Consider the following 57,671-nt stretch of genomic DNA (forward strand, 5'->3'; position numbering starts at 1 on the left):
TCACGACTGTCCCCGTGCCATTCTTGTTCACCCCCTGGCTCAACACTGCCGAGGTGCTGCCCGCAAAGCTCGCATCCCCGTTATAAACTGCTGTGATCGAGTGAGTCCCTGCCGACAACGACACAGTCATCAAGCTCGCTGTACCCGCCGAGAGCGTTCCAGTACCGAGCGCCGTCGCCCCTTCGTTAAACGTCACCGTCCCGGTGGGCGTCCCCGCCCCGCTCGTCACCACCGCCGTAAATGTCACCGCCTGTCCGACGTTCGACGGATTGAGCGACGAAGTCAATGCGGTGTTCGTGGCAGCCAGCGTCACCGGTGGCGCGAGCACCCAAACGTCATCCACACTCAGCACATTGGGAGTACTCATCGCCCACGACGACATCTCCAGGCTGACTCCCCCGCTTGTGTAAGCCGGCCGCGAATCGAATCCGTTGTCCGTGGTATCCAGAACCTGAACCCCGTCGTAGTAGACTACGATCCGGTTCCCCTGGAAAGTCACCGTCAGCGTGTGCCACCTTGTCCCCACCCCCGGCAAACTGGCCTCGGCCATGGGAGTGAAACCCCACGTTCCCCAACTCCAAAACTTGATCAGTTTCACCACCGAGGAGCCGCCCACCGAGCCCTCCGGATACACCCACACCCCGTAGCGGGCCCCCGTCACCGCATCCACCCGGCCTCCCAGCCCCCCGCCAAACGCCCCCGCCGGCAGCTGCAGCCGCCCCTCCACCGTGTAATCGCTCCAGTTCCCCGCCGCGTAGGCGTACCCGTCATTGTTCACCGGGCTGGTTCCCGTCATCGTCCCGCCCGCCACATTCCACGTTCCCTGCACCGTCGTCCACAGAGGATCGGATCCGCCCGGCCCCGAAAACGCATCACTCAACAGCAGAACGCTGCCAGCCGGCCACAACGTCAAGGCCCCGCTCCGGTTTGTCCCCACGTAACTGGCCGTCACCGCCAACGGCGTCATCCCTGACACCGCACTGGTGCTGACGCCGAACGTCGCACTCGTGGCGCCCCCCTCCACCGTCACGCTCGCCGGCACCTGCGCCACCGCCGGATTGCTGCTCTGAAGCGTCACCACCGCTCCCCCCGACAGCGCCGGCCCGGTCAGGGTCACCGTCCCTTGCGACCCGCTTCCCCCCGTCACCGCCCCCGGATTCAGGGTCACCGAATCCAACGTCACGGAGGTCACCGTGAGGGTTACGGTCGCGACGTTCGACAGTACACCTCCGGCGCTCGCCTGGTACGTGAAATTGTCGGTCCCACTGAAACTGACGAACGGGGCGTAGCTGAATGAGCCATCCGACTGCAGGCTGAGCGTCCCCTGTGCTGTTGAACTCACCAGCGTGGCGGTTAATCCGGCGCCCGTGTCATTGCCCAGCACCCCAGGCGCCGGAACATTCAACGTGCCACCCTGCGCTACACTATAGGCGTCGTTCTGCGCCACTGGCGCCAGTGGCGTTACGGTGATCGTCACGGTTGCAGTGTTCGAAAGTTCGCCTCCCGCGCTTGCCTGGTACGTGAAACTGTCGGCTCCGCTGAAACTGGCAAAGGGAGCGTAACTGAACGAGCCATCCGACTGCAGACTGAACGTTCCTTGTGCTGGTGGACTCACCAGCGTGGCCGTCAAGCCCGCACCCGTGTCATTGCCCAACACCCCGGGAACTGTGACATCCAGCGTGCCACCCTGCGCCACACTGTAGGCATCATTCTGCGCCACCGGCGTCAGCGACGTCACCGTGAGGGTCACGGTCGCGACGTTTGACAGCACACCTCCCGCACTCGCCTGGTAGGTGAAACTATCGGTCCCACTGAAACTGGCGAAGGGCGCGTAACTGAACGAGCCGTCCGACTGCAGACTGAAGGTCCCATGCGTCGGTGAGTTCACCAGCGCGGCCGTTAATCCATCGCCCGTGTCATTGCCCAACACCGCTGGAGCAGCCACCTCCAGCGTGCCACCTTGCATTACGCTGTAGGCGTCATTCTTTGCGACCAGGGTGAGGGGGTACGAGACTTCGACACTGGAAACCGTTGTCCCCACCTGTACTTTGATTCCCTGATGGTAGGTCCTGTAGCTGCCTGGATCGGCCACCACCCCGTTCAGCTTGACTTCGACATCACTCGAGACAACCGTCCAGTTGGGAATGACCAGCTCGATAGCGGTGTCAGCGTCCGTGGCCCCTGTAATCGACGCCGTGGCGACCAAATGATGATCGGTAATCAAGCAACTGGGAGTTACCTGCACGGGTGACCGTTTCGTCCACCAACCCAACACCGTGGTCGCATTCACCGGCCAGATGGCGGGCTTGGCTGCAGCGTACTGGATGTACGCGGCGGGATTCGGATTCGTCGAAGGTTCATGCATGTATAAGTTGATGAGTGCACCCAGGCCGTAGTAGTAGTCGACCAGGCCCTGGATCGTAGGCGGGGTGTGGTATGGATTTATAGCTTGAGCGATGTCCCCATTGATGTACCAATCGCTGACAGGCAAGGTGACGAAGCTGAATCGCTTCCCCTGCGTCTCGGTTGAAACGGTCCAATGGGGAAAGGGGCTGAGCTTCTGCTCGCCCGCCGTCGCAACACCCAGTTGTTCCAAAATCTGATAAGAACCTTCCCGTGTTGAGTTGAACCATGGCGAAACCCAATTGCGCGTGTTGGTACTCAAACCTGAAAGCCAGCCGTCAAGGTCGGCAAAGGAGGCTGCGATGGAGGCCGAGGCATAGGCGCCCCCGCTGGGGTAACCCGGCGGCAAAATGTCCAGGATTTCGTCTGGTCCCCAATGCCAGTAATCACCATCGCTCACGGTTAAGTCCGGGTTTCCGGGGTTACTCAGCCCCCCGTTGTGCGACCCGATCGTTGCGCCGGACAACGAAACTGCCCGTCGCAGGCTGGCTATCGTGTCCGGTGAATTTTCCATCTCCACGCGCAGCACGCCAGTGCAGAAATAGTAGTCCCCCCTGGCTCCAACGGAACTGTCAAACTGAGCGGAGGATTCTATGGAACTGATCAGGCTCTGACTGTTTTCAAAGTCATGCCGGACAGCGTATGCGGAATTGTAAGGGTAGGGCCAGGGACTCACCTTGATGAGGGGAAGGTTGGCCGTCTCGAAGGCCCATTCGATGGCATTGCGGAATATTCCGTACGCGTACATCCCAGGGGCCCAACCTCCGTGCCCAATGAGGGGCTGCATCGCGGCATGATAGATGAAGTATCCTTTGCCGTATGATTTCGTCGCCAAATACGGGTTGCCGCTCCCGAGGGCGATTACTGTTGCGCCGTCGGCATTGGTCATCCACATATTGTGATAAAGCTCGATCTCGTGGTCCGGCGTTTTCCCCCAGGAAACGTCCTCCGAGGTCAACGGCATCCGCCAAATGAGTTGCCCGTCGGGAATGTGGGACACGAGGCGATGGTCGATCATTTTGTAAAAGTCCCAACTTTGATCCCAGTTCTGAAGGCTCGCGTTCATCATGTGCAGGCCCATGGCATCGGCCAGCGCAAAATCACCCCGCGTCGTCCCGTCGGGATTGCGCGTGAACGACGACGAACCGACAAACAGAAACCCGCCTGCGGAGACATAGTTCTCGAGCGGCGTCACCTCGTCGTCACTGACGGCTTCAGAGGCGAGGCTGATGACGATGGGATATTTGGGCGAGCCGTCGGGATTGAGCAGACTGCCGGCACGGATGTCGGCGTCGCTGACCACCACAAACGGGGTGCCATCGGAGCGCAGGGCTTCCTTCAGCGACTCCGGCATTACGAAGTAGTGCCAATACGGAGTCCACCACTGGTGACCCGTATACCCCGCGCCGGTGGGCGTCGCCCCACTGGCGGGCATGGTCTCCAGGGCCTGGGTCAGTTCTGAAACGTGGATTGCAACGACAGGCTCCGCCGCAAGCGCGGAGAAAGTGAAAGAAATCAGCAGGCAGGCTGCCAGCAAAAGCTTTCGCATACTATGCTCCCCGGGCGGCCACGAGGACCGTCCATAGTCTGCATTCTTCGCCGAACAGATTCTTGGGTTACTTCGCTTTCAAAACGATAACAGTAACGCCCCTCAACCGCACCACGGCAAGTCACGCCGGGCTTGGGAAGTGCTGCAACTCCCTCTTGTGCCTCCCGTCAATCCAAATACGAGCGGCTCTCCGTCGGGATATCCGGATGCACCGTACAACCTCACCTTCCTGAATCATTGCCAAAGACATGAAACATGCGCCTTCAATCATCGGTTCCCAACGACTTGATGCCCCATTGTGTGAAACACTTCACAATCGACACCATTCCCCTTCGCCTCAATGTTCGGTGAACGATATCATTAGTCTTTATGAGTGATTATGCGCTCCTTGAGACCTCGAACCAGTGGTGCTTATCGTTCAGAACGTGTCAAAAAGCTCTCAGAGCGAAAGGGGCTGAATTGCAGTCCTCCCTATTCTTGCTCATCTCTTTCGATTTGTCAACCGACCTTGTGAACGGGATCACTTAATGATTTGTACGGGAAGAGGTTCAGTGCCAGGCACGCGGCAACCTCATGAACCCACAAGACTTGTCAAGGGCTGATCGAGGCTTGGAACCCCTCCACCGAGCGAGAGAATCTTTCAAGACAAGTCAGGATTCGAGTCCGAAGCGCAGGACCAGGCCTGAGCGGAGCGGCCCTCCAAGCCCCTGAAATTTCACGCCGATGTGTCGCAGGGGTCATTCCCTTCAGCAGGACGGTGACATAAATCACCAAAACGAGTTTGAATTAGCGGTCAAAGGAATTAACATAGAAACGCTGTGTGCGCCCTGCTGAGAGAATTCCAGCACGGCTTGAGATCCACCTGCGGGCTATTCTCGAGGTTTTTTACTTTTATCGCGGTTGTCCGCACAAAGTGAGCGGGCCGGAGCTGAAGTACTCATTCAATTTCCGGAAGGATCCTACCGCTTTACTGTCCCGGCTGGGAGCAGACCGTGGTGACAACTATGGGTCAAGCTTGGCCGCGTCCGTCGCAGAACGTGCGGCTGACCGGCGATGACGTCCATGTCTGGCGAGCCTCTCTCTCCCCATCCGTTCCCTTGGTCGACCAGATGGCCGGACTCCTTTCGGACGATGAACATGAAAGGGCCGGGAGGTTTCATTTTCAAGTGGATCGAAGGAGATTCATTGTGGGGCGCGGCCTTTTACGCACCCTCCTTGGAACATACCTTGAAGTTCAACCGACAGCCCTACGATTCCAATACGAACCCCAAGGTAAACCCTACCTGGCGGCGCCAGAAGGTAAAGAAAAATTGTCTTTTAATTTATCCGATTCAGGAGATTTGGCGCTTTATGCGTTCGCCCTGAACCGGAGAATTGGAATCGACCTGGAACGGCTTCGGGCCGTTCCTGATCTGTTGGAGATTGCCAAGCGATTTTTCGCCCTGGAAGAATTTGAGGAATTATGTTCACTCCCCGCCGACTTGCAGCGAGAGGGGTTCTTCCGGTGTTGGACCCGAAAGGAAGCCTATCTAAAGGCCATTGGAGAAGGATTAGGGGTTCCACTGGACCAATTTGTTGTCTCGCTTGATTCCAGAGATGGGGCAAGAGTGGTCCGTGTCCTGGGGGACCCTGAGGAGGCCGCGCGGTGGTCTCTCACGGAACTCGCTCCCGCCGCGGATTATGTCGCCGCGCTTGCCGTCGAGGGGCAGCCGTGGCAGCTCTCCTGTTGGGATGGGACGGCCCTCCCCCCACTTCTTTAAACGAATTCGGAAATTGAATGTGCAGGACCGAGTATGGTGCAGCTGGTTCGCCAAGGAGACCCCACGATCACCAGGCGATCATGTACAGGACTCTCAAAAATTTAGCCGACCGGTGGTGCGCCTGTGCCCTGAAAGAGCCGGAGAACAAACAACGATTTTCTGACGCACACAATTTCCAGATGTGTCAATTTTGAGTGGATCGCGAATGATGGAATATTTAATTCGAGGAAACAGTCGTGAGCTTTCAGATAGAAGGTTGTCAACTTCCTGTATTCCTGGCCTCCTAATAAAGGGTTTTCTCGCCATGGTAGGCGCGGAATCTGCGTCTCATCCGACAATCGAGGCGTGAAGTCTGAGAAGTTAGTTCAACGACACTTAAGTTCCGCGCAGGTGGGCGCAAGGGCGTGCCTGTGTGAGCGAGTGTCAACGGTGGTATCGGGGGTATTTTCATGATAGTCTTTAAGTCAGTGACTGGTGGGGCTGGGAGGGAGTATCCCCGCCTGAACTCAGGAAAGGGATTTCCCAAATTTGGGAATTCTCCCGAGGCAGATTTCGCCGCTCATCCACTGAAGAGAAGGACATTCCAGGCTGTGCAAGTGTCGAAGCAGCGGTGTCCGTATCGGATAAAACTTATGAAATCAGAGTTGGACCCCGGATCAGGAAGAAGCGCGCCCGGAGACATCCTTCGTAACAATTTTTTCACAATTCATGTGTACAATCTCTTGAGACAAGGAAGGGCCTCTTGGAGGCCACGTCAACAATACAACTCGTAGAAAGGGCTGCTCCCTGAGGGGGCGGCCTTCCTGACTCCAGAGAGGAGTCGACCTACCTTGAAAACACAAGAAAAAGTGACCGAACCCAGGGAAGGGAGGATAGAGGATTCCTATTCCCTCTCTCCGATGCAGCAGGCCATGCTGTTCAACTATCTGGATGACCGGCATTCCGGCGTTGATATCGAGCAGATCGTTTCGACCTTGCATGAAAGAGTGCACCCTGCTCACTTCCAACAGGCCTGGCGGAGGGTGGTGGAGAGGCATCCTATTCTGAGAACCACCTTTGAATGGGAAGCCCTTGCAGATCCTGTTCAACGTGTGCACAGTCATGCATTCCCACCGTTTGAAGAGTTCGACTGGCATTCACTTTCCCCGGCCGAGCAGGAAAAGGGATTGACCTCGTATCTCGATTCGGATCGCCACCGCGGTTTTCTGCTCAATGAACCGCCGCTGATGCGGATTGTCCTGTTCCAAATGGGTGCTGAGGACTATCGATGTGTGTGGACATTCCACCATGCCCTTCTGGATGGGCGGTCTTTTCCGCTCGTGCTGAAAGAAGTGTTTGCCTTCTACGAAGCCTTCTCGCAGGGGCGTGAACTGACATTGGATGTTCCCCGCCCCTTTGGCGACTTCATCAACTGGTTTCAGGAAAAAGATCATTTGAAGTCGGAGCCTTTCTGGAAGGAAATGCTCAAGGGGTTTACCACCCCAACCCTCTTAAACCTTTCTCGCGAGCCCGTTCAAGAGCCGGGGGCCAAGACTCATGGAGCCCGGGAAGTTCGGCTTTCAAAGGAATTGACCGCCGCTTTGAATTCCTGCGCGCGCGAGAATGGACTCACGGTGAACACGTTTATCCAGGGGGCGTGGTCGTTGCTGCTTCACCATTACAGCGGCGAAGACGATGTCGTTTTCGGCGCCACCCGGGCCTGCCGCCGCACTGCCCTGGAGGGGGCGGAGTCGATGATGGGGATCTTTATCAACACCCTTCCGGTCAGGGTGCAGATGACCTCCGATATGTCGCTCATCCCTTTTCTCAAGGGGCTCCGCGCTCAGCAAGTTGTCTTGCGCGACTATGAACACACCCCGCTTCACCTGGTTCAAGGATGGACAGAAGTGCCCCGGGGGAAGCCATTATTTGACAGCATCGTGGTTTTTGAGAACTATCTCTTAAACGCTGCCTTGCGCGCGGGAGGCGGCCATTGGCTTCACCGTGAATTCCGCTATATCGGGCAGACGAATTTTCCTCTCACTCTGATTGGATACGCTGACGAAGAACTTCTTCTCAGAATTGAATACTATCGAAACCGCTTCGATGACTCGGCGATTGAACGGATGCTGGTCCATTTGAAAGTTCTCCTGGGCAACATGGTCGCCAATCCAAACCAGAGGTTGGCAGAAGTAAAGATTTTGGGAAACGATGAATACCGGCAATTGGTGGAGGGTTGGAATGAGACCGCAGTGGCCTATCCCGAGGGGGTGTTGCTGCATCAGCTCTTTGAGGCCCAGGTGGAGAAGACGCCCGACGCCGTGGCGGTGGTGTTCGAAGGGGAGCAGTTGAGCTACCGTCAACTCAACCAGCGGGCCAATCAACTGGCGCACTTCCTTCGTTCCCTGGGGGCCGCCCCCGACACCTTCGTCGGCGTATGCATGGAGCGCTCCCTGGAGATGGTCGTGGCCTTGTACGGGATCCTCAAGGCGGGCGCCGCTTATGTGCCCATCGACCCGGACTATCCCCGCGAGCGGGTGGCCTTCATGCTGGAGGACGCCCACACCCCGGTGCTGTTGACCCAGCAGCGGCTGGCTGCCGATCTGCCCGCGCACGGGGCACGGATGGTGTGTTTGGACACCGCCTGGCCGGAGATTTCACAGCACCGGGGTCAGAACCCGGAGGTGACCGCTACCGCCGGGAATCTCGCTTACATGATTTACACCAGCGGCTCCACCGGCAAACCCAAGGGGGCCATGAACACGCATCGCGGCATCTCGAACCGCCTCCTGTGGATGCAGGAGCGGTATCAGCTGACGGCGGCGAATGTGGTGATGCAGAAAACCCCGTTCAGTTTCGACGTCTCGGTGTGGGAGTTTTTCTGGCCGTTACTCAACGGCGCCTCGCTCGTGGTGGCGCGGCCGGGGGGACACCAGGACCCGGCCTACCTGGCGGATTTGATTGAGCACCGCCACATCACCGTGCTGCATTTCGTGCCTTCGATGCTGCGGGTGTTCCTGGAAGAGCCGGGGCTGGAGCGCTGTCGTTCACTGCGCCATGTCATCTGCAGCGGCGAAGCGCTGGGCTTTGATCTGCAGGAACGGTTCTTCGAGCGCCTCCACGCGCAGTTGCACAACCTGTATGGCCCCACCGAGGCGGCCGTGGATGTGACGCACTGGACGTGCCAGCCCAACAGTCCCCTGCACTTTGTCCCGATCGGACGGCCGGTGGCCAACACCCAAACCTATATCCTGGACGGACGCCTGCAGCCGGTGCCGATCGGGGTGGCGGGCGAGTTGCATCTGGGCGGGGTGCAGATCGGACGGGGCTACCACAACCGGCCCGAACTGACGGCCGAGAAATTCATCCCCGATCCGTTCCGACAGGAGCCCGGGGCTCGGCTGTATAAAACGGGCGATCTGGCGCGCTATTTGCCGGACGGCAACATTGAGTTTCTGGGTCGCATCGACCACCAGGTCAAGATCCGCGGCTTGCGCATTGAACTCGGCGAGATTGAATTCCAGCTGGCAGCCCATCCGGCGGTGAAGGAGGTCGTTGTGGTGGCTCGCCAGGATGAGCCCGGCGACCAACGGCTGGTGGCTTATCTGGTCGCGGGCGAAGCCGCGGCGCCGGGCACCAGCGAGCTGCGGACCTTCCTGCTGCACACCCTGCCTGACTACATGGTCCCGGCTGCTTTTGTGTGGCTCAAGCAACTCCCCCTCTCCCCCAACGGCAAAGTCGACCGCCGCGCGCTGCCGGCCCCTGACAAGACCCAGCGCGATCTGGAAAAGCCTTTCGTCGCGCCGCGAACCGAATTGGAACGGGCGCTGGCCGGACTCTGGCAAAGTGCACTCAACGTGGAAAAGGTCGGTTTGGAAGACAATTTCTTCGAACTCGGCGGGCATTCCCTGCTTCTGGTTCAGGTCCATGGAAAACTGCGGGCGCATCTCCACCGCGACCTGCCCATCACCGAGCTGTTTCAATACCCCACCATCCGTGCGCTGGCCGAGCACCTGAGCGAATCCGCGCCGAAAGAGGGTTCGACCAAGAACATCCGGCGGCGCGCCGAGCGGCAAATCGCAGCCCGGTCACGGCGTGTGGAACTCGAGAAGGAACTCGACAAATGAAAGAGAACCCAAAAAGCAAATCCATCGGCGATGTGGCTGTCATCGGTATGGCAGGCCGATTCCCGGGTGCGCGGAATATCGAGTCTTTCTGGCGGAACTTGAAAAACGGGGTGGAGTCCATCCGATTTTTCACCGACGAGGAACTGGCCGCCGCCGGGGTCGATGCCGAGTTGCTGTCAAACCCGAGCTATGTCAAGGCCCGGGGGGCGCTTGAAGACATCGATCTGTTTGACGCCGGGTTCTTCGGTCTGATTCCCAGAGAAGCCGAAACGATGGACCCGCAACATCGCCTCTTCCTCGAGACCTGTTGGGAGGCGCTGGAAAACGCCGGATACGACCCCGAGAAGTACGACGGAGCCATTGGACTTTGCGCTGGCGTCAACATGAGTACGTACCTGTTCGCCAACCTCGGCGCCGACCGGGAGTACATTGAAAGTTTGGTCAGCTCCACGGATGCTGGCGCCTTCCAGATTTATCTAGCTAACGAAAAAGACCACTTGACCACACGCGTCGCCTACAAACTCAATTTGAAGGGGCCGGCTATAACGGTGCAGACCGCATGTTCCACCTCCCTGGTGGCGGTCTGCCAGGCCTGTCAGAGCCTGCTGTCCTACCAATGCGACATGGTGCTGGCCGGAGGGGTGGCGGTGACAGTTCCGCAGATAGGGGGCCATCTGTATCGGGAAGGCGCCATCCTGTCCCCGGACGGGCACTGCCGCGCCTTTGACGCCCAGGCTCAAGGCACCTTGTTCGGAAGCGGGGTCGGCGTCGTTCTGCTGAAGCGGTTGGAGGAAGCCCTGGAGGATGGCGACACCATCCTGGCCGTCATCAAGGGATTTGCCTTGAACAATGACGGATCTTCTAAAGTCACTTATACGGCCCCCAGCGTGGACGGCCAGGTGGATGTGATAGGGCTGGCGCAGGCCCTTGCCGGTGTGGACGCCGACACCATCAGCTACGTCGAGGCCCATGGTACGGGGACCCCGCTGGGCGACCCGATCGAGATCGCCGCGTTGACCCAGGCCTTTCGACAGAGCACCGACAAGAAAGGGTTTTGCGGCGTCGGGTCGGTGAAAAGCAACATTGGACACCTCGACTCTGCGGCGGGTGTGGCGGGTTTGATCAAAACCGTCCTTGCGTTGCAGCACAATTTGATTCCCCCCTCGTTGCATTTCACCGAGCCCAATCCTAAGATTGATTTTGCCAACAGCCCCTTCTACGTGGTCGCGCGGCCGACCGAATGGCCCAATCACGACACGCCCCGCCGCGCCGGTGTCAGCTCGTTTGGTATTGGTGGAACCAACGCGCACGTGGTGCTTGAAGAGGCGCCCCCGCGCGAGCCTTCAGGGCCGTCCCGCTCTCGACAACTGCTGCTCGTCTCGGCCCGGTCCGCTGCAGCGTTGGACCAGGCGACCACTGCCCTCGCGACACACCTCCGAACGCAGCCTGACCTGAGCCTGGCCGATGTGGCTTACACACTCCAGGTGGGCCGCCGTGCATTCCCGCAGCGTCGAATGGCGGTTTGCGGTGATGCGAACGACGCCGTGGAGGTCCTTGAGAAGCGCGACCCCAAGCGCGTATTCACACAAGCGGCTGAGCAACACGACCCGCCGGTGATGTTCATGTTTCCCGGCCAGGGCGCTCAATATGTGAATATGGGCGCCGAAATCTACCGGACCGAACCTGTATTCAAAGAGGCCATGGACCGGTGTGCCGAGTTGCTGCAACCGCATCTGGGTCTGGATTTGCGGTCTATTCTCTATCCCCCGCCCGACCAGGTTGCGGTGATGGGGGAGCGGCTACTGCAAACACAGATCACTCAGCCCGCTTTATTTGCGATTGAATATGCCCTCGCGCAGTTATGGATCAGTTGGGGGGTGCGGCCGGCGGCGATGATCGGCCACAGCGTCGGTGAATATGTGGCCGGCTGCCTGGCGGGGGTATTCCCGCTGGAAGAGGCCCTGCCCCTGGTGGCGAACCGCGCGCGACTGGTACAGGCTCAACCCCGCGGGGCCATGGTGGCTGTTCGCCTGCCCGAGAGTGAGATTCTGCGGCTGCTGAACGCAGATCTCTCCATCGCCACGATCAACTCGCCTTCGCTGTGCGTCGTCTCCGGACCTTTCGTCGCCGTGGAGGCCTTCGAGCAGCGACTGAAAGAGGCTGGCGTGGTCAACACGCGGCTGCATACCTCGCACGCCTTTCACTCGGCGATGATGGAGCCGGTGCTGGCTCCGTTCACGGAAATCCTCAACAAAGTCCGGTTTCATGAGCCGAAAATTCCATACGTCTCGAACGTCACCGGCCGCTGGGTCACCACGGCTGAATCCACCGACCCCCATTATTGGGCCGGCCACGTGCGCCAGGCGGTGCGGTTTGCGGACGGTGTCGCCCTGTTGCTCGAGAACCCGCACGCGGTGTTGCTGGAGGTGGGTCCCGGCCACACGCTGACCGCATTGACACGACAGCATCCGGCCTGTGCGAGAAAGCAGGTGGTGCTGGCATCCCTTCCGACGGCCGAGGATCCGGAGGAGCAGTCGGTCCTCACCGCGCTGGGCCGAGCGTGGCTCGCAGGCGTGACCGTGGATTGGACGGCATTTTACACGCAAGAGCAGAGGCGGCGTGTGGCTCTGCCGACCTATCCTTTTGAGCGGCAACGCTGCTGGATCGAGCCCGACCGGTCGGTGGGCCAGCGGGCGAGCCGCCCTCTCGCTGCTGCAGCGCCGACGGAGGGCCTGCCGGCAGCCGTCCCGGGCGGGCAGGCTGCGATAGTCTCCGCCGTCCCGCCGGCAACCCGCAAAGAGCAGATCGTTTTAGAATTAAAAAATCTGCTGCAAGAGTTGTCGGGGATAGATTGCGGTGACGTGGAGAACAACACCACCTTTGTGGAAATGGGTTTTGAGTCGCTTTTCCTGACGCAGGTCAGCGCCGCCATTGAAAAACGTTTTGGCCTTCGCGTCGCCTTCCGCCAATTGCTGGGGGAATTTTCCACGCTCGACAAGCTGGCCGATCAACTGGAGAGCGTTTCCAGGCCCGCGGTGGCAGCAGCGCCGGAGCTGGTGGCCGCGAGTACTGGTCCGACCGACCAGAAGGCGCCTCTGACCGAAGCGCAGCGGGAAGTGTGGCTGGCCACGATGATGGGCGGCGACGCCTCGTGTGTCTTCAACCAGTCGTGCACGTTAAATTTCCATGGGCTCCTGCGACGGGAGGCTCTCGAGCGAGCCATGGAGGGATTAATCTCCCGGCATGAAGCATTACGGACCACATTCTCGGAATTGGGCGATTTCCAGCAGATTGCGCCGAAGCTGACGGTGGAATTGTCTTTCTTTGACCTTTCGCAAATCGAGCCGAGCCAGCGCGATAACCAGCTGGCGGGGATGTTGGCCAATGAAGCGTCGAGTCCATTCGACCTCGTACATGGACCCGTGTTGCGCGCGCGGGTAGTGAAGCTGGAAGATCGACACCATGCGCTGATGTTCACGATCCATCACATCGTGTGTGACGGCCGTTCGCTGGCCCTGTTGTTACATGATCTGGGCGAATTGTATTCCGCGGAATGTCAGGGGCTGCCGTCTCAACTCACTCCGCCCCGGTCCCTGAGAGAATACGCGCAGGAGGGCGCCCGGTTGATCCAAAGCCCGGAGTACGCGGAAGCCGAGGCCTACTGGCTGAAGCAATTTGCGGATGAACCGCCGGCGCTGGAGTTGCCCACCGACCGGCCGCGGCCGCCGGCGAAGACCTTTCGCGGGGCGCTCATCAACGTGGTCGTGCCACCCGAGCTGTGCCAGCAACTCAGACGCGCCAGTACCCGTTACGGCTGCACTTTGTTTACGACGCTTTTGGCCGCTTACTTTTTGTTTTTGCATCGGCTGACAGGCCAGGAAGAAATCGTGGCAGGCGTGCCCGTTGCCAGCCCGGGCGTTGAGGGGAAGGATCGCCTGGTCGCCCACACCGTCAACTTTTTACCGGTGCGCGGCCGCCTCGCCGACAGCATGCGGTGGACCGAGCATCTGGAGGCGGTAAAACAGGTGTTCCTGGAGGCCTACGAGCACCGCCATGTCACTTACGGCACCCTGATTCAAAAACTGAAGTTGGGACGCAACCTCAGCCGGATGCCGCTGGTGTCGGCCGCATTCAACTTCGCCCATGGGAAACAGACGCTGCGGTTTTTTGAATTACAAACGCAACTTGGCCTCAACCCATACAGCTTCACCAATTACGATCTCAACTTCGATTTCAGCGAAGATGAGGATTCGTTGGAACTGGATTGCATTTATAACGCAGACCTGTTTGAGGTGAATACAGTCCAGCGCTGGTTGGGCCACCTGCAGACTCTGTTGGAAGCCATCGCGGCCCATCCCACGGATCCCATCGCGGCGCTGTCGTTATTGTCGGAACGGGACCGTCATCGATTGCTCATCGAGTGGAACGGCACACAGTCCGATTATCCTTGCGACGTCACTTTAACGCAGCTCCTTGAGGCCCAGGCTGCGCGAACTCCCCAGAGAGTGGCCGTTGTCGCAGACGACAAGACGCTCACTTATTCTCAGCTGAACACCCGGGCCAATCAATTGGGTGCTGCTCTCCAGGCGTGTGGGGCTGGGCCGGATTCGATCGTCGGTCTCTACCTGGAGCGCTCATCCAACTTGCTTGTCGCCCTGCTGGGTGTGCTCAAGGCCGGAGGTACCTATCTGCCCCTGGACCCAGCCTTCCCCCGCGAGCGACTGGCCTTCATGATCGAAGACTCCCAGGCTTCGGTATTGCTCACCGACTCACAAATGCTGCCGACCCTGCCTCCCCATTCTGCCCGGGTTCTGCTCCTCGATGATCCAGCACTGAACTCAATGGGAGAAGAGAATCTACCCGTGGAGTCCGGTCCCGAGCATCTGGCTTATGTCCTTTACACCTCCGGGTCAACGGGCAAGCCGAAGGGGGTGCAGATTCCGCACCGCGCCGTGGTCAATTTCCTGCATTCCATGCAGCGGGAGCCCGGTTTGACGGCGGACGACGTTCTGCTTGCAGTCACCACGTTATCGTTCGATATCGCCGGGTTGGAGTTGTACCTGCCCTTGATGGTGGGAGCGCGGGTCGTGGTGGCAAGCCGCGAGACCGCTGCCGACGGCATACGACTGGCTGATCTTATGGAGCGCTCTGCGGCCACGGTCATGCAGGCCACTCCGGCGACGTGGCGAGTGCTTGTGGAATCCGGATGGAAGGGCAACCCGTCGCTCAAAATTCTCTGCGGCGGGGAAGCTCTGTCCCGCGAGTTGGCGCAACAACTGCTCTCCCGCTGTGGTGAGCTGTGGAATCTCTACGGACCCACCGAGACAACCATCTGGTCGACAGCCGCTCGAGTCTCGGCGTCGGATGAAAAGATCACCATTGGCCGACCCATTGCCAACACCGAAATTTACATTCTGGATTCTAGTCTTCAACCGGTGCCGGTCGGAGTCGCAGGGGAGCTTCACATTGGCGGCGACGGGCTGGCCCGGGGTTATCTCAACCGTGACGAGCTGACGGCTGAGCGCTTTATCAACCATCCTTTCAACTCCGACCCGGGGGCTCGCCTTTACAAGACCGGCGACCTCGCCCGTTATCGGGCCGATGGCAACATTGAACACCTCGGGCGCCTGGACTTCCAGGTCAAGCTGCGCGGTTTTCGCATTGAATTGGGTGAGATCGAGTCATTGCTGCGACAACAGAGCGCGGTGCGTGAGGCGGTCGTGATCGTGCGCGAGGACACGCCCGGGGACCAGCGGTTGGTTGCCTATCTACTCGCACGGCCGGGCCAGACCCCCGACTTCGCGGAGTTGCGCCAGTACCTGCGTACTTCCCTTCCTGACTATATGGTTCCCTCCTTCTTCGTCCTGCTCGACACGCTGCCACTGACACCCAACGGTAAGATTGACCGCCGTGCCCTGCCCGTCCCGGAAGGCAAACGACTGGTCGAAATTTCATTTGTCGCACCCCGAACCCCCCTTGAAGAATCAGTTGCGAATGTCTGGCAGGAACTCCTCGGCGTTGACCGTGTCGGAATCCACGATGACTTCTTTGATCTGGGGGGACATTCGCTCACAGCTATTCAGGTTAAATCGAGACTTCTCGAAAGAACGCATGTCGATCTGCCTTTACGCAGCCTGTTTGAATCCCCCACGGTGGCAGGTCTCGCGGAGCAAATCGAAGCCATTCGATGGTCGAAACAGAGCGAGGGTGCCTCTGGAGAGAACCTGGAACACGACCGCGAGGAAGTGGAGATATGACTCCTATCGAGATTCTGTCCCACTTGCGCGGGCTGGATATCCGGATCCGGGTGGAGGATGAAAAACTCCGCGTCAACGCGCCCAAGGGGGCCCTGACGCCTCAACTACGCGCAGAATTGGAGAGGCACAAGGCTGAGCTCGTGGCTTATTTGCGATCGGTCGAAGCCGCTGGGCTGTCTCAGATCCAGCCATTACGGCCGATCCCCAGGCAGACCCACCACCTGCTTTCCTTTGCACAACAGCGCCTTTGGCTCCTTGACCAAATGGAGCCCGACAGTCCTGTCTACAACATTTCCGGCGGGACGAGCCTCGCAGGTCCGCTCAAGATAGACGCGCTTGAGCAGGCCCTCAACGAGATCATTCGACGTCACGAGGTTTTACGTACTACCTTTGGTGAATCGGACGAACAGCCTGTCCAGAACATCGCCCCCTCAATGGTGTTGAAACTCCCTGTTGTGGACTTGACTTCTCTCACAGCGGAGCAGTGTGAACTTGAGATCCAACGAATTGCCGTCGAGGAGGCCCAAAAGCCATTCAATCTATCGGTCGGCCCTCTTCTAAGCACCGTGTTGTTAAGATTGGCCGATGACCGCCACGTACTCCTGTACACGATGCATCACATTGTTTCCGACGCCTGGTCGATTGGCATTTTTATGAGGGAACTGGCAACTTTGTACGGAGCCTATTCTACCGGACACCCGACACCCCTCAGCGATCTGCCGGTCCAGTACGCTGATTTTGCCCACTGGCAGCGGGGATGGCTGCAAGGAGAAGTGCTGGAACTGCAGTTGGCGTATTGGAAAAAGCAGTTGGCGGGGGTTCCCGCGGTTCTGGAACTGCCCACGGACCGGCCTCGTCCACCTGTTCAGACTTTCGTTGGCGCGGTGGCCACGATGGACCTCCCAAAGGCATTGTCTGAGCAGCTTCGCAGCCTGGCGCGCAGCGAAGGCGTCACGCTGTTCATGCTCCTGCTGGCGGCCTTTCAGACGTTGCTCCACCGATACAGCCACCAGGAAGATGTGGTGGTAGGCTCTCCCATCGCCAATCGCAACCGGGTGGAGATCGAGCCGCTGATCGGCTTCTTCGTCAACACGCTCGTGCTGCGCACGGATTTGTCCGGCAATCCAACGTTCCGTGAACTGCTGTCACGAGTGCGCGAGGTCGCCCTCGGAGCTTACGCCCACCAGGATCTGCCATTTGAAAAACTCGTCGAAGAACTTCGACCTGAACGCAGCTTGAGTCATTCGCCGTTGTTTCAAGTCGCCTTCTCCTTGGAGAATGCCCCAGGCTCCCCGTTTGAACCGGCTGGACTGACACTCACCCCGCTGGATTTTGAATGGAAAACCTCCAAGTTTGATCTCACTCTATTCATGCACGAGAGCTCCGCGGGACTGCGAGGCATCCTGGAATACAACACCGATCTGTTCGATGGATCGACGATGGGGCGGATGCTGTCGCATTTCCACAACCTGCTCGAGAACTTGGTGGCCGACCCCGGACAGCGCATTTCGCAGCCGCCACTGCTAAGCGACGCCGAGCGGCAGAGGGTAGTGGTGGAATGGAATCAGACTGCTTCGGAATATCCGCGGGACAAGTGTATCCACGAGTTGGTTGAAGCCCAGGTGGAGCGCACGCCCGATGCGGTGGCGGTCGTCTACGGAGAGAGTGCCTTAACCTACCGGGAGCTTAACTCAAAGGCCAACCAGCTGGCTCACCACCTGCGCGGCTTAGGGGTCGGGCCGGAGGTGGCCGTCGTCCTTTTCATGGAGCGGTCCGTGGAAATGGTTATCAGCCTCCTGGCAATTCTCAAAGCGGGGGGCGCTTATGTTCCACTCGACACCACCTATCCCCCAGAACGCATCAAGGTCATGCTGGAAGATGCAAAAGCCATAGCCCTGATTACCGACCGGGCGGTGACTCCGGAATTGCTCTCTCATCCTATCCACGTCCTGCGCCTGGACAAGGGCTGGGAAACTATCGGCCAAGAGCCCGTCGAGAATCCCGTCAATCAGACCCACGGGGAGAGCCTGGCTTATGTGATTTACACTTCGGGGTCGACAGGAAAGCCCAAAGGGACGTGCATCCCTCACTGCGCCATCAACCGGCTTCTCTCGAACACCAACTATATTGAACTTCAGCCTTCCGACCGTGTGGCGCAGGCGTCCAATGCTTCCTTCGACGCCGCCACTTTTGAAATCTGGGGGGCGCTGCTGAGTGGAGCCCGGTTAGTCGGCATCCCGAGGGACGTGATCCTGTCACCTCAGGCCTTCGCGAAGGCGCTCCGCGATCAGAATATCAGCGTCATGTTCCTGACTACGGCCTTGTTCAACCAGATGGCCCGCGAGGCCCCGGGGGCGTTCGCCCATCTTCGCTATCTGCTGTTTGGGGGTGAGGCTGTGGATCCCCGGTGGGCACGCGAAGTTTTGCACACCCATCCACCCCAGCGGCTCTTGCATGTTTATGGACCCACGGAAACCACCACGTTTGCCACATGGCATCCTGTAGACGGTGTGGAGCCGGACGCAGTGACCATTCCCATTGGCCGGCCCATCTCCAACACGGAGGCCTACATCCTGGATTCAAACCTCCAGCCTGTGCCGATCGGGCTGAGCGGGGAACTGCATCTGGGTGGGGATGGCCTGGCACAGGGCTACCTGAACCGTCCCGATCTCACGGCAGAAAAATTCATTCCTCATCCGTTCAACCCGGTGTCCGGCGCTCGCCTCTACAAGACCGGGGACCTGTGCCGATTCCTGGAGGACGGCAGCATCGAGTTCCTGGGGCGCATCGACACTCAAGTCAAGATCCGCGGGTTCCGGGTGGAGCTGGAAGAAATCGAATCCGTGCTGGACCAACATCCCGGCGTGCAGGAGTGTGTGGTGGTGATGCGGGAAGATACTCCCGGAGACAAGCGGCTGGTCGCCTACCTGGTCCCCCGGAACCAGGGGAAACCGGTGGTCAGCGAACTTCGCGCCCTCCTGAAACAAAAACTGCCCGACTATATGGTGCCGGGCACATTTGTCATTCTCGATTCACTCCCGCTCAATCCCAACGGCAAGGTGGACCGACGCGCCTTGCCGGTACCGGACGCATCGCGACCGGACCTGGAAGAGAAGTACGCAGCCCCGCGCCATCCCGTCGAGGAGGTACTGGTGGGCATCCTGGGCGAAGTATTGGGGCTTGAGCGAGTCGGCATCCATGATAATTTTTTTGAGCTGGGAGGGCACTCCCTGATGGCGACCCGGGCCGTCGGTCGAATTCGTGACGCCTTTGAATTCGAACTGCCTCTGCGCCGGCTGTTTGAGGCCCCCACCGCCGCTGAACTGGCGGATGTCCTACTGCAGGATCCATCGGTTCGTGGGAAGATTGAAAAGAGAGCCCAGGTCCTGCTGAGGCTGGCGGGACTCTCTGCGGAGGAAACTCAAACGATGCTCAAAGAGAAGACCTCGGTCACGGGCAAGGGTGATATTCAATGAGTGGTCCTCCAAAGCGCAGCTTTGAGTTCTCGGAAGAGAAACTCGCGCTGCTCAAAGCACTGGCCCGGGAAGAAGGCCTGGAAGACTCGCTGGCCGGGAGGATCCCTCTGAGAGGGAAGGCCGGTCCGGCCCGATTATCTTCTGCGCAGGAGCGTCTCTGGTTTTTGGAGCAACTGGAACCGGGCAGTGCTGTTTACAACGTGTCGATGAGGTTACGGCTGGTGGGTCCGCTGCAGGTGGAGTCCCTGACGCGGAGTCTGAATTCCATTGTGCAACGTCACGACGTTCTGCGGACGCACTTCGAGTCGAAGGATGGCGAGCCGATGCAAGTCGTCGAGGCAGCGTGCGACGTGAGGCTGCCGGTCGTGGATTTGGAAGGGCTGGAGGCGGGGCAGCGGGAGGCCGAGTTTCAACGGCTGGCCCTGGAGGAGGCGCAGAAACCTTTTGATCTCGGCTGCGCTCCACTGTGGCGGGTGACGCTGGTCCGCCTGGGCAAGGCCGAGCATGTCCTGCTGCTGACCCAGCATCACATTGTGTCGGACGGTTGGTCGCTGGGTGTGTTCTTTCACGAGTTGGAAGCGAACTACGAGGCCTTCTGCGCCAACAGGCCTTCGCCACTGGCCGCTCTCTCGCTCCAGTATGCCGATTATGCGGAATGGCAGCGGCAGTGGTTGCAAGGCGAAGTCCTGGAGGAACAACTCGGCTATTGGAAGCGCCAGTTGGAGGGGGCTCCTGCCGTCTTGGAACTGTCTACGGACCGGGCCCGCCCGGCGGTGCAGAGTTTTCGAGGCACGGTGCGGGGACGGTTGTTGAGCCCCGCATTGTTGCAGGGGCTGAAGGAGTTGAGCCAGCGGCAGAATGCGACCCTGTTCATGACCCTGCTGGCGGCCTTCGAGACCTTGTTGTCCCGCTACTGCGGACAAAGCGACATCGTGGTGGGCTCTCCGATCGCCAACCGTCACCGCGTGGAGATCGAGCCCCTGATCGGGTTCTTCGTCAACACCCTGGTGTTGCGGACGGATCTCTCGGGGGATCCCAGTTTTGAGCAGCTGTTAGGGCGGGTGCGGGAGGTGGCGCTGGGGGCATATGCCCACCAGGACTTGCCGTTCGAAAAGTTGGTGGAGGAGTTGAGGCCGGAGCGCGTCCTCAGCCACAACCCGCTGGTCCAGGTGATGTTCGCGCTCCAGAATGCCCCTCCACCCCCCCTGCAATTGGGCGATCTGAAGATGCACCTCGAAGCGGGCAGCAGTGAAACGGCGAAGTTTGACCTGACCCTGTTTCTTCTCGAGCAGGAAAATGGACTGCAAACCGACATCGAGTACAACACCGACCTGTTTGACGAAGCCACCATCGAGGGATGGCTCACCCACTGGGAGACGCTGCTGGAAGGAATCGTGGCCCATCCGGAATACCGGCTCTCGCAATTGCCCCTGCTGAGCGGGGACGAGCGGCAGCAAGTGCTGGTCGAATGGAACCGGACCGTCTCCGATTATCCCCGCGACAAATGTGTGCAGCAGTTGTTTGAATCGCAGGTGGAGCAAACCCCCGATGCAGTGGCGGTGGTGTCCGGAGAGCAGCAGTGGACTTACCGGGAACTGAATCGCCGCGCCAATCAACTGGCCCATTATCTGAAGAAACTGGGCGTGGGCGCCGAGGTACCAGTCGCCATGTGCCTGGAGCGGTCTTTGGACATGGTGGCGTCCGTGCTGGCCATTCTGAAGGCAGGCGGGGCTTATGTGCCGTTGGACTCCGACTATCCTCGAGAGCGTCTGGAATTCATGCTGAAAGACACGGGCTCCCCCGTGCTGTTGACCCAGAGTGTGCTGTTGGAAAAGCTTCCCTCGGAGCAGGCCCTCGTCGTCTGCATCGACACCGACCGTCCGCTCATCGCCCGGGAGAGCAGCGAGAATCCGTCCTGTGCAACCGGGCCCCGGAGTCTTGCCTACATCATCTACACTTCCGGTTCCACGGGCCGCCCCAAGGGCGTGATGGTGGAGCATCGGTCCGTGGTCCGCCTGGTCAAAGAGACCAACTACGCCCACTTCGGACCGAACGAAGTCTTTCTGCAGCTGGCGACTATTTCATTCGATGCCTCCACCTTCGAGCTGTGGGGAGCACTCCTGAATGGAGCCCGGCTTGCATTGATGCCGGAGCGGACCATATCACTTGAGGAATTGGGGCAGGCGATCAGGCAATTCGGGGTCACTACCTTGTGGCTCACCGCCGGACTCTTTCACCTCATGGTGGAGAGGCGGCTGGAGGATTTGAAGCCGCTCCGTCAACTCCTGGCAGGTGGAGACGTCCTGTCGCCCCCTCATGTCCGAAAGGTTCTTCAAGGGCTGGAGGACTGCGCCCTCATTAACGGATACGGGCCCACTGAGAACACCACCTTTACTTGTTGTCACGTGATGCGGCCTGGCGATCCTATCGCCGACACCGTGCCGATCGGGCGACCCATTTCAAACACCCAGGTGTATCTGCTCGATCCTCACTTTCAACCCGTGCCCATCGGAGTTCCCGGCGAGCTCTGTATTGGCGGCGATGGGTTGGCCCGCGGTTATCTCAACCAGCCGGAGTTGACCGCCGAGAAGTTTGTTCCCAATCCCTTCAGCAGCGAGCCCGGCGCCCGCCTCTACAGAACGGGAGACCTCGTCCGCTATCGGAGAAACGGCACCATTGAATTTCTGGGCCGGGGCGATCTGCAGGTGAAGATTCGGGGCTTTCGCATTGAACTGGGCGAGATCGAGACGGTGCTGCGGCAGCACGACGGGGTCGCCGACGCGGTGGTGGTGGCGCGAGAAGAGAAAGCGGGCGGCAAGCGCCTCATCGCCTACATCGTGGCAAAGGGAAGAACGCAGCCGGGCTTCGACGAGTTGCGCCAATTCTTGAAGGCGAAACTGCCCGACTATATGGTGCCCTCCCTGTTTGTGCCGTTGGAGGCTTTTCCACTGACGCCCAACGGCAAGGTGGATCGCCGCGCCCTTCCCGAACCCGAAGGTCCGAACCTGGTCGCAGGACAGGAATTCATCGCTCCCCGCAATCCTGCGGAGGAAATGCTGGCCGGGCTCTGGGCCGAAGTGCTTGACCTTGAGCGCGTGGGCATTCACGACAACTTCTTTGATCTCGGCGGCCATTCTCTCCTGGCGACGCGCGTCATTTCGCGAATTCGTGAGCTCATGCAGGTTGAACTGCCTCTGCAGCGCCTGTTTGAATTTCCTACGATCGCAGGGCTGGTAGAGTGCATCGAAGCGGCACGCCGGGGCGGCCCGGTCCCATCCACCCTCCCGCTTCAGCCGGTTCCCCGCGATCAAAATCTACCCCTTTCGTTCGCGCAGCAACGGTTGTGGTTCCTGGAACAGTTGGAGCCGGGCAGTGCAGGTTACAACATTCCCATGGCAGTGCAACTGAATGGCCCGTTGAAAGTGCAACCGTTGGAACGGAGTCTGAATTCTGTCGCGCAACGGCACGAGGTCTTGCGGACACGTTTTGAGACGCGGGATGGTGAGCCCGTCCAAGCCGTGGAGGCCGCGTGTGAGGTGACGCTTCCCGTGGTGGATCTGAGCGGACTGGAAGCAAGACAGCGGAGGACAGAGTTCCAGAGGCTGGCCCTGGAAGAGTCGCAGAAACCATTTAATCTGCAGCGTGCCCCCCTGTGGCGCGCCAAGCTGGTCCGTTTGGGCGAGGCAGAGCATGTCCTGCTCCTGACCCAGCACCACATTGTGTCCGACGGCTGGTCGATCGATGTGCTCTCCCATGAGTTGGGGGTGCTCTACGAGGCCTTCTGCTCTAATAAGCCTTCTCCACTGCCTGCCCTCTCGCTCCAGTATGCTGATTTTGCCGTGTGGCAGCGGCAATGGTTGCAGGGGGAAGTGTTGGAGTCACAGTTGGTGTACTGGAAGCGGCAGTTGGCGGGGGCTCCCGCTCTTCTGGAGTTGCCGACGGATCGGCCTCGTCCGCCCGTTCAGACCTTTGTTGGCGCGGTGGCCACGCTGGACCTTCCCAAGGCATTGTCTGAACAGCTTCGGAACCTGGCGCGCAGCGAAGGCGTGACGCTGTTCATGCTCCTGCTGGCGGCCTTCCAGACCCTGCTCCACCGCTACAGCCGCCAGGAAGATGTGGTGGTGGGCTCTCCCATTGCCAATCGCACCCGGATGGAGATCGAGCCGCTGATCGGCTTCTTCGTCAACACCCTGGCGTTGCGGACCGATCTGTCCGGCAACCCGACCTTCCGCGAACTCCTGGCACGGGTGCGCGCGGTCGCCCTGGGGGCCTACTCCCATCAGGATCTGCCTTTTGAAAAACTCGTCGAAGAGATTCGGCCTGAACGCAGCTTGAGTTACTCTCCCCTGTTCCAAGTCGCCTTTGCCTTGGAGAACGCTCCTGCTTCGCCGCTCGAGTTGGCCGGACTGACGCTCACCCCGCTGCAGGTCGAGTGGAAGAACTCCAAGTTTGATCTCACGGTGTTCATGCATGAGAGCCCCGAGGGGCTGCGAGGCGGAGCGGAATACAACACCGATCTCTTCGACACCACCACGATCGAGCGAATGCTGTCGCACTTCCGCACTCTCCTGGAGGGGATAGTGGCCGATCCAGCTCAGCCGATTGCCGCCTTACCCTTGCTGACCGGGACTGAACGCCGGCAGTTGCTCGTGGAGTGGAATCAGACCGCTTCTGAGTATCCGGGAAATCGCTGTGCTCATGAGCTGTTCGAAGCCCAGGTGGAGCGGACACCGGAGTCATTGGCGGTGAAGTTTGGAGAACAACAGTTGAATTATCGGGCGCTGAACCGGCGCGCCAACCAACTGGCCCGTCATTTGAAACAATGCGGGGTGGGCCCGAATGTGTTGGTTGGGATCTGCACGGAGCGCTCCCCGGAGATGGTCGTAGGCATTCTGGGCATCCTCAAAGCAGGCGGAGCGTATGTTCCCCTGGACCCGGCTTATCCGAAAGAGCGGCTGGCGTTCATGCTGGAGGAAACGCGGACCCCGGTGCTGTTGACGCAGCAGCGATTGTGCTCGCTGATCCCGCCGCTCGGGATGAAGATCCTCTGCCTGGACACGGACTGGAGCTCCATCGCTCACGAGAGTGAAGAGAATCTCGAAAGCGGGGTGACGGCGGAGCACCTGGCTTATGTCATCTATACTTCCGGATCCACGGGTCGTCCCAAGGGGGTCATGATTCAACACTCCGGGTTGGTCAACCTGGTGAGCTGGCATCAGCGAGAATACGCGGTCACCCCGGATGATTGCGCCACCCTGCTGGCGAGCCCCGCTTTCGACGCCTCGGTGTGGGAGTTGTGGCCGTATCTCACGGCGGGCGCGAGCATTCATATCGCCGACGAAGAAACCCGCCTGACAGCGCCCAAGCTCGTCCAATGGTTGACGGATGAAAAGATCACCCTCACTTTTTTGCCGACCCCCCTGGCCGAAGTTGTGCTTCAGATTCCGTGGCCCTCGAATTCACCCCTGCGCGCGCTGTTGACCGGCGGGGATCAACTCCGGCAACGGCCTGACCGGTCGCTTCCCTTCGGTTTGTTCAATCATTATGGTCCGACCGAGAACACGGTCGTGACCACCTGGGGTCGAGTGGAACCAGGACAGAAGACCGACTCTCCTCCTCCGATAGGCCGGCCGATCGCCAACACCCGGGTTTATCTGCTCGACGCGAACTTGAATCCGGTCCCCGTGGGGGTGCCGGGAGAGATGTATGTCGGCGGGGAGGGCCTGTCCTGCGGGTATTTGAACCGGCCGGACTTGACCAAGGAGATGTTTTTGCCCGATCCCTTCAGCGCTCATCCATCTTCCCGCCTCTATAAGACCGGCGATCTGGCGCGGCATCTCCCCGACGGCAACATTGAATTTCTCGGCCGCGTCGATCAGCAAGTGAAGATTCGAGGGTTTCGCATTGAGCTGGGGGAGATCGAGACGGTGTTGCGGCAGCACGAGCGGATTGCGGAAGCCGTGGTGATCGCGCGCGAGGATAAGGCGGGGGAAAAACGCCTGGTCGGTTATGTCGTTTCCAAGGGGACGGAGGCGCCGGGTTTCGGGGAATTGAGAACCCTCTTGAAATCGAAACTGCCGGACTACATGATCCCTTCCAGCTTCATGCTGCTGGAGACCCTGCCGCTGACTCCCAATGGCAAGGTGGACCGCCGCGCCCTGCCGGCGCCCGAGAGTGCGCAATTGGACACCGGTCAACACTACATCGCCCCACGCACGCCGCTGGAAAAGGCCCTGGCAGAGATCTGGGCAGAGGCCTTGGGGCTGGAAAAGGTCGGAATCCAGGATAACTTCTTTAACCTCGGCGGCCATTCTCTGTTGTCCATGAAGGTAGTCTACGAGGTGGAAAAGAAGACCGGTCTGCACATCAACCCCCGCCAAATGATCTTCGAAACCGTGGAACAGATTGCCGCCGCTTGCGAAGCCATGAAAAACCAGGCAAAGGAAGTCCAGACGGAAGGACCCAGCAAGACGCTGCTGGGAGCGCTTAAGGGGGTCTTCTCCCGTCGCGGTTAGAGGCAGGGTCAGGATTGATTGAAGAACTTTGGCAACCCTGACAGGTCAATCCATCTGCCTGCTGAAACATCGGCTTGGACTCATGAGCACGACATGCCGGACATGACAAGGACAGAACCTCTTCGATCATGCATCCTTTTTACTTTGGTCCACAGGACATGCCGCTCTTCGGCATCTACCATCCTCCGCTGACCCGAGCGGACCGCGAGACGGGCGTTGTTCTTTGCAACACCTTTGGGAGTGAGTACATCTATTCCCATCGTGCGCTCCGGCAGTTGGCCGTCCGACTGTCCCGGGTCGGATTCCATGTCCTCCGTTTTGATTATTATGGTACTGGAGATTCAGGCGGTGAAAGTGATGAGGTGGATCTGGAGCAATGGAAAAAAGACATCACAATCGCCATCAGTGAACTCAAGGAAAGGGCGGGGCTCTCTAAGGTTTCTCTGATCGGCCTGCGGTTAGGCGCCGCCTTGGGGCTGCTTGTAAGCCGGGAGCGGAACGATGTGGAGAGCGTGCTCCTCTGGGAACCCGTCATTGAAGGGAAAGGATACATCAAAGAATTAATGAACCAGCACCAGGGCTGGCTGAAGGAACAGCTGTTTTCTGAATTGAAAGGTCCCGCCCCGAAGAAAGGGGTCATTGAGATTGTCGGTTTCCCTCTGACGGACCGAATGAAGCAGAGCATCGAATCCATTGACTTGTTATCGCAGGACAGGTGTCCGGTTCAACATGTCTTGATTGTTCGGAGTTCGAGAGAAAAAGATGATCAATCGTTGCTCAGCAGATTAGGGGGGTTGGGCGTTTCGACCGTCTATAAGGAGATCGTCGCGTCGAGCCAGTGGCTTGAACGAGAAGGTCTGGGCCAGGTCGTGGTTCCGACCGAAGCGTTGGAAGCCATGGGCCAGTGGATGGCGGAGATCCACCCATGAAAGAAAGTACCGTTCTCTTTGGAGACCGCAAGAGCCTCGTTGGAATCATAACCGAGCCCGGTCTCGTCGAAGGTCCGACAAACCCGACAGCAGTTCTTCTGCTCAATGCCGGCCTGGTTCATCGAGTGGGTCCCGCCCGCCTTTATACCCGAATGGCGCGGAGCCTGGCGGAGGCCGGATTTACGGTCTTGCGCTTTGATTTTTCCGGGATAGGAGACAGCGAGGTTCGGAAAGATCAGTTGTCATCTGAGGAGAGTGCGATCCATGAAGCGCGGGAAGCCATGGACTTAATGAATACGACCCGGAAAGTCAGCAAATTCGTCCTGGCCGGAATCTGTTCAGGAGCACACAATTCCCTTCCCATCGCGCTGGCAGATCCCCGGGTTGCGGGCACGCTTCTGATTGAGAGTTACGGCTACAGCACAACGGGATATATTGTGACGACCTACGTCCGGAGGTTGTTTCGATGGCGGATGTGGTGGAAGCTGCTGACGGGTCAATTGCGCCCATGGAATTGGTTGCAGTCCACGGTCAGCGCAGTTTCATCAAGGGTCAGCCAGCGGCTCAATGAGGAGAATCCAGCCTGGCAGCCACCTCCCACAGAAAAAATAATCTCGGACCTGCGTACCCTGGGGCAGCGGGGCGTCCGGCTTTGCTTCATCTATGACAGCTTAGGACCCTCTTATTATTACTACCGGTCCACCCTGCGACGCGACGTCGAGGCCTCCTGCGATCCGACGAAGATTCAGGTGGTGGCAATCGTGGGAACCGATCATACGTTTACCCCCCTGTTTCAACAGGAGAGGCTGATCAAAACTGTGTGCGAGTGGGCTCAAGAGAATTTCGGTGCAGGGAACGGAGTCCCGCGCCGCGGGGTTGACGCGCAGGAATCGGTCCTCCCCCCTTAATCGAGGACAGACCAGGGGGCGCCCCCAGTCCATCGTTAATTAACCCGGGACGTAAAAGGCTCTGGCACTCGTGCAAAAACCCCGGTGAGCGTTTTTCTCACAAGGGTTTTTGCGCAAATGCGGACAAGGGCCCCCGGCGCACAAACGCGCCGGGGCTACCAAAGCGTCGCAGGCCCAGGGTCCTTGCCCACAAGACAATTCATCGCAAAGTTGCAATCCAGACGGCGCGTTCCGCTATTTCTTCTGCTTCAACTCCTCTTGCAAGACTTCGACTGCTTTCTTCAACTGCGCATCCATCCCTGCCAGAAAATCGGCCGGGGTGTTGTCGACATAGACATCCGGCGGAACGCCGTAGTTTTCGAGGTTCGTTCCGTTGACGTTCCACAGGCCGGAGCCGGGCGTGCGGATGGCGGAGCCGTCCATCAGGGTGTAGGAGCCGGTGCCGATGACCGCGCCGTACGTGGTCACGCCAACCACCTTGCCGAGTTTCAAAGTGCGGACCCCATCCGGGAAGACCTCGGCATCCGACGTCGAGCGTTCGTTCTGCATGACCACCAGCGGGCCGAAGAAGGCGCGCAGCGGCCGCGTAATCTGGATGGAATCGCGCACGCGGGTGTATTGATACTGTTTCTGCTGCAAAATCTCCAGCAATTCCTGGTCAATTCCGCCACCCGGATTGAAGCGCTGATCGACGATCAGGGCTTTTTTGAAGTGCAACTCCGCCAGATCGCGCTCGAATTTCTGCAGGGACGGCTGGTTCATCTGCCGGATGTGCAGGTAGCCAATCTCGCCATTGGACCATTTGTCGACCATGGCACGGCGGTCGGCCACCCATTTGTCGTACTGCAGGGTGCCATAGGCCCCGGCGTTGACCGGATCGACCTTGGCCTTCCAGGCCCCCTCCATGGCGGGCTTGGAGTTGACGGTGAATTCAAATTTTCGTCCGGCGGCGGCGTTGTAGTACTGGAAGTAGTTGTCGCCCGCCTTCAAGGGATGGTCGTTAATCGCGAGGATGAAGTCCCCTTCCTTGATCTTCACGTAATCGTGGTCAGCCGGCCCTTTCTTGTAAATCAAGGACACCCTGTAAAATCCGCTGGGATCGGAGGTCAGCTCGAATCCTGGATAGCGCGTCTGGACTTCGGCGCGACCGCCCGGTCCCGCGGCCCCGGCGCCGATCCCGGTGTGCGAGGCGTTGAGTTCTCCGATCATCTGGCTGACGATGTTGTGCATTTCCTCCTGGTCGGCGGTGTAGGCGATCAGCGGTTCATACGTCTGCCTCATCTTGTTCCAATCGACGCCGTGCATCTGGGGATCGTAAAATCGGAATTTCATGACGCGCCAGCTCTCGTTGAACACCTGCTCGCGTTCGGCCCGATGATCGACTTCGACCTTCGCGGTGAAATTCAGCCGGCGAGACGTTCGTCCACCCCCGGGTCCCGATGGCCCGGCGCCCGCAGCACCCGGACCGGCCATCGTTCCCGCTTCCCCGCCACCACCTCCCACTCCGATGGAATAGATGCCGCGCGCCTGGCGGTAAAACAGGGTCCGGCTATCTTTCGAGAATTGGAGGGAAGAAATGCCCCCAAAGCCCCCAAAGACGCCACCGCCCTCTTCTTCACCCGACGGGCCCGCCTGGGTGATCTTCGTCAACCGTTCCCCGTCCTCCTGGATGGTGTAAATCGCCTGGCTGGGACGTCCGTCCACGGTCCCAACGGCTACAAACGCGTAGGTCTTGCTGTCAGGAGAGACGACGACAGTCGTGATGTTGTCCGACAGGCGAGTGAGCTGATGGGCGCGACGGGCGATGCCTTCCCATTCGATCTTGACATCTACCTTGCCCCTCGCTCCCTCGGGGCCGCCTCCGCCCGTCTCGCCACCGGGGGCACGGCGCATGCCTGCGGGTCGGGCTGCCGCTTCGGCCGCGGCCGCCGCTTCCTCGTCATCGATGCCGCGGTCGAAGGTGTTTTTCTCCTCGGGAGTCAGCGCCACGCTGAAGATCTGGGTCCGGGATTCCCCGGCGCCCCCGATATTGCCGCTGTCCATCCCCGACAAATAGACCATCTTCTTTCCGTCGGGCGTCCACACCGCATTGGCATCACTGTAAGTGGTCTCGTCGGTAATGCGATGTTCCGCTCCCCCTTCGGAAGAAATGACGACGACGTGGGGCAACAACGTATCCAGGACCTTGGTATACGAGATCCACTTCCCGTCGGGAGAGAACTGGGGATTCCCGATGGCTCCTCCTCCGAACCCGACCACCGGGCTCGACGCCAACACATCGGTCTTCGCGGTGTCGAGGGTGTATTTGTAAAGCTTGTGGTCGGTGGCGGTGTAGATTAATGATTTCGAGTCCGGCGCCCACTGGATCTGAAGCTTCTGGGAGTCGCTGGTGGACACCTGCTTCCAGTCCTTCTCGGCGGCGCGGGGGGTGCACATCCACACCTCATCGCGGCCGGATTTGTCGCTGACGAAGGCGATCCACTTGCCGTCGGGAGACCATTGCGGGGCGGTCTCGCGCGAGAAACTCTCGGTGATGCGCGTGACGTCGCCGCGATCGGTGGCGATGGAAAACAACTCGCCGTGGGCGGAGATGACGGCGCGCTTGGTGGACGGAGAGAGATCAAAACTGTCGGCCTCGCTGTTGAGGGTGAGGGTCTCGATATTGTTCTCCTTGTCGTCCGAATTGAGATTCAATTTGATTTCCGAAGTCTTTCCAGTGGCGGTGTCCAGTTTCCAGATGCCAAAGTTGTCTTCATAGACGATGACTTTTCCGTCGCTCGAAATCGAAGGCCAGAAAAGGGAGCCGTCCCGGTGATGGGTGACCTGGACGGGCTTGCCGCCGTTCTCGGAGACTTTCCAGATGTTGTTGACGCTCTTGAGGGCCTCTTTGGAACCGGCTTTGGCGACCACATCGCGGTCGGAGACAAAATAGATCTCGCCGTTGTTGCCGTACATCGGCCAGAAGTTGTTGGGCTTCTCGTTGTCGGGCGTCGTGTCATCGAGGATTCGCTTGAAGGTCTTCTTCTGGACATCCATGATCCAGAGATCGGCGGAGTAGCTGCCGCGGTAATGTTTCCGCCACCACACCATGGGATGGCGGTTGAAAGCGAACTTCGATCCGTCGGGAGAGAAACTGCCCCAGTAACCCCAGTCGGTGTCGAGGCGGGTTTCCAGGCCCCCGGTCACCGGCACTTCCCACAGGCTGACGGTTCCGGGATAAACGATCTTCTCACCGCCACGCACCGAATTGAAAATCACTCGCCGGCTGTCGCGCGTCCATCCGACCACGATGTCGGCGGCCGTGTTGAAGGTGAGCTGTTTGGCCTCACCTCCTTCGGCCGGGATGACAAAGACATCGTAGTTTCCATAGCGATCGGAGGAGAAGGCGATCCACTTGCCGTCCGGAGAGAAGCGCGGATAGACGTCGCGCGCCTTGTGCACGGTGAGGCGGACGGGATTCGAGCCCGTTTCATCGGCCACCCAGATGTCTCCCAGGTAGCTGAACGCGATTTTTCCATTGTGAAAGTCCGGATGGCGGGCCAGCTTCACTTCTTTGGCCAGGATGAAAGAAGTCATGGCACACAGGCAAATCGCCACGAGAGTGATTTTGCGAATCATGAGGCGTCTCCTTCAGAGGGTATCGTTTATTGATAAAGTTTGGATAGAACGAGTGGTCTCGAGCAGAGAACCCAACGGATAATCTGAGATCAATGGGAAGGACGTTGGAAGGCATGGATCGGTTACGAGGGGATAAATCCCGGGTTTCTAGAAGCCCGGTGAACCGGGCTAGGGGATTCAGGGGCGAGCGTCCCCGCCGGTAAACCGGCGGGCTGTACGTATGCAGGCCCGGTGAACCGGGCCGGCCCAAGCCCGCGGTTCTCCACAATCAGGTGAACCATGCGGGACGGGCTCGCACGAGAATCAAACCGAGGGATCCGGACGGGGCCAACTTTTGGTGCCTCTCTTCCAAACTGAAACGGGCCGAATCAAGCCCGCGGTTCTCCACAACCAGGTGAACCATACGGGACAGGCTCGCACGAGAATCAAAACGAGGGATCCGGACGGGGCCAACTTTTGGTGCCTCTCTTCCAAACTGAAACGGGCCGAATCAAGCCCGCGGTTCTCCACAATCAGGTGAACCATGCGGGACGGGCTCGCACGAGAATCAAACCAAGGGATCCGGACGGGGCCAACTTTTGGTGCCTCTCTTCCGAACTGAAACGGGCCGGCCCATTGCTCTGTACAATCATACCCAGACATTCGGGGGGGTGGCCCCTTTTGATGCCATCACAACCGATCCAACCGGAAGGACACTCCAGTCCTTTTTTATCCGAACGGTGATTGCTGCATCTCACGCGCTCGCCCCTGCCACGTCCGATCCGGCCAAGGCGATCTTGTGCGCACAGGATTCGGCAGACCCAGAGATCTGTCGGAAACGCGAACTTTCTTGAAAACAAATAGTGGCTATGCCACAATTCTAAACGAGGTTATGGTATTGACAGACCCCCCAGAGACCCCCATTGTGAATTGCGCATAAAGGGACCTCTCGATGCTCGTTTCACTGACGTGGAATACCCCAGAACATTGGGCACGCCGACCGCGAATGGGCTCGACGTTTGGCGCCGCCCAGTTCACGGGTCTGGATTGAGCCAACGAGTCTCTGCCGGCCCGGTTCACCGGGCCTGATTACGTACAGCCCGCCGGTTTACCGGCGGGAGACCAGGCCCCCCAATCCCCCCGAATGAACCGCTAACCCCGGCCCGGTTCACCGGGCCTGATTGCGTACAGCCCGCCGGTTTACCGGCGGGAGACCAGGCCCCCCATTCCCCCCGAATAAGACGTTCATCCCAGCCCCGTTCACGGGGCTTGAATCCTCCCCCGCCGCGCTTGAGCGCAAACCGACCCAAAGGAGACGCCATGGCCTCTCATGCATTTTCTGAAATCTATCTTCACATTACCTGGCACACCAAAGACAATGCACCTGTCATTACCAAACTCATTGAGGAACCGCTTTATCAATATCTCCAGTCGCGGGCGACCGAAACCCAATCCGTTGAGGTTCATTCAATCGGCGGAATTGAAGACCATGTCCATCTGGTTGTCCGCGTCCCTCCGACCCTTCTGATCAGCGAGTGGATCGGTCAATTGAAGGGCGCGAGTTCACATGAGATAAACAAGCGGGTAAAGCGTTCGTTGTTGCATTGGCAGGAGGGATACGGTGTGGTCAGTTTCGGCAAGCCGGCGTTGATGAAAGTGGTGAGCTATGTTCAAAATCAGCGGGAGCACCATGGGAGGGGAACCCTCTGTCCGGCCCTGGAGCGCGTCGACGAGGAGGAATAGTTTGTGTTGCATCTCGCCCGTCAACGGGCGATGGAGCGGACCCAAGCCCGGTGAACCGGGCTGGAATTTTCCTTTGCCTTCTTCCCCGCCGGTAAACCGGCGGGCTGTACGTATTCAGGCCCGGTGAACCGGGCCGGCTCGAATCGTCGGTTCACACATCCCCGTGAACCGGGTCGGCAGAAACTCGTTGGCTCAATCCAGAGCCGTGAACCGGGCCGGACCGAATCGTCGGTTCACACATCCCCGTGAACCGGGCCGGCAGAAACTCGTTGGCTCAATCCAGACCCGTGAACCGGGCCGGCTCGAATCGTCGGTTCACACATCCCCGTGAACCGGGTCGGCAGAAACTCGTTGGCTCAATCCAGAGATCCCCGTGAACCGGGTCGGCAGAAACTCGTTGGCTCAATCCAGACCCGTGAACCGGGCCGTCTCGAATCGTCGGTTCACGACATCCCCGTGAACCGGGTCGGCAGAAACTCGTTGGCTCAATCCAGACCCGTGAACCGGGCCGGCTCGAATCGTCGGTTCACGACATCCCCGCGCACCGGGCCGGCAGAAACTCGTTGGCTCAATCCAGACCCGTGAACCGGGCCGGCTCAAATCGTCGGTTCACGACATCCCCACACACCGGGCCGGCAGAAACTCGTTGGCTCAATCCAGACCCGTGAACCGGGCCGGACCGAATCGCCGATTCAGCCGAAGCCGGGGAACCGCATGGCAGACGAGGGCGTCCACCTCACGACCCTCACACATGTGCGATCTTCGGGTTCAGGGCCGCCATCAGGCGGACGATCATGTCGAAACGATTGGTGGGCGGATAGAAGTGAATGCCCGCGGCCATGCCTTTGATCTCTTCAATAATCTGGGACGAGATCTTGATCCCTTCCTCGATGGCCTGTTCTTCCGGCACATTCCGCATGCGTTCACGAATCCAATCCGGGATGGAGATGCCCGGGACCTCATTGTGCATGAACTCGGTATGGCGCGAAGACCGGAGGGGCATCAGACCGAGTAGTACCGGGACTTTCAAGGGCTCGACCCGCTTCAAAAACTTCTCCGCCAGGGCGGGATCAAAGACCGGCTGCGTCTGCACAAAATCGGCGCCCGCCTCCAGCTTCTCCTCGAGCCGCGCCATCTCCTTGTTGAGGTCGCTCGCCGCGGGCGAAGCGGCGGTCCCGATTTGAAACTGAGTGGTCGTGCCGATGTTTTGACCGGCGAAATCAAACCCATTGTTCAAGCCCTTGACAATCCGCACGAGGCCGGTGGAATTGACTTCAAACACCGCGGTGCCCTTAGGGTAATCCCCGATCGTAATCGGATCCCCCGTCAACGCCAGCACTGCGCGGATGCCCAGCGCGGCGGCTCCAAGCAAATCAGACTGAATGCCAATCACGTTGCGGTCGCGACAGGTCAGCTGCCAGATGGCCTCAATCCCCACTTCGCGCTGAAGGATATGGGCCATCGCCACGGAACTCATGCGCACACGGGCCATGGGATTGTCGGTGATGTTCACGGCGTCTACGCCGGCGTCCTTGAGCTGCCGCGCCCCCTGAACCATCTTGGAATAGTCGAGCCCCTTGGGAGGATTGATCTCGCACGTCGCCAGAATCTTCGAGCCGATCTTGTCGAGCAACCGGGGGGCCTCGAGCACCTCGCCGACCACCTGCGAAGACGGTTCCTCCACGGCTTCCACTTCGACATGCACCGAGACGGCGCGACGACGATGCGGCTTGGGCGACTGTCCATGGACCGCCTGGGCCATCGCGCTGATGTGCTCGGGCGTCGTGCCGCAACAGCCCCCGATGATATTGGCGCCGCAGTTGACAAAGGCCTTGGCGTATTCCTCCAGATATTCCGGCGAGGAAAGGAACACCGTCCGGCCGTTGATGATCTGGGGATGTCCGGCGTTGGGCTGGACCGAGATCTTCAGGTCCGAACGAGAGGCGAACTCATTGATCAGGTCAAAGGTTTCCTGTGGGCCGAGGGTGCAATTGACCCCGACCACATCGGCGTCGGCAGCGGCGAGGGCTTCCAGGGAACGCCGAATGTCATCCCCGAACTTCGATTTGCCGTCCTCCCAGAAGGTCATCTGGGCAACGATCGGAAGGTCACACACCGCCTTGGCCGCGCGCACCGCTTCCAGCGCCTCCAGCAGCGAGGGGTGTGTTTCGATAAGAATGAGATGGACCCCCGACTCTGCCAGAATCTGGATCTGTTCCTTGTAAACCTGGCCCAGGTCGTCGATGGTCAGATTGCCGTAAGGCTTGACCAGTGCGCCCAGCGGGCCGACCGAACCCGCCACAAACACCTTGTCTTTGGCCGCCTCCAACGCCACTCGGACCGCCGACTGGTTGATCTCGAGAAGACGGTCCTCCAAGCCCAGTTCCCTCAGCTTCAAACGGTTGGAAGTGAAGGTGTTGGTCTCAATGATCTGTGCACCGGCGTCAATGTATTGTTGATGGACCCACCGGATCAGGTCCGGATTGGTCAGGTTCTGCTCATCACGCTCGTTCAGGGCGACCCCGCGGGAATACAGGAAGGTCCCCAGCGCGCCATCGCAAAGCAAGACTTCTTTCTGCAATCTTTCAAGAAACTCCCGTCGCTTGACCATGCGCTCTCCTCCGGAGAGAAACTCCAAATCCCAAAATTCAAATTCCAAATTTTATCATCAAAAAAAATCGCCGGAACGCACATCTTTCCATGGACGGCCCTTCTGCCCGCCGCGGCGGATCGAGGAGGCCGGCGCATTTCGATGGCTTCGGCCTGAGACCATCTTGTGAATCTTGTTCATCCCTGTGGGGCTATGATTTTAACGACGGGGCCATGGACCGGTACCACTCCACCGTGTGACGAAGGCCGGTTTCAAAATCGAATTTGGGCTCGTATCCCAAGCACGACCGCGCCTTGGAAATATCGGCTTGCGAATGCTTGATGTCGCCGCTGCGTGGCGCCTCATAGCGTGCCGCCACCTTCCCCGAGAAAATTCGATTCAGAATCTCCAGGGTCTCATTCAATGAATACCGGCATCCGACCGCGACATTGATAACCTCCCCGATGCCCTTGGAGGTTTCGGCCGCCAGGAGATTGGCGTGGACGACGTTTTGCACATAAGTAAAGTCGCGGGATTGCTCTCCGTCGCCGTAAATAACGGGCTGTTCGTTGCTGAGCATCGTCGTGATGAACTTCGCCAGCACCCCGGAATACTCCGAGGTCGGATCCTGGCGCGGCCCAAACACGTTGAAATATCGCAACGTGATCGTCTCCAGCCCGTAGAGTTTCGTGAACTGCTGGGCATATAACTCCGCCACCCATTTCATAATGCCGTAAGGGGAGATCGGATGGGGAGGCATACTTTCGGCCTTCGGCAAGGTCGGCGTATCGCCATAGACGGATGAGGATCCGGCATAGATCACCCTTCGAACTTTGGCGTCGCGCGCGGCGACCAGGACCGACAGGGTCCCGGTAATGTTGGCCTGATTCGACCGCTGAGGATCCAAAATGGATTTCTGCACCGAAGGGATCGCCGCCTCATGAAACACGACATCGACCCCGGAAAAAACCTCCCGCATCCGCCCCGTATCACAAATGTCGTCATTCACGAATTCAACCTTTGCGGAGACTGGATCCAGGTTCTCCAAATGTCCCGTGGAGAGATTATCCACGACGCGGACTCGATCGCCACGCAGGACCAACGCCTCGACGAGGTTCGATCCGATAAATCCTGCCCCACCCGTCACACAGAACGTCGCCATAAGAGAACCTCAGTTGAATTTCAAATCACGAGATCCTGACTCTCAATTGCGCGGATACCAATTCTCTAACAATCGAACGTTTTCCACAACCCCGAATCGTTGCCCTACTAAATTTCCAAATAACTTTACCCTGTGCTAACATCACCGGGGTGGGACCTGTCAATAGGGAGGCCGGATGAGCACGGACTCCACCATCAAACAAAAACAATTCCTGGACTGGTTGCGGCTTGTGGCGCTGGAATCTCGCAATGGCGTCCTACAGGTCCAATCGAACGAAGAAACATGGCGTTTCTACTGCCTCAACGGTGACATACGCGCCGCCACTGTCACCCCCACGACCACCCTGGATTCTGGCCGCGCTGACCCTGGTGCTTTTTTCCTCAAAACCCTGATCGCTCTGGCCGTCGACGGTGTGCCCCAGTGTTCCTTTGCCGAAGTCCGGGAGAAGCCCCCGCCACAGGCCCTGGTAGCACGAGTTCCCATCGAAACGGTGCTTTCGGAATTGGCGCGGACCGCCCTGGCGCCCGAAGCCATCCGCGCCCAATTGAAGGCCTCGGGGTCCCGTTTCATTGCCCTGAAGTCGACCGGTCTGGAAAACAGGGCGGGGGTCCTTTCACGCGATGAGGTGTTTCTCCTCTCCCGCTTCGACAGTCCCCTGTCGGTGGAAGAAGTTCTCTCTGTTTCCCCGTTCGAAGAACTTCAAAGCGTGCGGCATATCTACGTGCTATACCTCCTCGGCCTGGTCGACGCCTATGACCCCAGGGCCGCGGCCGCAGGCACGACGGGGCGCAGTCTCCCCGGCTTCGATCCCACGCCAGTAGCCGCCCCCGCCATGCCTCCCAGCAGGGATGAGGCGACCGACTGGTTGTCGTTGAAACGTGAGATTGAGGAGCTCAGTTCGGCGATTTCGGGAGGGGATTTCTATGATCTCTTGGGCGTCACTCGAAAGTCCTCTCCAGAAGAAATCAAGGCAAGGTACTACAAGCTGGCAAAACGTTTTCACCCCGATCGGTATAAGGCCCGGGCGCCTGAATCCCTGCACAGTCAACTTGTCGATCTCTTCCGCCAACTCACGACCGCATACCAGGCCCTTTCGGATCCGACCCAACGCGCGGAATACGACCGCCGCCAGGCGTCTCAGTCGTTCAAGAAAGACGCCCCCACCCCTAGTTCGCCCCTTATTTCTGAGACGGAGCGGGCCGAAAGGAGTTTTGCCGAAGGCAAACAGCTATTCGAAAAAGGGGATTGCGTCAGAGCCCTGCCTTATTTCCGGGATGCTGCCAACCTCGAACCCTCCAACGGGCAGTATCTGTCTTTCCTGGCCCGCACCCTTTCAAAGGTTCCCCAATATCGTAGGGAGGCAGAAGACCATTTTCTTAAAGCCATTGACCTCGAACCCGAAAATCCCTCCCACTTCCTTGACCTGGGGAACTTTTATAAAGAGATCAACCTCCCCTCACGTGCCCGGCGAGCTTTCGAGCAGGCCCTGGAGCGGGACCCTTCCAGTGAGATCGCCAAAGAAGAATTGAAGAGCACCACGGGAAAACCAAAGATCCAAAAGTCGTTCGGCAAGCAATTGAAGAAGATGTTCTCGAAGAAGTGAAAAAGGCAGTTCGCAGTTCTCAGTTCGCAGTTGCCAGAAAAACAGTTGCCAGTTTTCAGTTGTCAGTTGTCAGAAAAAGCATTCGACCTCGGCATAGAGACAAGTAAGCGAGTTAGGTTGCTTGCATTCACCATTGTAGACCCGAACCTTGCACTCGATCTTGGCACTCTGGTTACTGACAACTGAGAACTGACAACTGAGAACTGCTTTTAAACGTTAAAATACTTTGCCTCGGGATGGTGGGCAATAATGGCCGAGGTGGACTGCTCCGGCTCAAGCTGGAATCCGGAGGTGAGCCTCACGCCAATGGTTGTCTCGGGATCGAGCAGGCTGAAGATCTTTTCCTGGTCCTCCAGGGAGGGGCAGGCGCCGTAGCCGAAGCTGTAACGGCTGCCGCGGTATTTCTGGTGGAAGAGGTCGGCAATGTGGGGAGAATCCTCTCCCGCGATGCCGAGTTCCTCACGGATCTTCCGGTGCCAGTACTCCGCCAGCGCCTCCGCGGTCTCGACGCTCAGTCCGTGCAAGAACAGGTATTTGGCGTATTCGTTTGCGGCGAACAACTCCCTGGCCTTCTCACTGGCGCGCGCGCCTACGGTCACCAGCATCACTCCCAACGTATCGCGTCGGCCTGAGTCCGACGGGGCGAAAAAATCGGCCAGGCATAGGAGGCGATTGGCGCGTTGACGGGGAAAGTGGAAACGGACCTTCTCCTGGGGAGCTCCCTCCGGTGAAAAGACGACCAGGTCATCTCCCTCTGAGTTGCACGGAAAATAACCGTACACCACGCGCGGCTGCAGGATATTTTCCTGGATGCACTCCTCCTGCAAGGCGTCACGGATCGGGATATACTTCTCCACCAACACCTTTTCATACTCATCGCGTCCCATACCCCGAAGCTGCCACTGGTTCTTGAAGAGGGCGATGGGATTCACATAGCTGTATATCTCCCGCAGGTTGAGCTCTTCCGGCGGGACGACGCGTTTCCCCCAGAAGGGAGGCGTAGGAACGGGGACGTCTCTTGCCGTGTCGGAGCGGGCTGGCCCAGCGGGACGAGCGGCGGGTGTCTTCTTCGCGGTGGACTCGCGGATCGATTCGGTCGAAGGCGCCACGGCACAGCCGGCGGCCGCGGCCACTGCCGGGAGGTTCCCCGCCAGGTTCTCGGGGATCCTGTAAATTCCCGAGGCGACCAACTCCTCGTGCGTGGCCGGATCGGTAAGCTCATCCATTAATCTCAGCCCGGCGAAGGCATCCTGCCCATAGAACACCGGTCCCCGGTATTCGGCGCGCATATCCTCTTCCACGTATTTTCGGGTCAAGGCAGCGCCGCCGCACAAGACCGGAAGCCTCAGACTCAGGCGTTCCAGATCTTCAATCACGTACTTCATTTCGACTGTTGACTTCACCAGCAGGCCGCTTAACCCGATGGCGTCGGCCTGATGTTCAATCGCCGACCGGATGATGGTGTCGGAGGGCTGCTTGATGCCGAGATTGAAAACCTGGTAGCCGTTATTGGTGAGAATGATGTCCACCAGATTCTTCCCGATGTCGTGGACATCGCCTTTCACCGTCGCCAGAACGATCCGGCCCTTGGTGGCGCTGGTGGATTTGTCCATGAACGTTTCCAGGTAGCTGACCGCCGTCTTCATCACCTGCGCCGAGTCCAGCACCGACGGCAACTGCATCTTTCGGGCCCCGAATAGCTCGCCCACCACCCTCATGCCATCCAGCAGCACCGTGTTGACGATGTCGAGGGGAGAGTATTTTTTCAGGGCCGCATCGAGCAGGTGTTCGAGGGTGACCTTTTCCCCTTTGACGGTGGACACCTTTTCGCCGTTGATGATGGAATTCTTGAGGCGGTCTTCCACGGTCAGCTCGGATTCTTCTTTTTGCGACACGCTGAAGGTCTTCTTCTCAGCGCCTTCATAAAATTGAATAAACTTCTGAAGCGGATCGCCCTCCGAGCGGTCGAAATAGATCAGCTTGCGGGCCAGTTCGACCTCTTTTTCCGGAATCTTGAACAGCGGATAGATGCGCTGCCAGTTGACGATGGCGGCATCCAGACCGTGCTCCATGGCCTCATGCAGAAACACGGAGTTCAGGATGCGCCGCGCGTACATATCCAGGCCGAACGAGACGTTCGAGACCCCCAGGATGGTGAGGGCGCCGGGGATATTTTTCTTGATCAGCTCGATCGCCTTCATGGTCTCGATGGCGGCGGTGCGGTATTCCTCCTGGCCCGTGGAAATGGGCAGGGTGAGGGCATCGTAGAGAATATCGTTTGGAGCGACACCATACTTTTCGGTCGCAAGGCTGAAGATGCGCTGGGCCACAGCGAATTTCTTCTCCGCCGTCAGGGCCATGCCTTCCTCGTCGATGGTCAGGGCCACCACGGCGGCCCCGAACTTCTTGACCAACGGAAGCACCTGCGAGGTCCGCTTTTCCCCATCTTCGAGGTTGATGGAGTTGACAATCGCCTTCCCCGGGATCAGCTTGAGGGCCGTTTCGATGACCTCCGCTTCGGTGGAATCGATCATCACGGGAACCGGGACACGGGTGGCCAGCATCCGGATGGTTTCCTGCATGTAATGCTTTTCGTTGCCCCCCACGATGGCGACGCACAAATCGAGCACGTGCGAGCCTTCTCCCACCAGCCGCTTCGCCATCATCAGGATGTCGTCGTACTTCTCCTCGGTGACCAGCTGTTTGAACTTCGGATTGCGCGTCGTGGTGTTCATTTCTTCGCCCACGATCAGCGGACGCGGCTCCTGGGCCAGCGGGGTGGAAAAATAAATGGAGGCCGCGGCGCCGACGGGCTTGCGTTCACGCCGCTTCGGCGCCATCCCGCCGAGGGCTTCAACCACCTTGCTCAAATGGGCTGGTGTGGTGCCACAGCAACCTCCGACCATGTTCAATCCGTACTCCATCGAGTATCGTTTCAAGTACTGGGCCAGCTCGTCCGGCGTCAGGGGATAGGCGGCGCGCCCTCCGACGTTCTTAGGAATTCCGGCATTGGGCAGGCAGGAGATCCTCTTCGTGCAATTGTCTCCCAGATAGCGGACTGCGTCGTTCATCTCGCGAGGCCCGGTGGCGCAGTTCAGGCCGACAGAGATGATGTCGTAAGGCTCCAGGACCGTGAGCGCGGCTCCCACTTCGGTTCCCAGCAGCATCGTGCCCGTGTTCTCGATGGTCACCTGGACCATGACTGGAATGGTCTTTCGCGACTCCCGCAACGCACAAAAAACTCCCGCCAGGGCCGACTTGGTCTGGAGCAGATCCTGGCATGTTTCAATCAAGAGGACGTCCACGTTGCCATCGATCAAACCCCGGGCCTGTTCGTAAAATGCCTCGCTCATCGCATCGAAGGTAATGTGCCCGAGCGATGGCAGCTTCGTGGTCGGCCCGATCGATCCGGCGACGTACCGGCCATTGCCGCCGCCCGGTCGGTTCGAGTAATCGCTGGCCACCTCCCGCGCCAACTGAGCCGCTTTCAAGTTCAGTTCGTAGACCTTGTCCGCAAGCTCATATTCCGCAAGGACGATGCGGGTGGATCCAAACGTGTCGGTCTCGATGACTTCGCAACCCACATCCAGGAAGCCGGCATGCACCCGACGAACCGCGTCGGGTTTCGAGAGGACGAGGTATTCGTTGCAGCCCTCCTTCCCCCAAAAGTCGTCGGCGGTCAGATTCTGCACCTGGAGTGACGTCCCCATCGCCCCATCGAATATCAGGATCTTCTGTTCCAGCGTCTTAAGAAATGACAATACAATCACCCCTTTGGCACGATTTACCCACGCCCCTGCGAGCCTGGAGTCTCCCAATCGCTAAAGGGCTTCGGCGAATAGCTTGTCCCGACCAGCGCCTCCGAACGGCGCATTCGCGTCAACAACTGGAAAGCGTTGGAACAACCTCGGATTCTAAACGCTTTGGTTTCCCAGTGCAATACCGCTACATCCCTCTTGCACAATGGGACGAAGCATTGATCCCTTCACGGATGGCCTGATTGTGGTGGACTAGGCTTGCTGGACTAGGCTTTTCTCCAGACAGTTCTAAGGCAAGGAGGCAAGGTTTCCGTCCGAACCGATGGACACATCTGTCTCCAATTTCTCATAGAAGTCCCATATGGGAATCTATATTTCACCATTTCTAGAACGGACTCGCCTCAATCGCATAGAATCTCGTGTGTTTTCTGCAAAACCTGATCCTGACAGGAGGGTAAGATCCAGACTCACTGACTTTCTTTTCCATGAGTTTCTACAAAAATTTGGATTTTCATACCGCGCGCATGGAGACAAAATTATATAACTTTTTACAAATGAACTATTTGGAATGGCATTCCATTTTGGATACACGATTGCAGGAAGAATGGCATCTTTAGCAATTTTTGATCGATTTTATGGTTTACATTTTTAATGGATCTTCCCCTGAGACCAGCATTTCTAATTTCCGGGTAAAGCCGTGATTCCGGTGCAGGCTTTAGGGACTATCAGTTAATCCGCAATGGATCGCGTCAGGAAGCATTTTGTTTTTCCCAGTTCACCAAATGGCACCATTTCCAACGCAATATCCTTGAATCGGTCAGGATGAACAAATTCCTTTGTTACAACACAGGAGGGGTCGCCCTCCTCTTAAGTCACTTCTCCGTGGCGGCTTCATCTTTCTTTTCGCTCAAAAGGGAAAAAACAACAATCGAAAACCAAGGAGAAGATTCAATGAACAATCGTTCCACTCTTTTGAAACTTGTGATCTGGGGGGTTCTCTTTACGTTGGCCATGACGGACATGGTCATGGCCCAAGTATTGAATGCCAGGATGCGCGGCACGGTGACCGACCAGTCAGGAGCAGTCATCCCAGGCGTCAAGGTCACCGCCACGAATGTTGGCACTGGAAGCTCCAAGGAGTTAGTATCCGAAAACGACGGAAGCTTCGAATATCTTCAACTCGGGGTCGGCAACTACAAGGTCACGGCAGAAAAGTCCGGGTTTAAAATGTTCACGACAACCGGGATCCATCTGGTGACCAATCAAGTCTACCTTTTGAACATCTCCATGGAGGTCGGAGCGGTGACGCAGGAGGTTTCCGTTCAGGCGAATGCCACTCAAGTCGAAACCACCAACATGCAATTGGGAACGGTGGTCTCCGGATCCACGATCGTGGATATGCCGCTCAACGGCCGCAATTGGGTCCAGTTGCAGCAATTGCAGCCGGGCGTGATGTCGGCGTCTGACGGCCGCGGATCTTTCTCTACCAACGGCGGCCAGACGGACCAGAACGCTTACCTGATCAACGGAACCGACTCTCAGGACCTGCCGTTGAACACGGTGCTGTTTATCCCCAGCCCCGATGCCATTGCGGAATTCCGCCTGGTGACCAACACTCTCAACCCGGAATACGGACGCGCTTCCGGGGCGACTGTGAATGCCATCACGAAGTCCGGTACCAACCAATTTCACGGCAGCGGGTTTGAATTCTTCCGGGACACCAGTCTCGATACCCGCAACTTCTTCGGCGCTCCGCATCAAGCGGTGATTTTCCACCAGAACCAATTCGGTGGGACCATCGGAGGTCCCATTCGGAAGAATAACACCTTCTTTTTCTTCTCTTATCAGGGAACTCGGAACCGGGTGCCTCAGGCGGGTGGAAACTCCCCCGTGTACACCCAGGACCAGCGGAACGGTATCTTCCCGGATCTCGCCACGTCCTCGGTCTTGTCACCCTTCCCCCTGAAGGGCGAGAACGGAACTTTGTTTCCGGCTGGGACGCCGTATTCCACCATTTTCCCCACCGGACATATTCCCACAGCAGACTTCAATTCGGTCGCAGCGGGCCTGATGAACAAATTCGTTCCACTCCCCAATTCGGGTGCTAATTTCCTGTTTAACCCGACTACGACTGGATTAGCAGACCAGCTTATTGCTCGCATCGACCACACCTTCAGCACGAAAGATTCGATTTGGGGGAATTGGTTCTGGCAGAGAAACCCTACCACGGATACGTTGCCTTTCACGGGCGCCAATTTGCCGGGGTTCGCGGACGTGAACCAACGCCATCTTCAGCAGTACACGGCCAACTGGACCCACGTGCTCAACGACCATGTTGTGAACGAAGCCCGCTTTGGGTACAGTCGATTTAATTTTGCGGCGGTTACCCCAGTCACGCCAACGCTGCCGTCCTCAGTGGGTTTCACCGGGATCACCCCTCAAAACCCCGGATCGGCGGGGCTCCCCGTGATCACCGTCAGCGGGTTGTTTACCCTGGGATTTTCCACTAATGGCCCTCAGCCGAGAATCGATCAAACGTACCAGGTCACTGACAATCTGTCGTGGGTGAAGGGGAAGCACACGCTGAAATTCGGGTTCGATATGCGACGCGCTCAAGTGTACAACCCGTTCAACAATTCGAACAGTGGTTCATTTGGCTTTGGCGGTTCCGGATTATTCAGCACGGGAAATGCCGGGGCTGATTTCCTGCTGGGAATTCCGGACACTTACAACCAGGGCAGCGGTGACATCATCAATGCCCGCACGCAAGAGTACTACATCTACGCACAGGATCAATACAAGGTCCGACCCAACCTCACGCTGACTTACGGCGTGGGCTGGCAGATTGACACTCCCCTGAACGACAATTTTCATGACAATCACGCCATGGTCGCGTTCCGGCCGGGACAGCAGTCCACGGTATTTCCGACTGCTCCGGTTGGATATGTATTCCAGGGTGATGCGGGCGTGAATGCGTCAGGCTCGACTTACTTCAAGGATTTCGGCCCTCGTTTCGGATTTGCGTGGAGTCCGAATTGGGGTTGGCTCTCCGGCGGAGCGGGCAAAATGAGCATTCGCGGTGGATTTGGCCTTTACTTCAACCGCTCGCTCGAAGAGCAGACCTTGCAGTTCTTGGCCGATCCACCTTTCGGACTTTCCTCACCGGGGGCTTCCACGGTTGCTGGCGGGACCGGCAGTCCGGGCTTTGCCAATCCGTTTTGCGATGTCGCCGGTCGCGGGTGCGTTCCCAATCAATTTCCGTTCGGGGGCATTGCGCCCGGCACCCGGGTCGATTTCGCCTCGCTCTCTCCGTTTTTTGCCCTGTTCCAGGATCCCAAGACCCGACCCGCCTACTCACAGAACTTCAACCTCACGGTGGAGCGTCAATTGCCGGCCGACATGATCCTCTCCATCGGCTATGTGGGCGCTTTGGCCCGTCACAACGTGCTGATTCGGTCGTTGAGTCCCGGTCTGAATCAGGCCGGATGTGCGGCAAATCCCTCCTGTGTGGCCAACCGCGTCAATCAGGGATTTGTATTCCCGCAGAATTTCCCATTCGATATCAACGTGCTGGGCACGGTGCCGTGGAACACGGAGACCGTGGGGAACTCGAATTACAACGCCCTGCAGGTCAGCTTGAACAAACACTTTTCCCATGGCATGCAGTTCCTGGCGTCCTACACGTGGTCACACGCGATGGACAATGCCTCGGGCTTTGAGGATTCGGGATTCGGCGGAGGCGGTTTTGGACAGTTTGGAAGCGCGCGTGGCACGAATCCTTTCAACCTCAACGCCGGCTACGGGAATTCTGCTTACGATGCATCCCAGCGGTTTGTCTTCAGCTACACGTACGAGCTTCCCTTCGCCCACTTGATGGGACATAACCGTTTGACGGATGGATGGAAGATCACCGGCATCACGACGTTCCAGAGCGGGTTGGCCCTGGACGTGGTGGATGGCGGCTTCCGCTCTCTGTCGTGCTGGCAGTTTGACTTCGGGGTGTGCGCCGACGCGCCGAACTCGACTGGACCGGTTCAGTTCACCGATCCGCGCACTGCATCCTTCGTCAACGGCATCAAGGGTGGAACCACTTCGCGTACCAATTACTGGTTCAATCCGAACACCTTTGCCCTGGAGCCCTTCGGGACCTTTGGCAATGTGGGACGAAACAATTTGAGTGCTCCGGGTGTTTACAACTTTGATTTCGCGTTGTTCAAGGATACGAAGATCACGGAGTCGACCAAGGTGGAGTTGAGGTTTGAATTCTACAATTTCTTCAACCACACTCAGTTCAATGCTCCCGGTACCACGGATGTCAACTCGTCGAACTTCGGCCGGATCACTTCCGCAGCTCAACCACGACTGATCCAATTGGCAGCGAAGTTCTACTTCTAGGCTGTATCAAACCTTAAGGCTCTTGCAAGCGCTCCGATCCCATGGATCGGGGCGCTTTTTTTTGTGAACGTCAGCGGGTGGAATGACTCGGAGGTCCGCCCCCATTCTGCCCATCCAACCTCGGGCCCGAAAGGCCGGAGCGGTCAATTACCGCAATCTCCCTTTCCAAGCCTCCTTCAGAAAACGATTCCCACGAGTCTTGTTTCTTGAACAGGTGTTCCTGGGGGGCTAGGTTTGGCGAGTGGCAGTGGGTGTTTCTCCCATCGCGGGCTTTTGGTCACGCACGAGTATGACCCGCGATGAGTCAACTGGAAAATCCATATGCCCGCAGGCTCCGTCGTGTTCCTGGAATTTGCTCAAAAGGTCTTGACGGGCGGCCCAGTCCTTGTACAATTCTTGTCGCTCCATTCTCGAAAGCCCAATCTTCGAAAGCCATTTCATCCCCGAGGCGATTTGTCGCCTCGCAACGAGAACTGTGCGGGCTGTTGTTAAGCTCTCTTATTTCACACGCAGAGAGGTCGAAAAAACAATTCACCGGAGGCATCACCCATGATGAAAAAATTGCTTCAAGGCACGATCGCAGTCTTGCTTTTGCTGGTTTCAATTCTTCCATTGCTCGCCCAGCCGGCTCCGAGCGCGGGCCCGCCCAAAGTGATCTTAATCGAGCGCGAAGAGATTAAGCCGGGCAAGGGAACCGCCCATGAGAAGGAAGCCCATGGGTTCGTCCAACTGGCCGGCCGGGCGAAATCGGAGGCTCATTGGCTGGGGCTGTCCGCCATTTCCGGGAATGAGAATGAGGCGGTCTTCCTGGTCAGTTATCCTTCCTTCGAAGCCTTGGAGAAGGATCACATGAACTTCGAGAAGGCGGAGGGCGGCGCTCTGATGGCAGATCTCGAAAAACTCGAGGCCGCAGGTGCCGACATGCACGCCAGCCAGCGCGCCGTCCTGGCCGTTCTCCGGGAGGATCTGAGCTACCGCCTTAAAGATTTCACCGCCGACAGCATTGCGCACTCGCGCGTCGTTGAAATCGAAACGTTCCGGGTGAGGCTCGGCCATTTCGGGGAATTCGGGGAAGGGGCTAAGCTGTATTTCGGGGCCATGGAAAAGGCCAATGTGAACGCGCCCGTTGCGCTCTACCAGGCCATTTCCGGCGCCCCGGCGGGCACTTACTTTGCCATCTCTTTGATGAAATCGCTGAAAGAGATGGATGTGGATAATGACAAAGCCGTCATGGGAGCGCTTGGGGAAGAGAATGGAAAGAGACTGCAGACGCTTGAGCGCGACTCGGTTATGAATATCGAAGCGAACCTCTATGTCATCAGTCCCAGGATGAGTTATGTGTCTCGGGATCTGACGGGGATCGACCCGGGCTTCTGGACGCCGAAGCCGCCTGCGACCGCGAAGGCCGCCCCTACGCCGGCAGCCAAAGAAAGACCCAAGCAGTAAAAAGATTTTTTGATTCCGTAGGGCGACCCGCCGCGACGGATCGCCCTACAAAACCTAACCTACTTCCTCACCAACCGGATCTCAAATAATTTCGGCCACAACTTCCCCGTCACGACCAATCGATCTTTCGCCGCGTCATAGGCAATGCCGTTGAGGACATCGACCGGTTGCCCGCGATCGGCTGCCGGCAGGAGTCCGGTCAGATCAATCCAACCCAATACCTTCCCCGACCCCGGATCGAGGCGGACAATGTAATCGCTTTCGTACACGTTCGCATAGATCTCTCCTTTGACATATTCGAGCTCGTTCAGATTCGCCAGGGGCTGGCCATCGCTCAACACGCGGACCGTGCGCTGGGTCTGAAGACTGACCGGATCGAGAAACCGGATTTCGTTCGTCCCGTCGCTCATGATCAGAGAACGGTCATCATGCGTCAAACCCCACCCCTCGCCGGTGTACGAAAATTCCTTGAGAGGTTGAAACGTCTGGCGGTCATAGACGAATCCCTTGTGGGACTGCCACGTGAGTTGATAGATCTTGTCCCCGAGAACCGTAATGCCCTCGCCGAAATATTCCGACGGCAGATCATGCTGCTGGAGGACCTTCCCACTCTCGAGATCCACTCTGCGAAGGCTGGACCTCCCAAATAACCCCGTGCTCTCATAGAGCACTCCATTGGAGAATTCCAATCCCTGCGTGTAGGCGGCAGGGTCGTGAGGCCAGCTCTTGATGACTTGAAAGGTATAGAACGGAACTCCGTTTGTGGAGCCGCGGACATCGCTGGAGACCGGTGGAGATGATTCTCTCGGGCCATTTCCCGCCCTTTCGGTACAGGCTGGAGCAGTGAGAATGATCCATGGGATGATTATCTCAAGAAGGATCCGGTACATTCGCTTCTTATCTTTCATATGACTTTGCGTCTCTGTGGTCATAGTGTTTTGCGGGCGGTCAAATTCGAGATGGATTCATCCCCGCCAGGAAACGGGTTGGGCGATGACGTCCATCCTGTCGAGTTCGGACCACTCCCCCGATTGAATTTGCCGATTGTTGAATCCGCCCGAAAGATTACGAGGAAGCACGACCGTCGTCAAGCGCCGGATTTTCAGAAAGGGGGTCGAAGCAGGACACGAAGACATCTTCCTTCAAAAAAAGTGACTCGGATTCGGATAAAGAACAATTCGATTCGCCATCACGGGCCCGGAAGACAACCCTCAAGGCCGGAGGGAACAGGGCGGGAACACCGACAATATGGACCCATAACCCTGGGCCCGGAGGGCCACCAGAATGTAGCCCCGTCTGAGCCCCGCGCTTTTTGTTTTTGCGGGGCGAGGGCGGGGTACCGACGTTCTCAAAGTCACTCGAGCCCCGCTTGCGGGGCGAAAGAATTGTTCAAGACGTAAAAACCAACTATTTGCCATTTGCACTCCAAAGCATGAAGCCCGCCTCGCCTCAGGAAAATTCACAATCAATTGGCCGGATGCGGAATTTTATGGCCGCACCTCGTATGGCGCTGGCGGAGGTCCCCTTTTTGAAATCCTATCTTTCGCCCCTTGAAGGGGCTCTGACTTTTCTTATATCACTACCCCGCCCTCGCTCTCCCGCAAAAAGCGCGGGACGGAGCTCAGGCGGGGCTACATTCTGGTGGCCCTCCGGGCCTAATCGGACTCCTTTTCATTTCTTGTGTTGAACTTCGTTCCGTCGCAAGAAACGTGGGATGGAGCTGACGCCGCAGCGGATCCCAAAAGGGCCATAATCTCTCTGCCCTCTCGGCCCATCAATTGATAGAATAACAACACCACCCAATCTTGACTGCCTGAGAAGGAGCCGTCTTATGAACCACCGTATTGAATCGGATACCATGGGAGAAATTCCGGTCCCCTCGGATAAATACTGGGGGGCGCAGACGCAGCGGTCGTTCGAGAACTTTGTGATTGGCGGGCAAAAAATGCCCCTTGAAGTGATCCGCGCCTTTGCGGTCTTAAAGAAAGCGGCCGCACTGACCAATGTAGAGTTGGGTGTCCTGTCGCGGGAGAAGGCCGAGGTGATTGGCCGCGTGTGTGATGAGATCTCTCAAGGGAAGCTCGACGAACACTTCCCCCTGGTGGTATGGCAGACGGGGTCGGGCACCCAGTCCAACATGAACGTCAATGAGGTCATTTCCAACCGGGCCATCGAGTTGCTGGGGGGCCAGATGGGCTCAAAGAAACCCATCCATCCCAATGACGACGTCAATAAATCGCAGTCCTCCAATGACACCTTCCCGACGGCCATGCACATTGCCGCCTACAAGTTGATCGTGGAACATACCCTCCCCCGGATGGAACGGTTGAAACAGACGTTGGATCAGAAATCCGCGTCCTTCATGAGCATTGTCAAGATCGGGCGCACCCACTTGATGGACGCCACGCCGCTCACTCTGGGCCAGGAGTTTTCCGGTTATGCCTCTCAACTGAAACACTCCCTCAACGCCATCCGGAATTCGCTGGATCACCTGGCGGAGCTGGCGCTGGGTGGGACAGCGGTGGGAACCGGATTAAACGCTCCCAAGGGGTTTGCAGAGAACGTGGCCGCCAGGATTGCGGAATTATCCGGCCATCCTTTCAAGAGTGCCGAGAACAAGTTCGAATCACTCGCCTGCCACGACGCCCTTGTCGAAACGTCCGGGGCCCTGAAAACGGCAGCGGCCAGTCTCATGAAGATTGCCAACGATATTCGCCTTCTGGCCTCAGGTCCGCGGTGCGGAATCGGAGAGATTAGCATCCCTTCGAACGAGCCCGGGTCCTCGATCATGCCCGGCAAGGTCAATCCCACCCAGACAGAGGCGATGACCATGGTTTGCGCTCAGGTGATGGGAAATGACGTCGCGATTAATATAGGGGGCCTCGGCGGACACTTCGAGCTGAATGTCTTCAAACCCATGATGATTTTCAATTTGTTGAACTCCGCCCGGTTACTGGCAGACGCCTGCGATTCGTTCAACAAACACTGCGTCATGGGGATCGAGCCGAACCATGAGCGAATTCGATCTCACCTGGAAAATTCCCTCATGCTGGTTACGGCGCTGAACCCTCACATCGGTTACGACAAATCCGCCGCCATCGCAAAAAAGGCGCACCGGGAGGGTCTCACGCTGAGACAAGCCGCAATCCAACTCGGCTACGTGACCGACGAGGAGTTCTCGAGGTATGTTGTCCCGGAGAAGATGGTGGGAGAACTTTTGTGATCTCTCTCTCGGCGATCGACCTTCCCTTTACTGACATTGAAGATGAATCCCCCCAGCGGAAGCTGGGGGATTGTGGCGGCGGAACGCTGGGGCGGGAGGTTGCATCTGAATCATTCCCCGACTCCCGTCGGGGGGATTATATGGGAAAGGGCCGGAGGCCCCAGAAGGCTGAACTTGAACCATCCCCTCCGCCGAGGCGGACCGTCGGGGGAATTCCATTGGAGGGTGGCGGGAGGGCGCGCACCTCGGGCGCATTTAGAGGAAACACCCCCGCTTGTCCCGCTCCAGAATTCGGGAATGACTGCCGGGTGCGAGAGCCCCCTTCAAGGGGACTTGACCTTGTACAGCCCGCCGGGCGGGATGCGGCCTTCTGTGGAAAACGGCTCGTCATGAGGCAACAGCAAATCGATCTTCACCTCCCACCCGATAGATCGGGGCACGCGCCACTGCCGTCGGGGGGATTCACATCCACGCTTTACTTCCGGTTGATGGCCTCCTGGAAAATCTTGAACGAACGCGGGTCAAACAAGACGAAGATAACCTGCCCGACGCTCGATTGGGGGTGGCTTGGAGCGAAATCGCGGACGGCCCGGACCATGGCTTCGGCGCACTCATCCGTCGGAAAACCGGCAACGCCCGTGCCCAGGGCCGGAAACGCCAGGGATTTCATCTTGAGATCGGTCGCGATGAGGAGGCTCGCTTGTGTCGCCTTGTAAATGATTTCGCCGCTCGTCAGAGAGCCTGGTCTCTTGGGTATCCGTTCATCCTCCATCCGGTAGCCCATGACAGCAGCATGAATGACCGCCTTGTTGGGGAGATTTCCTGCCGTCGTCGCGATCGCCTCACCCAACCGGATCGGACCTTTGGCGCGCGACTCCCGGTCAATGACATCTCCCCCCTTGCGCCGGATCGCACCGGCCACACCCGCCCCCAGAACCAAGTCGGTATTGGCCGCATTTACAATGGCATCCACTTCGACCTGCTCGGTAATGTCCCCCTCCAGCACAGAGACCTTCATGGCTCACCTCGAACTCTCCACCCGGTCTGCCCGTTCCACCGCTATACCCTTCAGCGATTCTCAATCACAAGGGTTCATTGTGCTACAATTCCCTCTCTGATCCGGTCCCAGACTGAGACGCGTTTCGATTGTCCCTTTGGTTCATTGTACCCCAACCCCCAGACGCGGGTGGAAGTTTGCCGCGAGTTTTGTCCGGTGAATTTCCACGCGGTTTCCAGTTTGAGGTGGTGATTCCATGCGACAGCCCTGAACATGAAACTTCAGTCCTCCACGAGGAGTGAGATGCTCAGAACACTCCTGACGAGCCCGGGCGCGCGACGTGCCCAGTTAGCCGTTCTCTCGGGCTTCCTGCTGGCCCTGACCTTCCCGAAGTTCAACTGTGGCTGGCTCGCGTGGTTTGCGCTCCTGCCCCTCTTCTTTGTTCTGCTTCAGCCCATCAGCCGTCGTGCCTCATTTCTGTATTCGCTTGTGTTCGGAGGCGTGTTCTATGCGCTGTTGCTCTACTGGGTGGCGGGGGTCATGCACCAGTTCGGATTTCTTCCTCTCCCTCTCGCCATCCTGTTCCTTCTCGGGTTCTCAATTTACAATGCGCTGTTTCTCGCGCTGTTCGGGATCCTGGCCCGCAAGATCCTGACCCAAAATTACCTCTATCTGAAGTGGTTTCTCCCCACCCCTCCCCAGATCGCTCTGCTCAATTCCGCTCTCGTGGCGGCCCTCTGGGTGTCCGTGGAGTTTTTGCAGACTCACCTCTTTGGCGGCTTTCCCTGGTGCTTGCTCGGCTATAGCCTCGTGAACTACCTCGGTCTCATGCAGGTGACCACGGTGACCGGAATTTACGGAGTTTCATTTCTTGTGTGCGGGATCAACGTCTTATTGGCGCAGGCGCTGTACCAGCGGAAACGGCCTTTGTTTGTGGGGACCGCGATTGTCCTGGGCCTGCTCCTTACAGGGGACTTCGCCCTTCGCACCTGGTGGCTGGGAGGATCGACGGACAGCGTTTCAGTGCGGTCGCAGGGAGGGCCGGCCCGGCATGACGTCGCTATCCTTCAAGTGAATATCCCTCAGGACACCGATTGGACTCGCCCCGTTTTTGATGCCTGGCTGTCGACGCTTGAAAAGATGCTTCTGGCTTCTCCCGGAGAGATCGCCGTCATGCCGGAAAATCCGGCCCCTTTTTACTATCCGGATGACCGCACTTTTACCGAGCGTTTGGAATCGATGGCAAACCGCTCAGGGGCCTATTTGATTGCGGGCGTCGTCATGTCTCACAGCGACGCCCAGGGTCATGCCGGGACTTTCAACAGCGCGGCCACGCTGGCGCCCGATGGTCATCTCGTTGCGGCCTATGACAAGCAACACCTGGTTCCTTTTGGAGAATACGTCCCTCTGCGGAGGTATCTTTCCTTTGCAGGAAAGCTCACGCAGGAGGTCAGCGATTTCAGTGCCGGTGACAGGTTCACCCTCAGCCCGCTCCATGAAAACCGGGCGGGGATTTTCATCTGTTATGAAGCCATCTTTCCGGACCTGGTCCGGCGCTTTACCGCCGCCGGCGCCGAAGTCCTGATCAATATCACCAACGACGGCTGGTATGGAGACTCTTCCGCGCCTTATCAGCACTTTGAAATGTCCCGCGTCCGGGCCATCGAAAACCGCCGCTACCTGGTTCGCGCCGCCAATACCGGGATCAGCGCGATCGTGGATCCCTATGGCCGAATCATCACGAGGACGAAACTGAACACGCAGGTCGTGCTTCACGGGGAAATAGAGTACCGCACCGACCGGACATTTTACGTTCGCTTCGGCGACGTTTTTGCGTGGCTGTGTGTCCTGTGGAGTGGGGGGTTCCTGGGATTCGTTTCTTTCAGGAAAAGAGAAGGTAGATAGGCCCCGCAAAGACGCTGAGGACGCCGGGATCCCGACACAGGGCCTCGGGGCCCAATTATTTCTCTTCGACCAATCTGTCGACGAGCTGTGTCACTTCATCGATGTGACCGCGATCGTGCTCCACCATCTTCAGAAGAATTCCTTCCAGCGTGATGCGACCGACCGTCTCGAGCTCGCCCTCCCGCTCCAGGGCTGCGGGCCTGACTCCTTTGAGAAGCTGGAGGCTTCGCACACGCGCGGCCCGGAAACCTTGCAGTGCCGCCTTCAGGTCTTGAGCGTTGTAATCGCGTTCCTGCGCCAGACGGGTCCCGTCCACATCCGGAAGGCGGGGTCGGTCTTCAGTCAGCAGCCTTTCGATCCGCACATTGTACCCTTCCGCCTCAATGTCCCTAAGGTGGCACACATTTTCGAGAATCGAAAAATCCTTTGAAGAGGGCTTCCAGGTCAGGGCCTGGTGGTCGAGACCCTGGGTGAGCTGCAGAATCCGGTCCGGCGTCTCGCCCAGCGTTGTGAGGAAACGAACAAGCTCTTCTGGTTTCATCAGTGTTCTCCGTTAAATCGCACCGGTGGCAGCCGTTTAACAACGGTCATACCCTGTCCGGATTCGGCGCCGTGAAATTGGCATCAACGACATTGCCGGTATTCCTGGTTCCGGCAGGCTCAAACAGGAGGACCTCGACTTCTTCGTCGGCGACAGGCCTGTGCTCGACGCCGCGCGGGATGACAATCAGTTCGCCTTGTCCAAGCTCGACGACGCGATCCCGAAACTCGACGCGGAACTTTCCCTTCCACACGAGAAAAAGCTCGTCTTCATCGGCATGGTGATGCCAGACAAACTCTCCCTTGAACTTGACCAATTTAACTTCCTGTCCATTCAGCGCCGCAACGACCTTGGGCCGCCAATGTTCGGTGAAAAGCGCGAACTTCTCAGCAATGCTGGTCTTGTTCATTTCATCCCTTCGGCTGTTCATTCCGATCACAACAAGATTGCCGGTGGGTCATGGCGCGTCGTCGCCGATGCTCAGCCGTCCCTGAATATGTTCTACTGCGGATCCGGTCCGGGAGATCCCGGCATTGCAGTGCACCAAAACCGGTTTGGGAAGGTGCTGATAGGCTTGCCACACCTGCTCGAGTTGCCCCGTGGAGAGCGGCGGCCACTGGAAGTCTTTGACTGGAATGTGGACGACCTTAAATCCGGCCTCCTCGTAGTAAATCAGAAGACCCGCCGGCAGGCCGGGACAGAAGAGCAACTGTTCTTCGGCAAGAAGGCACAGAATCGATTTGATTCCGAAGCCGTGCAGCGATTCGAGCCAACGATCGACCTCCTCCTGCGACGTTTCCGTATTCAGCCCGTCAAAACCCGGCCGGCAACTTCTAGCCAGGAGGTCCTCCATGACCCACTCAACCATATCAAACATCCCCTAAGCAAGGATTCCGTCCACCAAGGCCGCCCAGATGGACCCTTTTCGAGAAACCGAATCCCAAGAGAATTATCGGCCCTCGGTTGTGCGAGATTCACTGACGAATCATCGGGAGTATACCGCCCCTCCCAGCAGCGGGCAAGGCAAGGGGACATTTAAGCGGGAATTAATGCATCACAGGCAGGGGAACCGGCCTCCGCGCCTCAGCAGTAAAGGAGTGCTGAGGCGGGAGACAGGGTCAATTTGAAGTCACTTCATAAACCTTCCCGTCCAGGACGAACCTGACCTTCGTGCCCAACGAGAAGTACTCCGAGGCCCCGGGGAGTTGCGCCGCCAACTTGAAATACTCGTCGCTGCCAAATTCGATCTTCACCACGGGGAGCGACTTCTGCTCGTCGTATTGCGAATCCACCCAGACCCCCTCCTTCAACATGAAGGTCTTGTTGCGGACGTAGCGGACATTGTTCAGCCCGGAACTTTCGGCACGCTCCGCGGCTTTAAGCCGCTGCAGAGTGACACTGGATTGGACCGCGTTGGAACCTGATTGGGCGGCCATGTCGACCGACATGGTGGCGGCCGGCGAGGGGGCCGACTTGGAGGCGGGCCCGCCCACAACGCCCCCGACCACACCGCCCGTCGGAATCTGCCGCATCGCCCGGCGGTCATCCTCCGTAATCAGGAAAGAGGTGTAGGGCGTGGCGATGCCATACCGGGTGGCAAGCTCGACGATTTCGTCCTTCACTTCCTTGGACTCGCCATTCAGCCGGATCTGGTCCATCAAATAGCCTACTTTCCGGATAGCCCACAGGCGCGGGATGAAGTCGGTTTCGGAATTCTCTGAAGGGAACGCCAGGGTCCCGAGGGCGAAGGTGCGCCTTCCCGAATTGACTTCCCCTTCGAGCGTCGCATCGACCGAATGGCTTCCTGTGTAACGCCCGACAATCACGAGTTGGGAACCTTTGAACAAATCAGGGAGCACCCGGGGAAAGACATCGTCGACTTTTACATCACCCAGCTCCAGCTTCAGGTTGGTCAGCACCGGCGAATTCACTTTCGTGAAGATATTGGAGACGCGCACCTCCAGGTCTTCCTTCGGCCCGATGTACTCAGCGACCCCGTGATTCCCTTCGGCCAGGGGATCCAGCAGATGGGTGTTGACGTCGTATCCCACGCCCACCGTGAAGAGACGCGTGTGGGTCGGATTGGCATGTTGGGTGTTGCTGAGGATCCGGCTGATGTTCTGTTCTCCCACGGTGGGCAGGCCGTCGGTCAAGAACACGATGAAGTGGGGCCGCATGTCCTCGCGGAACATTTTCAGGGCAGCCAGCAATGCCGAGTTAATGTCCGTGCCGCCGTTCGCCTCCAGCTTGGACACGTATTCCACCGCGCGTTCGATCCCGGCCGGGGTCGCCGGCACCAGCCCCCTTTCAAAGAGGTGCTCCTCACTCGCAAAGTGAATGACATTAAACGAATCGCCGGGGTGAAGCGAGCGGATGCCGAATTTCAAGGCCTCGCGCGCCTTGGTGATTTTTCCCTCTTCGCTCATGGAGCCGGAGGTGTCGAGGACAAAGACGATGTCCTTGGGAACGGCTTGGCTCTGTTTCAACTCGAGCTTCGGCGAGAGCAGGGCTATGAAGAACCCGTCCTTGCCTTTTTCGCGGTAGGTCAACAAGCTCAGACCGAATTCCTTGTCGGAAAGGGAATAATACAGAATGAAATCCTGGGTAGGCTTCACCTGCGATTGTTCGAAGCTCGCAGAGACGCGGGTCTCGCCCTTCCGGTTGATTTCCAGCGCGTGGGTAGGTGAGTAAATGTTCTTCAACGCCACGTTGGACGCAATTTCGATTTTTCCGGCAAGCGTTCCGATCGGCTGCGCCAAGGCATTGTGGCCGACTCCAAGAGGATATTCGACCTTCACGGTCCCCTGC

The 57,671-nt window shown here is 58.3% G+C and carries 24 protein-coding genes (1 of these 24 running past the window's edge); 13 read left to right on the plus strand and 11 right to left on the minus strand.

Translation table 11 applies throughout. The annotated features are described in order from the left end of the window. The coding region (locus tag LAO21_19005; protein MBZ5554812.1) for a tandem-95 repeat protein at window positions 1-3,952 on the minus strand (3,952 nt) is incomplete at its 3' end. A gap of 1,004 nt (window positions 3,953-4,956) precedes the next feature. On the opposite strand from LAO21_19005, the gene LAO21_19010 reads away from it, so the two are divergent. The 7 genes from LAO21_19010 (at window position 4,957) to LAO21_19040 (ending at window position 27,903) form a co-directional block, all read left to right on the plus strand. Continuing rightward, window positions 4,957-5,712, plus strand: a complete 756-nt coding sequence (locus LAO21_19010; GenBank protein MBZ5554813.1) for a 4'-phosphopantetheinyl transferase superfamily protein — start codon at window positions 4,957-4,959, stop codon at window positions 5,710-5,712. Window positions 5,713-6,542: 830 nt separating this feature from the next. After that, window positions 6,543-9,818 carry an amino acid adenylation domain-containing protein gene (locus LAO21_19015; GenBank protein MBZ5554814.1) on the plus strand — a complete coding sequence of 1,092 codons (3,276 nt, stop codon included), beginning with the start codon at window positions 6,543-6,545 and terminating at the stop codon, window positions 9,816-9,818. Then, a complete protein-coding gene (locus tag LAO21_19020; protein ID MBZ5554815.1) occupies window positions 9,815-16,075 on the plus strand; it encodes an amino acid adenylation domain-containing protein in 6,261 nt (2,086 codons plus the stop codon). Before LAO21_19015 ends, LAO21_19020 begins: the two co-directional genes overlap by 4 nt. Then, on the plus strand, window positions 16,072-19,551 hold the full coding sequence (locus LAO21_19025; GenBank protein ID MBZ5554816.1) for an amino acid adenylation domain-containing protein: 3,480 nt from the start codon (window positions 16,072-16,074) through the stop codon (window positions 19,549-19,551). Before LAO21_19020 ends, LAO21_19025 begins: the two co-directional genes overlap by 4 nt. Then, a complete protein-coding gene (locus LAO21_19030; protein ID MBZ5554817.1) occupies window positions 19,548-26,066 on the plus strand; it encodes an amino acid adenylation domain-containing protein in 6,519 nt (2,172 codons plus the stop codon). The genes LAO21_19025 and LAO21_19030 overlap by 4 nt, the downstream gene beginning before the upstream one ends. A 128-nt stretch (window positions 26,067-26,194) precedes the next feature. Beyond that, entirely contained in the window at window positions 26,195-26,995 is an 801-nt protein-coding gene (locus tag LAO21_19035; GenBank protein ID MBZ5554818.1) for an alpha/beta hydrolase, read from the plus strand. Then, the gene (locus LAO21_19040) at window positions 26,992-27,903 is read left to right on the plus strand and encodes an alpha/beta hydrolase (protein ID MBZ5554819.1); all 912 of its coding nucleotides are present in this window, start codon (window positions 26,992-26,994) and stop codon (window positions 27,901-27,903) included. Before LAO21_19035 ends, LAO21_19040 begins: the two co-directional genes overlap by 4 nt. Window positions 27,904-28,137: 234 nt before the next feature. On the opposite strand, the gene LAO21_19045 is transcribed toward LAO21_19040, so the two are convergent. Then, window positions 28,138-31,521: a biopolymer transporter Tol gene (locus tag LAO21_19045; GenBank protein MBZ5554820.1), complete on the minus strand. Its 3,384-nt coding sequence runs from the start codon at window positions 31,519-31,521 to the stop codon at window positions 28,138-28,140. A 1,299-nt stretch (window positions 31,522-32,820) separates the two neighbouring features. Between LAO21_19045 and tnpA the strand changes: the two genes are divergently transcribed. Beyond that, on the plus strand, window positions 32,821-33,243 hold the full coding sequence (gene tnpA, locus LAO21_19050; GenBank protein MBZ5554821.1) for an IS200/IS605 family transposase: 423 nt from the start codon (window positions 32,821-32,823) through the stop codon (window positions 33,241-33,243). Window positions 33,244-33,988: 745 nt separating this feature from the next. Here the strand turns inward: tnpA and LAO21_19055 are convergent. Both LAO21_19055 and LAO21_19060 read right to left on the minus strand, forming a co-directional pair. Then, on the minus strand, window positions 33,989-35,854 hold the full coding sequence (locus LAO21_19055; GenBank protein MBZ5554822.1) for a bifunctional homocysteine S-methyltransferase/methylenetetrahydrofolate reductase: 1,866 nt from the start codon (window positions 35,852-35,854) through the stop codon (window positions 33,989-33,991). 190 nt (window positions 35,855-36,044) lie between these two features. Further along, a complete protein-coding gene (locus tag LAO21_19060; GenBank protein MBZ5554823.1) occupies window positions 36,045-36,995 on the minus strand; it encodes an SDR family oxidoreductase in 951 nt (316 codons plus the stop codon). Window positions 36,996-37,170: 175 nt separating this feature from the next. Here LAO21_19060 and LAO21_19065 point away from each other — a divergent pair, with 175 nt between their 5' ends. Further along, window positions 37,171-38,598, plus strand: a complete 1,428-nt coding sequence (locus LAO21_19065; protein ID MBZ5554824.1) for a DnaJ domain-containing protein — start codon at window positions 37,171-37,173, stop codon at window positions 38,596-38,598. A gap of 209 nt (window positions 38,599-38,807) precedes the next feature. Here LAO21_19065 and metH read toward each other — a convergent pair whose 3' ends face one another. Next, complete coding sequence (gene metH, locus LAO21_19070) at window positions 38,808-42,365, minus strand: methionine synthase (GenBank protein MBZ5554825.1); 3,558 nt, start codon at window positions 42,363-42,365, stop codon at window positions 38,808-38,810. Between the two features lie 942 nt (window positions 42,366-43,307). Here metH and LAO21_19075 point away from each other — a divergent pair. Together LAO21_19075 and LAO21_19080 are read left to right on the plus strand one after the other, a co-directional pair. Continuing rightward, on the plus strand, window positions 43,308-46,751 hold the full coding sequence (locus LAO21_19075; GenBank protein MBZ5554826.1) for a carboxypeptidase-like regulatory domain-containing protein: 3,444 nt from the start codon (window positions 43,308-43,310) through the stop codon (window positions 46,749-46,751). A 549-nt stretch (window positions 46,752-47,300) separates the two neighbouring features. Beyond that, a complete protein-coding gene (locus tag LAO21_19080) occupies window positions 47,301-48,197 on the plus strand; it encodes a hypothetical protein (GenBank protein MBZ5554827.1) in 897 nt (298 codons plus the stop codon). Window positions 48,198-48,256: 59 nt separating this feature from the next. Here LAO21_19080 and LAO21_19085 read toward each other — a convergent pair whose 3' ends face one another. Then, the gene (locus LAO21_19085; protein MBZ5554828.1) at window positions 48,257-49,087 is read right to left on the minus strand and encodes a glutaminyl-peptide cyclotransferase; all 831 of its coding nucleotides are present in this window, start codon (window positions 49,085-49,087) and stop codon (window positions 48,257-48,259) included. A 941-nt stretch (window positions 49,088-50,028) separates the two neighbouring features. Between LAO21_19085 and fumC the strand changes: the two genes are divergently transcribed. Next, complete coding sequence (fumC, locus tag LAO21_19090) at window positions 50,029-51,420, plus strand: class II fumarate hydratase (protein ID MBZ5554829.1); 1,392 nt, start codon at window positions 50,029-50,031, stop codon at window positions 51,418-51,420. Between the two features lie 475 nt (window positions 51,421-51,895). On the opposite strand, the gene LAO21_19095 is transcribed toward fumC, so the two are convergent. Then, entirely contained in the window at window positions 51,896-52,438 is a 543-nt protein-coding gene (locus LAO21_19095; protein MBZ5554830.1) for a macro domain-containing protein, read from the minus strand. A 282-nt stretch (window positions 52,439-52,720) separates the two neighbouring features. Between LAO21_19095 and lnt the strand changes: the two genes are divergently transcribed. Further along, window positions 52,721-54,322: an apolipoprotein N-acyltransferase gene (lnt, locus tag LAO21_19100; GenBank protein ID MBZ5554831.1), complete on the plus strand. Its 1,602-nt coding sequence runs from the start codon at window positions 52,721-52,723 to the stop codon at window positions 54,320-54,322. Between the two features lie 55 nt (window positions 54,323-54,377). On the opposite strand, the gene LAO21_19105 is transcribed toward lnt, so the two are convergent. The 4 genes from LAO21_19105 to LAO21_19120 all read right to left on the minus strand — a co-directional run. Further along, on the minus strand, window positions 54,378-54,863 hold the full coding sequence (locus LAO21_19105; protein ID MBZ5554832.1) for a DinB family protein: 486 nt from the start codon (window positions 54,861-54,863) through the stop codon (window positions 54,378-54,380). Between the two features lie 46 nt (window positions 54,864-54,909). Next, the gene (locus tag LAO21_19110; protein MBZ5554833.1) at window positions 54,910-55,272 is read right to left on the minus strand and encodes a cupin domain-containing protein; all 363 of its coding nucleotides are present in this window, start codon (window positions 55,270-55,272) and stop codon (window positions 54,910-54,912) included. Between the two features lie 48 nt (window positions 55,273-55,320). Further along, window positions 55,321-55,740, minus strand: a complete 420-nt coding sequence (locus LAO21_19115) for a hypothetical protein (protein ID MBZ5554834.1) — start codon at window positions 55,738-55,740, stop codon at window positions 55,321-55,323. A 241-nt stretch (window positions 55,741-55,981) separates the two neighbouring features. After that, a protein-coding gene (locus LAO21_19120; protein ID MBZ5554835.1) for a VIT and VWA domain-containing protein crosses the window boundary here: on the minus strand, window positions 55,982-57,671 show its 3' portion. Its footprint extends 377 nt past the window's final position; only the last 1,690 of its 2,067 coding nucleotides appear in the window; its start codon lies off the right edge, out of view — the gene reads right to left on this strand; its stop codon occupies window positions 55,982-55,984.

The organism is Terriglobia bacterium, assembly GCA_020073085.1.
GTDB lineage: Bacteria > Acidobacteriota > Terriglobia > JAIQFV01 > JAIQFV01 > JAIQFV01.

Bases quoted from the DNA above. Each gene is read 5' to 3' on its own strand.
- LAO21_19010 (MBZ5554813.1), top strand. From the start codon at position 4,957: ATGGGTCAAGCTTGGCCGCGTCCGTCGCAGAACGTGCGGCTGACCGGC.
- LAO21_19020 (MBZ5554815.1), top strand. From the start codon at position 9,815: ATGAAAGAGAACCCAAAAAGCAAATCCATCGGCGATGTGGCTGTCATC.
- LAO21_19025 (MBZ5554816.1), top strand. From the start codon at position 16,072: ATGACTCCTATCGAGATTCTGTCCCACTTGCGCGGGCTGGATATCCGG.
- LAO21_19030 (MBZ5554817.1), top strand. From the start codon at position 19,548: ATGAGTGGTCCTCCAAAGCGCAGCTTTGAGTTCTCGGAAGAGAAACTC.
- LAO21_19035 (MBZ5554818.1), top strand. From the start codon at position 26,195: ATGCATCCTTTTTACTTTGGTCCACAGGACATGCCGCTCTTCGGCATC.
- LAO21_19040 (MBZ5554819.1), top strand. From the start codon at position 26,992: ATGAAAGAAAGTACCGTTCTCTTTGGAGACCGCAAGAGCCTCGTTGGA.
- LAO21_19045 (MBZ5554820.1), bottom strand. From the start codon at position 31,521: ATGATTCGCAAAATCACTCTCGTGGCGATTTGCCTGTGTGCCATGACT.
- tnpA (MBZ5554821.1), top strand. From the start codon at position 32,821: ATGGCCTCTCATGCATTTTCTGAAATCTATCTTCACATTACCTGGCAC.
- LAO21_19055 (MBZ5554822.1), bottom strand. From the start codon at position 35,854: ATGGTCAAGCGACGGGAGTTTCTTGAAAGATTGCAGAAAGAAGTCTTG.
- LAO21_19060 (MBZ5554823.1), bottom strand. From the start codon at position 36,995: ATGGCGACGTTCTGTGTGACGGGTGGGGCAGGATTTATCGGATCGAAC.
- LAO21_19065 (MBZ5554824.1), top strand. From the start codon at position 37,171: ATGAGCACGGACTCCACCATCAAACAAAAACAATTCCTGGACTGGTTG.
- LAO21_19075 (MBZ5554826.1), top strand. From the start codon at position 43,308: ATGAACAATCGTTCCACTCTTTTGAAACTTGTGATCTGGGGGGTTCTC.
- LAO21_19080 (MBZ5554827.1), top strand. From the start codon at position 47,301: ATGATGAAAAAATTGCTTCAAGGCACGATCGCAGTCTTGCTTTTGCTG.
- LAO21_19085 (MBZ5554828.1), bottom strand. From the start codon at position 49,087: ATGTACCGGATCCTTCTTGAGATAATCATCCCATGGATCATTCTCACT.
- fumC (MBZ5554829.1), top strand. From the start codon at position 50,029: ATGAACCACCGTATTGAATCGGATACCATGGGAGAAATTCCGGTCCCC.
- LAO21_19095 (MBZ5554830.1), bottom strand. From the start codon at position 52,438: ATGAAGGTCTCTGTGCTGGAGGGGGACATTACCGAGCAGGTCGAAGTG.
- lnt (MBZ5554831.1), top strand. From the start codon at position 52,721: ATGCTCAGAACACTCCTGACGAGCCCGGGCGCGCGACGTGCCCAGTTA.
- LAO21_19105 (MBZ5554832.1), bottom strand. From the start codon at position 54,863: ATGAAACCAGAAGAGCTTGTTCGTTTCCTCACAACGCTGGGCGAGACG.
- LAO21_19110 (MBZ5554833.1), bottom strand. From the start codon at position 55,272: ATGAACAAGACCAGCATTGCTGAGAAGTTCGCGCTTTTCACCGAACAT.
- LAO21_19115 (MBZ5554834.1), bottom strand. From the start codon at position 55,740: ATGTTTGATATGGTTGAGTGGGTCATGGAGGACCTCCTGGCTAGAAGT.